Genomic DNA, 53,275 nt, shown 5'->3' on the forward strand with positions numbered 1-53,275 from the left:
CCGGTAGGCATTGCAGCGCTCAAAATACTTAACAAGGAGATTACAACTCCCGGTGTTCAGTTGCCGATACGGCGTGAAGTTTATAATCCTATTTTAGAGGAGTTGGAGGAAAACGGGATTATTTTTAAGGAATATGAAGTGCCTTATTTGGGATACAATCCGCACCATCAATAAATCAGAATGATTAAAAATTTAAAGTTTTTTACAGGCTTACGCTTATAGTAATGGGGTTAATTGCTATTTTTAGTTGAAATACTATAGGTAATGAAAATTGTAAATGAACAAATAGCAATAGACGGAATTGATAAAATAATCTTGCGCCAACTGATGGAAGATGCGCGTAAACCCATTTTAGAGATTGCACGTCAAGTCGGTATCTCTGGTGCTGCGATACACCAACGTCTCAGAAAATTAGAAAAGTCGGGTTTGATCACCGGTTCAAAGTTCACCATAGATCCAAAGATTTTAGGATACAATACGATGGCATTTATTGGAATCTATTTAGATCGGGCGATGAGCAACCCTAAAGCTGTTAAGCAGCTTGAAGAAATCCCGGAAGTTTTGGAGTGTCATTACACGACCGGAAACTGGTCAATTTTTATCAAGATCCTGTGTAAGAATAACGAACACTTAATGCATCTTTTGAATAAAAAAGTACAGGCGATTGATGGTGTTTCTAGAACCGAAACGTTTATTTCTTTAAATCAGCAGATAGAACGTCAGATTCAGATCTAAGAAATTTAGATACAAGCTTTGGAGCTATTTGTGCCTTTGGTGAAACCAATAAAAAACCCGGCACTCTTTCTTATCAAGTAACCGGGTTTTCCAACTTAACTAACCAACCAATTATGAACAGTTATTGAGTCGGTTATATAGGAGTTACCTTACATCTTTTTTTAAAAAAATTATAAAACCATTAGGTTGCAGCCGCGAATGTCTGAAGTATCAAAACGGCCTAAAATTTCAAAGCGGTTTTCATCAAGTTTTTTACCCAAATCTTGCGTCGCTATAAAAGGACACGAATAGTGATTGGCGAGATCGATCACGTTGATTCCGCCGGTTTTTCCGGGAGCTACATAGTTTAACGCATCTTCGGTGTCGCGCATAAAAACCTGCATCCAAGGCGGATTTGTAAAAATCCCGTTTCCGTTTGAATAGCCCTGAGACAGCAATTCGGTCATCCCATATTCGCTATGAATTTCAGCCACACCAAAACCTTCTTTTAAGATGGCGTGCAACTCTTCTCGTATTAATTCTTTTCTTCGGCCTTTCATACCGCCGGTTTCCATCACAATGGTATTCTTCAGCTTAAATTCAAACAGCTCAACCAGATCAAGCAACGCAAAAGAAACGCCTATTAAAAGCACTTTTTCGCCTGCGGCATCCAGACGTTTTAATTTTTCGCTCAGCGCATTATAATCATTGAGATAAAAGCCGCTATCGGGTTTTTTACTGTCTTTGATCAAGCAATCAACCATATAAATAAGTGACGAGCCATCGCGCTCTAAGTACGATGGAAGCAAGGCAAGCACCGTATAGTCTTCGATAGCGCCATAATGCAGTTTAAAACTTTCGCGAAAGCTTTTTTCGTATAGATCAAGATCGGTCACGTGATGTTTGCTGGTAATGCTGCCGGTGGTTCCGCTACTGGTAAAAACCGTTTGCACGGCATCTTCTGAAGCCACAACTTTAAATTCTTTAAAAAACTGAATAGGCAAAAACGGAATTTGATCAAGCTCAGTAATCGTTGCAGGATCTACCTTCAAATAATTACAAAATCGACGATAAACCGTGTTATGCTCCCATTGATAGTTAAACGATGCCAGCGCAAGGTTTTTAAACTGATCTTGGGTTTGAATAGTGAATATAGAATCTGGAAGCATACCTAATTTTAGAGAATGTAAAGTTATCTAAAATCAAAAAGCAGCCGAACATTTATTATTTTTAAAGCAAGTTAAGTTTATTTAAATGTTACCAATGCGGTTAACATGACCGTGCCAAATATTAAAATGTATCTTTACGATTCGATTAAATTTTCAGTCTTATGAAGAAAAAGGAAATTAAGATTTTGCTTGTTGACGACGAGCCGGATATTCTTGAGATTGTTGGCTATAACCTTAGTAATGAAGGCTACCAAGTCATCACCGCTTCTAACGGAAAAGAAGGTGTGAAAGCGGCAAAAAAGAATAATCCACATCTTATCATTCTTGATGTGATGATGCCTGAGATGGATGGTATCGAAGCCTGTGAACAGATACGTAAATTACCAGGCCACGAAGAAACGATCATTGCTTTTCTAACGGCTCGCGGTGAAGATTATTCACAAGTTGCCGGTTACGATGCCGGAGCAGACGATTATATTACAAAACCTATAAAGCCTAAAGTTTTGGTAAGTAAAGTTAAGGCGTTGCTACGTCGTCTTAAAGAAGAAGAGGAAGGTGATAGCTCGGTTAAAATAGGCGATCTGGTAATCAATCGTGAAGAGTACAAGATCATTAAAGACAAGAAAGAGATGGTACTCCCGCGTAAGGAGTTTGAACTACTTTCTTTACTTGCTTCAAAACCCGGAAAAGTATTTAAGCGAGAAGATATTCTTGATAAAGTTTGGGGTAATGAAGTAGTTGTAGGTGGTAGAACCATCGATGTACACATTAGAAAACTACGTGAAAAAATAGGCGACAAAAAATTTAAAACCATTAAAGGCGTAGGGTACAAATTTGTGGTTTAAATGGCAGTGAATTTTAAAAAATCATACCGTTTTGCAGTGTTTTCATCACTGATGATTACGGTAGCTTTAACGCTCTTTGTGAGCGTTTTTTTCTATATGACTAATGCGATAGACTGGGTGTTTATTGTCTTATTTGCATTGGTATGTTTTGCTTTATCCTTCTTGCTTATTCAAGTGCGGGTAGAACGGTTTATTTACAATCGAGTGAAACAAATTTATGATGATGTTACGCTACTCGATGTAACCTCGTTACGCCGCGGCCAGATCACCACAGATATGTCTAGCCTTACTAAGGAAGTAGAACGCTTTGCGGCGAGTAAAAAGCTCGAGATCGAATCGCTTAAAATTAGAGAAGAATACCGAAAGGAGTTTATGGGTAATGTGGCTCACGAACTCAAAACGCCTTTATTTACTGCGCAAGGCTATATTCTCACCTTACTTGATGGGGCGATGAAAGATAAATCGGTGCGTAAAAAATACTTAAAGCGTGCAGGAGCTTCTATTGAGCGTCTGGTCTATCTCGTTAACGACCTGGATATGATCGCCAAACTCGAAGTGGGAGATCTTAATATTCGCTATGAATATTTTGATATGGTCGAGTTGGTAAAAGACACCTTCGAACTTCTGGAGATGGAAGCTGCTAAGAAGAATATCACGCTCACCACAGATATGGAGTATGATTATCCCATTATGGTCAATGCAGATCGCGAGCGTATTCAGCAGTTGTTGACTAACCTTATCGTGAACTCAGTAAAATATGGAAAACAAGACGGTACCACAGAGATTTCTATAGAAAACCTAATTCAAAATAAAGTGATCGTGCGCGTTACAGATAATGGTGAAGGAATCGCGTCTGAACATATACCACGCTTGTTTGAGCGTTTTTACCGTGTTGATAAAAGTGGTTCGCGTCGTGAAGGTGGTTCAGGACTTGGGCTCTCTATCGTCAAGCACATTATTGAAGCCCATGACGAAAAGATTTATGTTGAAAGCGACTTTGGAGTGGGATCTGAGTTTTCGTTCACCCTTGAAAAGGCCGAAGAGCTCCCCGAAGCTCCCCTCCCCAAAACGTCTTTGGTTGAGTAAAGGTTCAAAACCGGTAAAAACTTTGACTTTACTCAAATCTTTTAAACTGAATTTTTCCTGATCCTTATAAGGAACAATCCCCATAGAGTGTAAGCGCTTGGCGAGATATTCTTGTTCAGTTTGCCCGGGCGTAGGTATAAAAAAGGCTTTTTTGCCTAGTTTAAAGAGATCCATAATGGTGGTGTAACCCGAGCGGCAAATGACAAGATCGCTTGAGCAAATTGCGTTTTGTAAATCTTCAGTTTCCATAAAGTTCACAATTTTAACTTGCTCTTTACGGGTGACTTTTTGCTCTGCTTCCACGACACCGCGCACGAATAGTACTTGCCCTTTGTAGTGTTTCAACTCGTGCATCAAAATTTCTTCAAGCTCGGTACGTTGCGGTTCAGGACCGCTTAGCAACACCATAATATCGTAGCTAGACGCGGTTTCTTTCTGCTCAAGCCGCGATAACGCACCGATATATTTTACCGGGATCTCAAATTTTTTAGGATGACCCAATTTTCCGCTAAGGTTAGCATCATCTGCAAAATCAGGTACCCAGCATTCATCAAATTTTTTGATGTAACTGCGATGCATCGCAGAAGTTAAACGGGTGGTGCTTCCGCTTAAGACCTGAAGTTGATGTGTGATAAAAACCGTTGGAATTTCAGTATGATACAAGCCTAATCGGTTATCAGAGATCACGCCATCGATCTTCTTGTTTTTCACCAATTCTTTGAGTTGCTCGCGTTCTTGACGAATAGCTTTTAGGACTTTGGGACTGCGCAAAAGCATTTTCCATTTAAAACGCTTGCCTTTTTTAGCATATTCGATCTTGTAAGAAGGCAATTCAATACCTTCTAACTGCGGAAACTCCTTTTGAAGTAAGGTTAACGCCATACCGTCGCTTGCTATGATCACCTCAAAACCGTCGGCGAGAAGCGCATAAATTATGGGTATGCTTCGGGTAGCATGCCCAAGTCCCCAGTTAAGCGGAGCAACAAGTATGGTTTTATGAATTTTCATCAATACAAAAGTGTAACATACCTGATAACTAAATGTTTCAGCTAGATTATCAAACTATTAAAATTACGGTTTAGTATATTAAATCAAAGTTTTTAAATAACTGTTTTGTAGTGCTTTACGGGGATTTAGAAATGTTATGTGTATGTTAGGTTGCATTATGATAATTTATTAGCCGCGCATTTGTAAGAGTACCCGTATATTTGAGCCGATTTTTTAAAAGGTATTTGAATTCAGGTTCGTTTTAGAATACCTTCAGCAATAACCTCCGCAAAAGGAAAAAGAGCACACAGCAGTTGGGAAGTAAAAATAAATTAAAACGCTTTCGCGAAAACGAAACTTTTAGCAATGTCATTCAGCCGAAGCGGGAAGAATTGACCGATCAGGAATTTCCGTTAAAAGGAAATTGGAATAGGGATTTCTTTAAAAATGATAAGCCTATCGTTCTTGAGCTGGGTTGTGGCAAAGGAGAATACACTGTGGGGTTGGCACAGCGGTTTCCTGAAAAGAACTTTCTGGGCATAGACATTAAAGGAGCTCGTTTTTGGCGTGGAGCTAAAACCGCTTTAGAAGAAGGTATTTCCAACGCAGGTTTTCTACGTACCCAGATAGAGCTGGTTGATAAAGCTTTTGCCGAAAATGAAATCTCTGAGATCTGGATCACGTTTCCCGATCCTCAGATCAAATATAAGCGTACCAAGCATCGTATGACCAATCCGGAGTTTTTAGCACGCTATAAAGCTATTTTAAAGCCTGATGGTCTGATGCATTTAAAAACCGACAGTGAGTATATGCACGGGTATACTTTGGGCCTTTTAGAAGGTTTAGGGCACGAGATCTTATATGCGCATCATAATATTTATATCAATCACGAGGCGCCACAGGAAGTGGTTGGTATTCAGACTTTTTATGAAAAACAGTATCTTGAAAAAGGGAAACCCATTACCTATATAAAATTCAAGATCAACTAAGTACTTTTGGAAATAACAAAGCTCTTCTTTATCACCTATTTTGCTGCGTTCCTTGGGGTATTGCCACCGGGTTTGGTAAATATGTCTGTAGCAAAAACCTGTGTACATCGCGGGATGCGTAATGGAGTGCTTGTTGCGATAGGAGCTTCGATCGTTGTTTTGTTACAGGCTTTTGTTGCGGTGTTATTGGCGCGTTATATTTTTAGTCATCCTGTGGTTAGAAATACGTTGTTGCGCACGGGTATTGTGATCTTTGGGATACTGGCGGTCTATTTCTTCATCGCTGCTAAAAAGAACAAGGTCAAAGAGGTTAAAATCCCTAAGCATAGTGGTCGTCGCAGTTTTGCAAAAGGTGTTTTTGTAGCAGTGATTAATGTGTTGCCTATTCCATATTTCTGTGCGTTGAGTGCGGCGTTCAATATTACCAGTGTTAATAATAATGGTTGGTTAGAAATAGGTTTGTTCACGCTTGCAGCAGCTTCAGGAACCTTCACAGCATTGTATCTTTATGTGGTAGGTTTTAACCGAATTCAAAATGAACCGCGCAATTTTGCCAAGTATTCTAATTATTTTATGGCTGCGCTGATGATCGTATTGGTAATTCTCACGCTTATACGTATGCTTTATGCCAAAACCTGAAACGCTTAATTTCTTTCAAAAAGTATATGCCGTTGCTCGGCAGATCCCTTACGGAAAGGTCACTTCGTATGGCGCTATTGCCAAATGTTTAGGAGCTCCTCGAAGTGCGCGTATGGTGGGTTATGCGATGAATGGCGCTTCTGAGATGGAAGATGTGCCGGCGCATAGAGTGCTTAATCGTAACGGACTTTTAACAGGAAAACATCATTTTCCCGGAACACATTTAATGCAGCAACTGCTCGAGAGTGAAGGGCATACAGTTGTAGAAGACAAGCTTCAAGATTTTGATAAACATTTTTGGGACCCGGTTGAGATGATAGGTTTTGACGCTTCAACCGACCAATAAATTCAACTGAAATTATAAGGTTAAAATCCTGAAGGGTACATCAGTATTTTCAATAGGTAGATAACAAATAACTCTTTCGAGTTCTGAAGTTTTCAGCCTATATTTGCACCTTTAGAATCAATCTAAGTAAGACAACGTGAAGTTAGAAAAACAAGCAATACTTAATGCGCTTAAAACCATAAGTGCGCCGGGAGAAGGTGAGGATATGGTAACCAGTGGCGCGGTAACAAATGTAGTGACTTTTGGAGATGAGGTTATCGTTGATATCACGATCAAAAACCCGAGTTTACAAGCCAAAAAGAAGACTGAAGTTGAGATTATGAAGGCGATTCATGCCGAAGTTCATCAAAAGGCGCAGGTTAAAGTAAACGTACGTGTAGATGCACCCGAGAAAAAACAGGTTAACGAGATCAAAGGAAAACCTATTCCGGGAATTCAAAATATTATAGCAGTAGCCTCTGGTAAGGGAGGTGTAGGTAAATCTACGATTACTGCTAACCTTGCTGTGAGCCTTCAGAAAATGGGCTTTAAAGTGGGAATTCTTGATGCAGATATTTACGGGCCTTCTATCCCGATTATGTTTGACGTACAGGATGAGAAACCGCTTTCAGTAAAAGTTGACGGGAAGCAGAAGATGAAACCGGTAGAAAGCTACGGCGTAAAAGTTTTATCAATAGGCTTCTTTACAAAACCAGATCAAGCTGTGGTTTGGCGCGGGCCAATGGCGTCAAAAGCACTTAACCAGATGATCTTTGATGCAGCTTGGGGCGAACTTGATTTTCTTTTAGTAGACCTTCCTCCGGGAACCGGTGATATTCACTTGAGTATCGTACAAGCGATGCCGCTTACCGGAGCTGTGGTGGTTAGTACTCCGCAAAACGTGGCTTTAGCCGATGCTAAAAAAGGAGTAGCGATGTTTCAGCAAGAAAGTATCAACGTTCCTGTGTTAGGAATCGTAGAAAATATGGCTTGGTTTACTCCAGAAGAGCTACCTGAGAATAAATACTATATATTTGGCAAAGAAGGTGCTCGTAATTTAGCCGAAGATTTAAATGTGCGTTTGTTAGCGCAAGTACCTTTGGTACAAAGTATACGAGAGGCCGGTGATGTGGGACGTCCTGCTGCTTTGCAAGATGACACCATATTGTCTGAAGCGTTTGAGACTATGACGCGCAATAGTGTTGAAGAACTTGTAAAACGTAATGACAACTTACCTCCTACAGAGGCTGTTAAGATTACAACTATGGCAGGCTGTGCCGCCGTTAAAAAATAGATTATGACAGATACAGAATTAAAAGGCAAAGTTGAAGCAGCTTTAGAAGAGATTCGTCCTTTTTTGCAAAGTGACGGTGGCGATATCGCCTTGTTGAGTATTGAAGATGGTACTACTGTAAAAGTGCAGTTAGAAGGTGCTTGTGTGGGCTGCAGTGTTAATCAAATGACGCTCAAAAGTGGTGTGGAAATGACTATCAAAAAACACGCACCACAAATCGAACGTGTGATCAATATAGAAGCGTAAAGCTTCCTTTTAAATAATTCTATAAAAAAAGCTGAGCGGAAATCCCGTTCAGCTTTTTTTTTTGAGTATAACCATCGCAGGCAGGTCCATCAGGCATAGTTTGGTATTGAATTTTCAATTTCGACCCAACTCTCGGAGTATTAAACCCATTGGCAGTGCCAATATTTTAAGCGTAAGATTTACATTTAAATAGTATATTTAACTGTTTATTTTAATAATTATTATAATGAGTCATTCAAAAAGCCGTAGAAACGCATTGAAAAATATTGCATTAACGACGGGAGGTGTCAGTTTAGGCCTTTCTGCGTTGAGTTGTAAAGAAACCAGTGAGGAATATGAGCAAGTCGCTGCTGAAGAAGAGCAAGCGCTTAAGGGCAATATCAATCATTCTGCTTGCTATTGGTGTTACAACTCCTTTCCGTTAGATGTGTTTGCTAAAGATGCAGCTGACTTAGGCCTTAAAGGGATTGACTTATTAAAGCCTGAAGAGTGGGAGACCGCTGCTAAATACGGTTTGGAGTGTGCCGTTGCTACCGAGAGTTTCGCAAGTATTACTAACGGGTTTAATGATCCCGCAAATCATAAAGAGTTGCAAGAGAAATATGCTAGGCTTATCGATCAGGCAAGTGAAGCGGGAATTAAGAATGTGATCGTATTTTCTGGAAATAAAAGGGAGTTGAGCGAAGAAGAAGGTTTGGCTAATTGTGCTGAAGGTCTGGCGCCTCTCGTAAAACAAGCTGAAGAAAAAAATGTCGTGCTCATTATGGAACTGCTTAACAGTAAGATCGATCACGCCGATTATCAATGCGATAATACACCTTGGGGTGTGGCGCTTTGCGAGCGCTTGGGCTCAGAACATTTTAAGCTGTTGTATGATATTTACCATATGCAAATTATGGAAGGTGATGTGATACGCACCATTCAGGATTATAATCAATATTTTGCGCATTATCATACCGGCGGAGTTCCTGGACGAAATGAAATTACCGAAGTGCAAGAGCTTAATTATCCTGCGATAATGCGAGCGATCAAAGACACGGGTTATACCGGTTTTGTAGCTCAGGAATTTATTCCTACCTATCCCGATAAGATCGCTGCCCTAAAAGAAGGCATACGCATTTGTGATGTTTAAAATAATCCTAGTAAAACAGTAGGATTTTAAGCTTCTGAAAACTGGATTTTTATTAATTTTGCAGGTTCAAATACAGCAATTATGCAAGATGTTACCATAACCGTTATTGACCGAGAAGGAGTGGCTCACGCACTTGAGGCACCTACAGATATGAATTTAAACTTGATGGAAGTTTGTAAAATGTATGAGCTTCCTGTTGAAGGAACCTGTGGCGGAATGGCCATGTGCGCTTCCTGCCAGTGCTACGTAGTTTCTGACCATAAACTTAATGAGATGAGTTATGATGAAGAAGCGATGCTTTCTGAAGCATTTAACGTAGAAGAAAATAGCCGCTTGGGATGTCAAATTCCTATTACTCCAGACCTTAACGGGTTAGAAGTGAAATTGGCACCAGAGAGTTAAGCTAACAAATGATTCATTAAAAACGCCCTTGGTCTTGTGATCAAGGGCGTTTTTATTGGCACCACCAAAGGATCTATTATTCTGAGCTAGTTTGCTTGAATAAAGTCAAAGTTTTATTACTCGCTTTTTAAGATATTGAAAGCAAATGGTAACAAGCGCGCTACAAACTCGGCATAAGCGTCTTCAGAAGGATGTAGGCCGTCTGAGGCTACAAGGTTAGGTTCAGCAACACCTCTTCTGGTGATGTCTGTAATGTTTACAAAACGTATGCCTTGTTGTTCTGAAATTGCTCTGGCATAAGCATTATACGCATCGATCTCTTCTGAAATTGTTTCAGCGTTACCGCTGTTTTGTCCAAAAGGAGTATAGGCATAATCAGGTATTGAAACTACAAGCACACGGTCTTTGTCTCCTTGAGCAAGATTGATTGCGGTCATTAATAATTGAGGGAATTCAGTCTCATATTGACTGAAACTTCTTCCCTGATATTGATTGTTTACGCCTATGAGTAAGGTGACCAAATCGTAGGTGTTAGCAGGATTCTCATTATTTATTGCATTGATAAGGTCATCTGTGCGCCATCCTGTAGTGGCGATAATGTCGGTTTCAATAGTACCTTGTGTTTGTGTTGCTAAGGCTTCTTCAAGCTGAATAGGAAACCTGCAGGTTGAGCAAACGCTTTCTCCGATCGTATAACTGTCGCCTAAGGCTAAATAGGAATAATCAGCTTCAGATTGATCTACTGGAAATTCTTCAACTATAGTACCACTTTCATCTGAAGTGCCACAGCCCAAGGTTATTAAAATGAGTAAGAGTCGTAAAGGGTGAAGTAGGGTTTTTAGCATGTTCTATTTCGTTCTATAATCTATTAGTTTTTGAGGTCCTTCCAGCGGAATGCGTATGATTCTTAAAAAGCCTTCATCGGTTGTGGCAATTTGCCATTTGATGAGGGTGATCGCTCCGTTTTCAATTTCCAGACCGGTGATGCTGCGCGGGTGTACACAGCTTCCGTCATTAAAATACGCAATATCCCCCGGTTCTGGAAATCTTGGCCGGTGGGTATGCCCCGTGATCGTAAACTGATTGTTGCGTTGCGTGATCCATTTTTTTGTACGGCGTTCTACTTTTATGAGTTCCTGATAATTCTTCGCCGGACTCGTAGGGTCTGAAATTCCTGCTCCTTGTAAAGGACGCCACAAAACACGCACCATAAAGCGATTAAAACGCCAGGCTACATAATTCATCCAGTCGGCTTGATGCCCGTGACATAAAAAGAGCTCTTGGTTGGTTTCTTTGTGCTTGAGAATGATTCCTTCGTGTACTTTAATTCCCGGAAAAAGAGGTTGGTCGCTGTCTGTTTTTCGGTCAAAGAATTTATGAAGATGCTTTTCTACATAATGCTGGTTTTTATAAACCATATCGTGATTTCCCCAAATCAAATGCAGGCGTCCTTCAGCATAAAACTGTTGCATAAGACCGTAGACATTTTTATGGGATTCAAAAAGAATATCAAACGAGAGGTTTTCCCAAAGTTCATCTCCATCTCCAAGTTCGCAATAGGTAAACCCGTTTTGGTAATAATGCTTCAGCGCGTGAAAATAGATATTTCGGTTGTTTGCAAAATCATCTGCACCGCTATTATCACCGCGATGGCAGTCGCTAAACAAGATAAACTTACTCTCGTCTGAAAACGGGATTACCGGTGCATTAGCAAAAGCACGATCAAAACGGTGGGTAGAAGACATTTCTGCTTTTAGCTAAAGATACAACTAAAGCTAAAATCAAATGCTAGGCAGTAATTTTGTCTGTAATTTCCTGTTCGATTCCGCTCCAAAGAATGATGCGTCGGCGTAGAGCTTCAACAGCTGTGTGCTTAACTTCTTCCCATTTAAGCGAATCAGTCCCGCAGAGCTCTTCGATCATTTTAAGCGCCATCGGTCCGTGCTCGTCACCATCCAATTCGATATGGCGATCAAAATAGTATTTGAATAAACTCAAGTCTTGTTTTGGAAAGTTCGCCTGTATTTCAGCAATAATTTTACTGAACATATCCGGGATTAGATCTTCGCGACCAAAGGTAAAAGCAGCAGCGATCTTGTGTGGTTTTCCTTCGGCAATAATCTCAAAAGTAAAGCGAAGAAATTCTTTAACACTTTCAGGAATGTCACTTACGGCAATAACTAGAAAGATGTCGGTGCCGTGCGTGATATGGTTTAAAAAGCTGTTGATCTGTTCTAAAGAAGCGTCCGATTTTTTCATCGCATCAAGATACATCTCAAAATGGCTTTGGCGCTTGCCATCCATATTGATGTCTGTTTCTTCGGCAAGTACGATCTCGTTGATCAAGTAGCGAATCTCCGGATTTCCGATAGGATACCACGGCGTAGAAACTTTGGTTAAATCAAATTGCAATGCTTTAAGCAGCGACATAAAATCCCAAACGGCAAAAACGTGATGTTGCATAAACGATTGCAAATCAGCCGGGGTACGCAATTTCTTATAAAGGGTGTGATTTAAAAGTTCGTCCTGATAGGGAGCGATCGCCTTATTGATATACTTAATCATCAAACAATTTTTTGCAAAATTAAAAAAATCAATTTGACTCTATGCTATTTTAACCCTTGATAATCCTTATAACACTATTATTTAAATGCATTGAGACCGGTAATGTCCATACCGGTGATGAGTAGATGAATGTCGTGTGTACCTTCGTAGGTGACTACACTTTCTAAATTCATCATATGGCGCATGATACTATACTCGCCGGTGATGCCCATCCCGCCTAAAATTTGTCTGGCTTCACGAGCGATTTTTAGCGCCATTTCTACGTTGTTTCGTTTTGCCATGGAGATTTGGGCTGAAGTCGCTTTATCTTCATTTCTAAGCGCTCCCAAACGCCAGGCGAGCAGTTGGGCTTTGGTAATCTCGGTGATCATTTCTGCTAATTTCTTTTGCTGAAGCTGAAAAGCGCCAATGGGTTTGTTGAATTGTTCTCGCTCTTTTGCATAGCGTAGTGCCGTGTCGTAGCAATCCATCGCTGCGCCAATAGCACCCCAAGCGATCCCAAAACGTGCCGAATCTAAACACATCAATGGAGCGCCAAGGCCAGATTTATTAGGGAGCAGGTTTTCTTTAGGGATTTTCACATTGTCAAAAATAAGCTCGCCGGTAGCACTTGCTCGCAACGACCATTTGTTGTGTGTGGTAGGCGTAGAAAAACCTTCCATCCCGCGCTCGACGATCAAACCGTGTATTCTTCCGTTTTCATCTTTAGCCCATACCACAGCAATATTTGCAAACGGAGCATTTGAGATCCACATTTTTGCTCCGTTCAAAAGATAATGATCGCCCTTATCTTTAAAATGGGTTACCATCCCGCCGGGATTGGAACCGTGGTCAGGTTCCGTAAGGCCAAAACACCCCATAAATTCACCGCTGGCAAGTTTGGGTAAGTACTTTTTTCGTTGCGCTTCGGTACCAAATTTAAAAATAGGATACATTACCAGCGACGACTGTACCGAAGCTGTAGAACGCACGCCACTATCACCACGCTCGATTTCCTGCATGATGAGTCCGTAGCTTATTTGATCTAAGCCGGCGCCACCATATTCTTCAGGAATATACGGGCCAAAAGCACCAATTTCAGCAAGTCCTTTGATGATTTCCTTTGGGAATTCAGCTTTTTGAGCCGCTTCCTCGATGATAGGAGAAACATCGCGTTTTACCCAATCACGAGCAGCGCTTCGCACGAGTTTGTGCTCTTCGGTTAAAAGATCATCAAGGTTGTAATAATCGGGAGCTTCAAAAAGATCGGGTTTCATAAGGTGCTTATTGAAAAACAGAGAACTGCTGAATTATTAATGCGTTAAAGATTGTGTTTTGCAATCCTCTAAATTTAGCATTTTGCTAAAGCATCAGAAAAAATTCTTTTAAATTTTCAATAGCATAGGGCAGCTTACATTTTTAAATAAAAATCTTTAACCAATTCCTGATAGGCTTCGGTGTAGTGGTGACGTGAAATTTCAATAATCAATTCGTCTTTTTGCGGAATGGTTTGTGTTCTGCTGAAAAGCAGCAAGGAGCGTTTTGCTTCGACCTGAGCGTTTCCTTTAACGCGGGTTATTTTCTGCGGAAATAAATTGCCACGTGCAGCGAGATCAATAAATTCTTGCTCACGATTAAAAGGAATAACTACACTGAATATTCCGTCAGGATTGAGTAATTGATTTACCGAAGCTACAAGCAGTTCAAATGGCATAGATTCTTCAAAACGTGCCTGTTCGCGGGCTGAACCTTGCTGCTCTGCTTGTTGAGCGTTTCCTTCAAAGAATGGAGGATTACAGGTGATTAAGTCGTAGGTGTCTTCTATTTCAGTTGCAAATTCATACAAGTGTGCGTGATAACAAAACAGGCGATCACCCCAAGGTGAGGCTTCAAAATTTTCTGCAGCTTGCTCATAGGCATCTTCATCAAGCTCTAGCGCGTCTACAAGTTCTGCATCGCAGCGTTGTGCCAGCATCAATGCAATTACTCCGGTTCCGGTGCCAATATCAAGTATCGAAAACGGATTTTGAGCTACAGGTGTCCAAGCGCCTAGCAAAACACCATCGGTACCAATTTTCATCGCGCAGCGATCTTGCTTGACGGTAAATTGTTTGAATTTGAAAGGTTTTGACAAAGTAAGGTTTCTTAAAACTTAGTATTAGAATGTAGGCTTTTGCTACTATCTCTCACGCATTTTTTGTGAAACGAATTTAGAGATTAAATATGATAACGATAAGGATAACAACAATGCAACAAGCTATAAAAATTGCCCATTGCTTTAAGAGGTGATTTTGCTTTTGAATTTTTAAAGTCTCGCGGAATTTTTTCAATTCGGAGGGCTTTAATTTTTTAGAATCAAATTTAAAACCAGAATCACGCGTTTTATAGTCAGAAAGATTTTTGCGATGTCCGCTATGTTTTTCGGAGCGTTCGCGTCGTCTTTGTAAAGTTGCTTTAAACTGATCTAAACTTCCATTCATGTCGAAGTACTTTTAGTATAAGTACCAGAATTTAGGAAACGTTACAGATATATTGCGATAAGTCCTTCGGGCGTATCTAGAGTAATGGTTTTAGAGCTTCGGTCTACTTTTTTGATGAAGTCGTCATTTATTGGGATAAGCACTTCTTTACCGTTGTGGTCAATTTCAAAAAGGGCTTGTGCAGTGTTGTCATTTACCCCTGTGATGGTGCCTACTTCGCCAAAATAAATGTCGTTTACTTTAAAGCCAATGATCTCGTGGTAATAAAATTTATTGCCTTCGAGTTCCGGAAGCATAGAAAGCGGTAGATAGAGCTCAGCATTTACAAGGTCTTCTGCATCTTCTTCGGTATTGACATCTTCAAAATCTATGCGTAATAAAGTAGACTTGTGCAGTTGGCACGATTGTATAAAAAAAGGAACCAGATTGCCGTTAAATTCGACAAATACTGATTCCAATTCTTCATACATTTCGGGTTCGTCTGTGTCTAGCTTTGCTAGTAACTCGCCCTTAAAGCTAAATTTTCGCACGATTTTGCCCAGATAGAAACATTCTTCTTTGCGCATCGTGATAAGATTTACTTAGCCTCTTCTTCGTTGCTTTCTTCAGCAGCAGGAGCTTCTTCGGTAGTAGCTTCTGCTTCAGGAGCAGCCTCTTCAGCTACTTCTTCTTCAGGTTGAGCAGCTGCAATACGAGCTTCGTTAACTGCTTTTTCTGCAGCTAAAGCCTCTTGACGTGCTTTTTCCTCAGCCTTAGTAAGACCTTCTTTTTTAGCTTCAACTTTAGAAGCTTTTTCTTCAGCCCAAGCATTGAATTTTTCTTCTGCTTGCTCTTCGGTTAATGCACCTTTACGCACACCACCAGCCAAGTGATTTTTAAGTAAAACACCTGTGTAAGAAAGTAAACGTTTTGCAGTTTCTGTAGGCTGAGCCCCGTTCTGCAACCATTTTACTGAAGAATCTACGTCTATATCAATAGTCGCAGGATTTTTGGTAGGATTGTAAACTCCTAATTTTGCTAAGAATTTACCATCACGTTTTGCGCGTGCATCTGCCGCTACAACCCAGTAAAAAGGTTTTCCTTTTTTACCGTGTCTCTGTAATCTGATTTTTACTGGCATAAAAATTAATTTTTGGGGTACCCGACCCCGGTTATAATTTATAAATAACTATCTTAAAATGAAGACATTCTAAGTAGCTTCTCTAAATGAGGGCGCAAATATACCACAAATTTCTGGCTGTCAACATGTTTTTGACTGTTATTATCATAAATTTGGGTGCCTAATGTAATTCTTGCTATGAAAAAATACATTTTAGTCGTTCTAAGTCTGCTGATGCTCTATTCTTGTTCAGACGATGTTACGTTTAACACACCTGCCTTTCAAGGGATAAGAGATACTGTTTTCTTTAAGGCAAACGGAATGCGTTATGAGCAAAACGAAGCCGGGCAGGTCTATGTTTATGGTAGTTTGGGGACGCAAAGTGTACAATTGATGCTTCCTAATTATGGCGAAGGCAATTTTCGGCTGGGACCCACGAGCGCTGCCGAAGCACAATTTACCAATAGCAATGGAAAGTTATTTACCACTGGTTTTGACGGAGAAGGAGAAGTGATCGTTGAGCGTGCTGCAGACAGTATGTATACCGGTACGTTTAAATTTAGAGCGGTTTCCCCTGTAGACACTACCGAAGTATATTTTTCTAGAGGGTTGTTTTATAAGGTGCCTTTCTACGTAGAACCTGTTCCACCTGTTTTAGACCCGGTTGTGAGCAGTTCTTTCTTTTGCAGAATTAATGGAATAGGCTTTACTCCTCCTAGCGTAAGTGCTTCGGCGGGGCCTGATTTTATAACAGGAACCGGCGCAAATAACACCGCCAACATTCGACTTCGATTTCCTCGTAATGTTGAAAAAGGAACCTATCCGCTAACCGATTTTACGGTAGAAAGTTCTTATCAAGCAGCTTATTATAGTGGTTTTGAAACCCTTGTTGAATCGGGTACGGTCACGATCACTTCACACAATACCCAAGAAGGTTCTATAGGAGGAACTTTTTCTTTTACCGCTCAGGGAGAGTCAACGATTCAGGTAACTCAGGGAACTTTTGGGTTTAATTATTTATAAGATTAGAAGGTTTAGATTTCGCATAGGCGAAAAAACTAAGCATAGAGAGCACAAGCCAAAAAACATCTACAAAAGCAATTTGGACGTCTCCTTGTGCAAAGGAATTCCAAAACCAGGCATCGCTTATAATTCCGTTGAATATAGGGATCAAAACGCCTAAAATACTTCCTGAAAGCAAGCAGAAATTGCTCATATATTTAAGATCTTTCCGCCAGATAAGATATATGCTGAATATCAACCAACTGATAAAATAAAACCAGTATAAGAAAGCTTGACCTGCAGGATTTACCTTTACGGCAATAAACGATAATGCGGTGACCGGATACATACTTAGGCAAATAGCCATATAAACACGAGCAACTTTGTTGTAAAAACGGCGCTTATGCTCCGGGAGGTTTTTACGGTCTCTTGCGATCAACCAAATGAGCACGCCCGAAATGATCACCACACAAGAGATAATCCCTAAAATAAAAGAGATGATCCTTAGAAAATAACCACCATAATCTCCGAAGTGCAGCCTGTAAGTCACGTTTTTTACTGCATCTAAATACGAAGCCGGTTGATAAGGATCTTTAAGAATGCTGGTGTTGCCTGTTGCAGGTTCAAATTTTATACTTCCTATACCATTAAACGTTGTAGCATAATCCAGCTGTCCATTGAGTGTGATCTGCATATTGGCATCAGCATAATTATTGATCGTGAGTTCATTAAGATTAAAGTCGGTCCATTCGCTTTGCGTTTGTTTTATATAGGCATCAAGCTCGGGAAGGTTTGTAAGCCTGTCGTGCGCAAAAGCGTAAGTAGGTTTGTTGAATTCAAGATCTTCATAAAGTTGGTTTTGATCTCCGTTATATAAAGCGAGCACGCTGGGCGCAACCAATAGAGCTTTCAGCATAAAGAAAGCTCCGGTAACCGCGAGAATGAATTGAAAGGGCAAGCCGATAATTCCCAAGGCGGTATGTGCGTCTGTCCATAAGGTTTTGAGTTTGGTCCAGGGTCTGAAGGTGTAAAAGTTAGACACGATCTTTTTCCAATGAACCAAGACACCTGTGATGATGGCAAACAAAAAGAAAAACGCCACAAAGCCCGAAAGGTAATAGCCTACAGGATAATATATTTGAGCAAAAAAGTGCAGGCGGTATAAAAATTCTCCCAGGCTATAGGCGTCAACATAGGATTGTTCTTTAAGATCAACCGGATCGATATAAAAAAAAGCGGCTTGCTTTGCCTTTTCAGGAGCAAGGCTGTCTTGAGAAGCACTTAGATTTACTGCGATCGCACGCTCGGCGTAATAGGTTTTTAGATTGATGTCTCTACCGTCTAAGCTATAGGTACTGTCAAGGTGCTTCAGAATACGGTCTATCTCGTTAGGCAGGTTATCTGCATTTTGGGCCTGTTCATTACGTTCCCAGGCAACGATTTCATCTCTAAAAAATGAAAAAGAGCCTGCAAAAAAGATAACGTACAAAGCGACACTTATGACAATGCCACTCACCGTATGCAGATTAAACAAAATGTTATAGACGCGTTTTCCCATAGATTATGAAAGCGTGTTAAGCGGTGGAGCAAAATAGATTAGAACAGAAAAGAGCAAACTTATTCCAAGATAAAGCAGCCAGATTTTCCACGGACTTTTAGCTAGAAAAGCAAGAATGATCAGCGCAGCCCAAACGATAAATAAACTAAAGGTTGAGGTGATCAAAACCACTACGTGATCAACATAACTGGCCAAAGCCAGATGCGCGGTCTGAGCAACGAGATAACCTCCTAAAATTCCGGCAGTGATTTTACCAAAGCGCTGCCATTTTGAGGTAGTAAGGTATTTTTTATTCGCCGGCATAGGCTAGGACTTAAAGAGATTTAAAGGTACCAAAATCACAATGAGACTTGCTAAAGTCATCAAGCTTACTACACCTACAAAAATACCCGTTGCCGGCCCTAACACCAGAATAAACAACCCAAAAGCCAAAATAAGCAGTACGAGACCGCAAATTTTGACTGCTGTGTTGCTCAACTTAAATAAGCCTTGATCAATATGGTTTTTTTGCTTGCTCTGCATCTTTTCAGAAGTGGAGTAGAGGGTGTAAAAACCAGTAAAAAGGAGTAAAAAGGCTAGATAGATCATAGACTTAAAAGTTGCAATAGGTGGCGCAATGCCAGATAAACTCATAGGCGTTCCCTTTAAACTTTCCGGGAACCTGCTCGTTATGTGTTATTTCTAAAATATACTTGGTGTCAAAAGGCTTTTTAAAGCTCAGATAGCCTGATTGATCTGTGGTGAGCTTTTTGGTCCACAGGTCTAACATAGATAAAGTAGCTTCTGCTTCAGTAAGCGGTTTGCCCTTATAAAAAACCTGTAGCTTCACCGCATCGGCAGTATTGCTTACCTCTTTAATGACAAGCCCTTCAGTATGTTTTTTTACTTCAAGCGGAGTTTTTGTATTTACAAGCACTTGTTGAAACGCTTGATATTCCGGTTTAAAAATTCCAAAGTCATATTCGGTATAATCCAAAACATCGATGTTTCGGTTTTCGAGATATACGAGGTAAGCGCCGGGTTTAGTTGGGGTGAAAGCTGCAGCAAAATGATCTTCTTTTGCGGTGGTATTCAATTGCATTTTTTTACCCGAAGGATCTACCAGCCAGAGTTTAAAATCTGAAACTCCTTTAAAAGCATCGCCGGCAACTTCTTCAATCACACCATAGGTGTATTCTCCAAAATAAACGCGTACTTCCTGCTTTTGATTTTGTTTTCCGGTAGCGGCTGTTTCAATCCACAAGTAATGTGCAAAAGCGGGTTTTGCTAGCAGCAACAGAATGAATAAGCCAAGAATTTTTAATGTTTTCATCAGATTCAATGCTTAAAAGTTGTAAGTGAAATTGGCAAGTAAAGACCTTTGGTTTTGCGGACTGATGGTAGACCAACCTTTAAAGTATTCTTTGTTTGCGATGTTGTCTAGTTTTAAGCTGATGCGAAAATCCGGAGTGCCGTAAAAAACTGAAGCATTAACAACTGTATACTCAGGAAGAGTGAACGCTCCTCCAAGGTTTCTGTTGAAAATTTTGTTTTCGCTGGCATAATTTCCACCAAAACCAAAACCTAATCCTTCAAATTTCCCTGAAGTCAGTTGGTAGCTCGCCCAAAGATTTGCGAGGTTTTGTGGTCCTGCACTTTCAGGACGTAACCCTACAAAGTCGGCTGCACCTTCCGTAAGTTTACTATCATTATAGCTGTAGCCTGCAACTATATTTAAACCATCAACAGGATTTGCGACAAAACTCGCTTCAAAACCTTTACTCTCCTGAGTCCCGTCTTGAGTATAGAAATAGTTGGTTGCATCAACATCTACACGAAGTGCGCGGTCTCTTACCTGAATGTCATAATAGCTTAAGGTAGCACTAAGTCTTCCGTTTAAAAGATTCAGTTTGGTACCGGCTTCAAACTGGTTGGCGTGCTCAGGGTCCAGAGCGCGGTTTGTAGTCACCCCATTAGTCACTTCATCAACAGGTGCTACGTTGCTAAAGCCGTTCATATAGTTTGCAAAAAGCGAGACTTTATTTAAAATAGGTTGATACACTACACCAAATTTTGGCGAAAGCGCGGTCTGTGCGTGGTCTGCATTACTAAAGCGGTCTATACGCAAACTGGCCATTGCTGAAAGTTCAGGCAAAATGTTAATTACATCTGAAGCGTAAGCGCTAAAGATTTCCTGTTCGGTTTTTGATGGATTGATGGTTCCATTGGCTAATAAAGCATCGGTACCAGCTTGCGTAAGAACACCGCTATCGTCGGTAAAGTTTGCGGGATCGGTGATTCCCAAAACCTCTTCATTAAATTCTTGAAGATTATTTCCTATATAAATCGCACCGTTAGTGATGTAGGGCGAATTGTTATTGATCACATTGGTCTTTAAATAATCCAGACCTACTACCATACGGTTGCGCATAGATCCTAAATTGAAATCACCAATAAAATTCTGCTGAATATCTGTAGCGATAGTTTCAGAATTTTGCTTGCTGATGTAGCGGTTTAAAGCGATTCCTTCATCTAAAGTTGTGTATTGTGTCCCTTCATAAAGGTAGGAGTAATACCCGTCTGATTTAGAATTAGAACGTGAGAATGCCGTTTGGGAAGTCCAGTTATCACTGAGTTTATAGTTCATCTGACCTTGAAAACTGTAGGTTGGTGTCTCTATATAAAGATCGTTACCCGTGTAAGAGCGGTCGATGTCATAGCCCAGCTCATCTATAGTATTGACACGCAGTTGAGCGCCGCGGTCTAAGAAAAGCATGGTTTGATTGGTGCTCTTTCCTTTGTAAAATTCGGTATTGATATAAAATGAAAGGCGATCATTTACCTGATAAGCAAGCGATGGCGCAAAGAAAAATGATTTTCTAAAGCCTGCATCCTGATAGCTGTTTTGTGTATGATAAGCCGTATTTACACGCAATGCAATATTCTTTTCTTTACTTAATGTGGTGTTTACATCTGCAGTTACATGGTTAAGACCATAGCTTCCTGAAGTATACGACACAGAACCTCCGAAGTCATAAAAAGGTCTTTTGGTAGTGATGTTGATGAGGCCACCGTACGAAATGAGACTGCTGCCGTAGAGCGTTCCAGAAGGGCCTTTGATCACTTCGATACTTTCGATATTTGCAGGATCCGGACTTCCATTGGTCAATGCCGGCAGACCGTTGGTCAGCGTAGGTTGTACTGCAAAGCCACGTAGAGAATAATACCCGGCACCGTCGTTTCCGCGGCCGGTAGATTCCCATAATTTATCAATACCCGGAGCGTTCTTTAAAGCATCGTCAAAATTGGTAATCACTTGTTCTTCAAGGAGGCTCGCAGTAATGCTGTTGTATACTTGGGGATTTTCGATGTCTGCCAGCGGCATTTTTGAAACACTTACGCTGGTTTCACGGGTGAATTTATTGTGTTTCTTTCCGTTGATGCTTATGACACCTAGCATTTCTTGTGCTTCTTCAAGCTGAAATGCTCCAAGGTCTTTAGTAGTGTTTTCTGAAACAGAAAGATCTACATATTTAGTCTTAAAACCTACATAAGAAAGCATCAGTCTATAATTTCCTGAAGGAATATTGCTAAGGATAAAGTTCCCGTTTTCGTCGGTTGTTGTTCCTAAAGTAGTTTGAGAAAGTTCGATGGTTGCTCCAGATAGTGGAGTGTTAGTTGTTGTGGTTACAGAACCTTTGATTTTTGCGGATTGTGCAGTTGCTGCAAAAGAAAATCCAACAAGGAGGAATACGCTTAAAATACTACGCATTGTTATTTAGATTAAATTAAAATAATGTTCACGCGGCAAATGTACTAGGTGCGTTTAAAATAGCAAAACTTATTTAGACTTAATTTAAATAAATGTTTAATTAATAAATTTTAGCAGCGCAGATCATTGACTTTTTAAAGAAGTGTAAAGGGTATTTATGATATCTTGAATGGGGGTGAAAACAGAAATGATTTGCGATACTTTTCTTAAGAGAGCACTTTGTTTTAGCTGAGCTTTCATCAACCTAGCTTACTTAACCTATATTCTCTTTAAGCAATGTTAAGCTTTTGATGCATAGTATATTTTTACCTTATTTTTGCCTCCTGTTTTTTAAAATGTACCCCTCTTGATTTCAAAAAGACTCCTCCTGATTTTTACGTTTGTTTGTGCTTTTACTTTAGAAGGTTTTTCTCAAGAAGAAGAACTGAATGCACTTTTTGATAAACCTGAAACTCCTAGTGAAAAAAATATCTGGAATTATTTTACCTATGATATGGGTAATGTATTTGCCGGAGTAGGCTATGCATATTCTCGGCCTTTACATTGGCAGGGAGATGATTTCTTACGCTTGGGAGCCGTGGCGGCCGGTACTACCGGTTTGTTTTTATTGGATGATGAAATACGCCATTCATTCTTATCGCATAAAGATGATGTTCCTGATATTCTATTAGATTATGGGCGCTATGCAGGAGCACCACAAAATAATTACGGACTTACCGGAGCTATTTACATGACCGGACTGCTTACTAAAAATGAAAAGCTGCGCCGTACGGGTGTTTTAATGATCTCTGCAGCAACTGCAGCCGGATTTTTACAGCAATTGAGTAAAACTTTGGTTGGTAGAGCGCGCCCGGGTGCTGGTTTTGGTAATCATCATTTTAAACCAAATGGCGGCTCGGCGGCGTACCGCTCGTTTCCTTCAGGTCACGCAGTATTGACGTTTACCACGTCGTATGCGATCGCAAAGCAGTTTGATAATAAATGGGTAAAAGGCGGAATTCTAGCCGTAGGTTTAATTCCCGGGTTGAGTAGAATTTATGAGGAAGCACATTGGGCGAGTGACGTTTTTCTCAGTTGGGCGATGAGTGCCTTTATCGTAGAAGCCATTGACAAATATCTGGACCGAAAATACGACCAGAAGTATAACGACGATGGCATCGCACAACGCAAATCAGATTTTGAGTGGAACCTCACCTTTGGCGGAAACCAACTCGGCGTGGTTTTTCAGTTTTAAATATTTATTTCATTAAATAACAGCTTTTTAGCATAAGGCTCAGTTTGTGTTTGTTACTTTTAACGATTACTAACTTAATTCTTCCCACCAACTTGAGCTCTAAACGAAATATTTATGCGCGTTCCGGTCTTTTTGCTAAAGCACTTTTGTTTTTAGCCATTGGTGTGATCACCGCTATGGAAGCTTTTGGTTTAGGAGGGTTTAAAGCGGGTAGTTTTACCTTGATGCAGGTCTTGGCAAAACAGGAATATGGTAAAGCATTACTCATTTTGTGGGCGCTTAGCTTAATGGGATATTTGTTTTGGAGAGTCTACGAGACTTTTGCAGATAATGAAGGTTATGGTAAAGGTATAAAAGGCATTGGTGAGCGTATAGGTTTTTGTTTTGGTGGTCTTGTATATGGATTCTTAGCTTTTAAAGCAATTCAGGTTGCTTTTTTTGCAGATGGAATGCATATGATTTCCTCTTTAAGATTTCAAGAATTAATGCACACACGATTGGCTCAAATTGCAGTCGTAGGCGTAGGAATTGGGATGCTTGGAGCTATGCTCAACGAATTTTATATCGCTATTTCCGGTATTTTCACAAAGACCATAACCTATGATCGCATTCCGGAGAAATTTAAAATTTGGGTGGTTGGCTTTGGGAGAATTGGCTATTTCTCTAGAGGATTTACCGTGGGTATCGCAGCACTTCTTCTGATGGATACGGCGTATACTGATCAAGATATTACTAATGCCAATAAAGAAGCTGCCTTTTCTTTTATGCAATATGCTTTTGGAAATTTTATTTTAGGAGCCATTGCTGTAGGATTCATCATTTATTCCGTTTATGTTTTTGTCGAGGTGCGCTACAGACGTATCGATATGGCTTAAAAATAAAAGCCCGATATCAACGACACCGGGCTTTAAATTTTTATACAGAACCTTTTTACTCTGCCAGCAAACTCTCATTAAACAGCTTCAAAATACGTTTGTATTCATCTGTCCAGCTGCTGGGCTCTATAAAACCGTGACTTTCTACAGGATAAACTGCGAGTTCCCAATTGTCTTTTCCTAACTCGATCAAGCGCTGTGTGAGACGCACCACATCTTGAAAATGTACATTGGTATCTACCATTCCGTGTTCTATTAATAGATCGCCTTCTAAGCCTTCGGCGAAATAAATAGGCGAAGAGCGTTTGTATGCGATAGGATCTTGAGACGGCTCGTTGAGAATATTGGCCGTGTACCCATGATTGTAATGTGCCCAGTCGGTAACCGAGCGTAGTGCGGCTCCTGCTTTAAAAGTTTCAGGTTCATTGAATAAAGCCATAAGCGTGATGAAGCCACCGTAACTTCCGCCGTAGATGCCTACCTTCTCTGGGTCGATATCGTAGTTTTCGACTAAATATTCAACGCCATCAACTTGGTCAGAAAGATCTTTTCCTCCCATATGGCGATAAATTCCGGTTCTCCAATCGCGACCATAACCGGCACTTGCACGATAATCAATATCGATCACGGTGTAGCCCAGATCGGTCAACATATTGTTAAACATATATTCTCTAAAATAACTTGACCACCATTTGTGGGCATTTTGTAAATAACCGGCTCCGTGTACAAAAACCACCGCCGCATTGTTTTTTACAGAAGCTTCAGGAACATACAAACGGGCAGGCACCATAGCGCCATCGTCTGCTTTAAAGGTGATGTTCTCGGGTACGCGCCAATCGTAAGATTGAAAAGCTTCAGATTGCCCCGAAGTCAACTGCTGTGCATCTTTAGACGAACCGGTTTTCTTAAGATACAATTCCCAAGGTTTATTGCTGAAGGAATTGCGAATCGCCATATACTTTTCGTCAGGAGAAAGGCTTACTTCGTTGTTTCCGGTTAGGTTGGTGAGCTTTTGCATTTTACCACCCATCACCGGCATTTTGTAAAAATGACGCTCGCCGGGACCAACTTCTGAAGTGGTTAAAAACCAAGATTTTTTGTCATTAGATAAAAACGGATCAAACACTTCAAATTCACCTTCGGTCAGCGCTTTTTTAGTTCCGGTAGTTACGTCTAACAAATACAGATGTGAATACCCGCTTGCTTCAGACTGAAAATAAATATGCTTATTGTCTGGCAACCAACCTAAAGTTCCGCCACCAAAAGACCAACCAATCCCTGGACCGGCGATCCAAGCTTCGTCACGTTGACGGTCTAAGGTTTCAAGACTTCCGTCTTCAAGATTCAGCAATGCGATCCAACGGTCTTTGTTGTCTTTAGAGCGAACATTTACAATGGCTTTGCTTCCATCTTCAGAAAAAATCGCTTGAGAAACGATCACCTCGCGTTCTTTTTCTTCCCATTCTTTATCTGGATAATCCTCAGTATAATCTGGTAAATCTGTAATTCCCGGAAGCGTCGAAGTGTCCACATTATAAACCGTGTCTTTTTTGATGTTGTAAACTGCTAAAGAGACTTCGGTTTTATCTTCACCTACTTTACTACGCGCTCGTAAGTTTTTGGTATATCCACTTGCATCAACATAATTAGGTACATCTGTGCTCTCGCCACGGTCGCGTTCCATCAACATAATGGTGACAAAATCAGCTTTTGGACTCACTTGCAATCCTGCAACTTGTTTATCACCGTGATAAAAAGTGTAGGGTTCAGGATCTGCAGTCATCTCACGATAGGCTTTAGACAACGAATCTTGCTTTTCCCGCTCGCGAACGATTTGCAACAAGCTTAAATTCTCATCCTTTAACCATTGGTTTTTTTCAGAAAGTTTTTCTTCACGGGACTCACGTGCTTTGCCACTTTGAATATTGGTCAATTTTTTAAGCGTACCGGTTTTAGTATTCAGCACATAGGCATTGTCATCATATTCAAAGGCAATTTGCGCTTCGTCAGCTAAAAAGGTAGGATTTCCTAATCGCCCGCCAAGGTCGATCAATTCTTTAGACGTATCTTTTTTTAGATCATAAAGAAGAAGTGCACCGTCTTCAGAGTATAATTTTTTGGTTTCGTCTTGATTCCAAGTGCCGTAAGGGCTGGTCATCGCTTTGCGCTCGGCAAGACTTACCTTTTGAATCTCATCAAGGTTTGAAACTTCAATTTTATAAAGACTGTCTGAAGGATTTTCTTCAGGATTGTAGTTGAAGTAAATGGTTTTACTCTGCGGACCCCAATTGATGCGCTCAGGAAAGGTACCCATCCATTTAGGATCTTGCATAATTTTTTCTACCGAAAGCGCACTGGTTTGAGCAAAGAGAGCGGTGCTGCCTAAGGCTATAAAAGCAAAAAGCAGGGCGTGTAGTGTTTTGTTCATAGAGAAGTCATTGAAATTTTAGTCGCCGTAAGTTACAGAATAGTTGAAAAAGGAAAGCGTGCCGATAGCTGCAGAATTCTTAAAAAATCACTGTGATTCTTGAATATTTCAATTCTGAATATCAGAAAACAAAAAAGCCTCACCATTTAAGGTAAAGCTTCTCAAAGGTTTCACTACAAAACCAGTTTTCGGTGTTACCCGAAAACAACACAACTTCTTTATAAAGTACCGAATCGGGTATTCGGTTTAATTTCTTGAATAAAGCACAAAAGTAATATTAGTTTTTGAATTTTTATTAGATAATTCAAAAATTTAAGGTTTTAAGGCTATCAAAACGTAAACCGGCAAATGGTCTGAAGGATAATGTAAGTCTTTAGAATCACTTAATATTGCGTGTTTTAGCACCTTGCTGGTGTTGCTCTTTACCTGAAAAATATAATCGATTCTTCGGGTTACCGGCTCGGTAAATTTGAAACCGTTAAATGTTCCTTTTGGGCCAAAAGCTCCGTTGGGCGCCAACTCATAGGTGTCATCAAGTTCGGTTTTTAATACGGCAATAGGAGCGCTGTCGGGTTCCAGATTTAGATCACCGCTTACAAATGCAGGTAAGTTTTTAGGATTCAATTCTTTGATTTTTGCTAAGATCAAAGCGGAAGCATTTTTGCGCGCTTCAATACCTACGTGATCAAAATGGGTGTTGAATACATAGAACTTTTCACCAGATTTTTTGTCTTTAAACAGTGCATAAGTACAAATACGCGGAAGCGCCGCATCCCAACCGGTAGATATTTTTTCAGGCGTTTCAGAAAGCCAGAAGGTATCATCTTCCAAGACTTTAAGTCGGTCTGCATTATAAAATATTGCCGAAAATTCACCTTTATTTTTTCCTTCGCGGCCAACACCTACGTGCTTGTAGCCGGTAAGATGCTTACCTAAATAATCCATTTGCTCGGGAAGTGCCTCTTGCACACCCATCACATCTGGCGCATAGAACAACACTTGACTGGTAAGATATTCTTTGCGCTTGCTCCAAGCATCAGCTCCGTCAGATTCGGTAGCCATTCTAATATTATAAGTCATTAAACTTACCTCTTGTGCGCTGAGTAGATTCAGGCAAAAGAACAGGCTTAAAAAGGCAAAGATTGATTTCATTAGGGTTTAGTTTTTTTAAAAACTGAAAATTAAAACAAAAGGCTTCCATCAAATGTTGAGGCCGTGTTATGAGATCATTAAACTATTGCATCGGCGTGCCACGAAGACGCTCAAAGTTTTTATACTCACGAGTAACGCGTGCTGCAGGAGCTTGTTCAAATTCTTTTTGAGTAACGCCGTAAACTTCTTGAACGGAATCAAGCTTTTTATGCAAGCGTTCGATCACATTGGCATACGCAGGATCATCAATTTTATTCTGAATTTCTTGTGGATCACTTTCCAGATCATAGAATTCCCAAGTGTCGATGTCATCATAAAAATGCATCAACTTATAGCGTTTGGTGCTGATTCCGTAGTGCTTTTTAACCATATGAAAGGCAGGAAAATCGTAGTAATGATAATACAGCACCTCTCTAAAATCATCATCAGCAACTTGTTGCTCTAATACCGGTCTCAAAGATTGTCCTTGCATATCGGCAGCCAAGTTGTTACCCTCGGCATAATCGAGAAAGGTTTGTGCAAAATCTAAATTTTGAACCAGAGCTTCGCTTTGGCTTCCGGCTTTGATCGCTTTAGGATATTGAATCAATAAAGGCGTACGATAAGATTCTTCATACATATACCGCTTATCAAAAAAGCCTTTTTCACCTAAATAAAAACCTTGGTCAGAAGTATACACTACAATGGTGTTTTCGTCCAAATTATTGGCTTCCAGATAGTCTAAAATATTCCCCACGCCTTCATCAACCGCCGCGATCGTCGCCATATAATCGCGTAAATACCGCTGTCCTTTCCATTCGGCTAAGGCTTTTCCGTGCAAATCGGCTTTATGAAACGCATCATTTTTTGCCTGATAAGCTGTATCCCAAGCTGCACGTTGTTCCGCCGTCATGCGTTCAAAATCGGTAGTCCAGGGATTGTGTGCCAACTCAGAACTTCCAAGTTTCTTGGTCATTTTAAGATCGTGACCTTCATACATGTCCTCGTAAATCGTCTGTAATTGCTCTTTGGAAGCCTGTGATCCTTCGTGATCTGTAAAATAGGTTTCTGGTAACGGAAAGTTTATCGAGTCGTATTTGTTAGCATAACGCAGCGCCGGCATCCAGTTTCTATGTGGTGCTTTGTGGTGTACCATCATAAAAAAAGGTTTTGTAGTGTCGCGTTGTTGCTCAAGCCAACTAATCGCATCTTCAGTGATGATATCTGTGGCGTAACCTTCAATGCGTGTGGTGTCGCCTGCTTCAATAAAATCTGGGTTATAATAATTGCCCTGATCTTTGATGATTTTCCAGTGATCAAAACCTTGCGGATAGCCGTGTAAATGCCATTTTCCCAAAATAGCGGTGGTATAGCCTAATTCCTGAAGTTTTTTAGGAAGCGTGGGTTGATCGCCATCAAAACGATCTCCATTTTGTCTAAATCCATTTATATGACTGTGTTTTCCGGTAAGAATCACTGCTCGACTCGGCCCACAAATGGAATTGGTAACATAGGCCCGATCCATGCGCATTCCGTTTTGAGCGATTCGATCAATGTTGGGAGTAGGTGCCAACTGACTCACCGGATGCCCGTATGCGCTTATTGCCTGAAACGCGTGGTCATCAGACATGATGAAAATAATGTTAGGTTTTTCTGGTTTTGCTTCAGTGATTTCAGTGTTTTTTGTTTCGGTTTTACAGGAATAAAATGCCGAAATTATTAGAAGTATCGAAAGAAGCTTTTTCATAAAATTATTTTTTTTCAACACGCTCTTCATGCTGAATCATTTGATTTTCATTGACCACCGCATTGATGAATGTGGCGATTTCATTTACAAAAGCATAACCCAGATTTGCCCAGTCATGATTACCCTGAGGCGCCGTAAGTAGGGTGTAGGAGGCATCCAGATCTTTTAATCGAGCTGCTATAAAAGCATCTCCATCCAGCGGAAGAAACCCAGGAGTATCCGGTGCGCAAAAGTGATGCGGCTGACTGTTATACGGTACCAAATTGTCTGCGTCTCCGTGAATGAAAAACCCGGGTACAGCATTTTCTTTGGTGATGTAACGTGCATCTACAACCGCGCCCGCAAGAGAAACCACAGCTGCAATTTTAGGATATGCTCCCAGATCTTTAAAGTCGGGATGATTGGCCATATAAGCCGTGTTTAAAATCCCTTCAGCACCGGCACTGCTGCCTGCAAGAATGATCTTTTCAGCATCAAAAAGGAATTCAGTATTCGATTTTAAATAGGCGATCGCTTTTAAAATATCTGCGGTGGTTTGCTTAAAGGTGTCCATTTTCTCTGAAGCAGGACACGCACATCCAAAACCGGTGGCTTTGCCTTTTCGGGTAAGATTATAACTCATAGAAGCCACCGCATATCCCTTTCTGGCTAGCGTTTGAGAAAACTCAACCTCCATCGGATTGTCGCGTTTTCCACCGCTAAAACCACCACCGTGAACGAGTATGATTAGTGGTCGGTCACTGTCCTTTTCAGCTTGCTTTGCAGTATAAAAATCCAGCTTAAGCGTGTCGCTGTAGGTATGTGTAGATTTAACCAGATCGGCATAGACTTGTCCGACAAATTTTTCCTGTGCTTGCGCGACAAGAGTGATAAAAAAGAAAACAAATAGAATACTGATCTGGCGTTTCATCTGGCTAAAAATTAGTTTAAAATAAAGGTTTCTTTAAGCGAGGCATTACTGTCTCCGCCTACAAAAACTTCAAATTCTCCGGGTTCTGAAATAAATTCAAGCGAACCGTTATAGAATTTTAAGTCTTCTGCTTTTAAAGTTAGTTCAACGGTTTTGGTCTCTCCTTGCTTTAAAGACACTTTTTGAAATCCTTTTAAGGTGCGCATAGGTGGCGTAATGCTACGTACCACATCGTGAATATAGAGTTGTACTACTTCGGTACCGTCGTAAGCTCCGGTATTGGTTACATCAACCATCACGGTAACGTCTTCATTTTGCCCGATGCTTTTTGAACTCAATTTTAAATTGCTGTACTCAAAAGTGGTGTAGCTTAATCCGTAACCAAAAGCAAGCGCAGGAGCATTTGGCGTGTCTAAATATTGCGATTTGAACTTTAAGAACTCAGCAGATGGCGCAGGACGTCCGGTGGTTTTCATACTGTGATAGACCGGAATCTGACCTACATTTTGTGGCCAGCTGGCTGTTAATTTTCCTGAAGGATTATAATCTCCAAAAAGCACATCAGCAACAGCATTACCGGCTTGAATTCCCGGATGCCAAACCTGTAAAATACTTACCGGAAGCGCTAATTCTTCAGTGATGTCTAGCGGTCTTCCGCTCATTAAAACAAGAACTACAGGCTTGCCTATTTTTACTAATTCTTGAATTAAGGTTTTTTGACTTTCAGGAATAGTAATATCGGTGCGGCTTGAAGATTCCCCGCTCATTTCGGTAGCTTCCCCTACAACAGCAACTACCACATCTGCAGTTTCAGCATTCTGAAGTGCTTCTTCAAGTAGTGTTTCAGGAGTTGCTTCTGAAATTTCAATACGCGGGCCAAATACATTTATTTTTTTCGCGTAAGCGGTATCATTAGAAATATTAGCACCTTTTGTATAGCTGATCTCAGCATTAGGAGCCACATTTTTTAAACCTTCAAAAATAGGTGTTGAAAGCTGTGGGTCACCGGTAGGAGCCCAAGTCCCTAACATATTGTTTTTATTGTTAGCCAAAGGACCAATCAAGGCAATCTTGGCCGTTTTGTCTAGCGGAAGCGTCTTGTTTTCATTCTTCAACAACACAAAAGATTTGCGGGCTGCATCACGCGCAATTTCTTTATTTGCTGCGGTGAGAATATCACGCTCTGGACGCTTACTGTCTGAATATTTATAAGGATCGTCAAAAAGACCAAGCTTGTATTTTGCCTCCAAAATACGACGGCATGCGTTGGTGATGGTGGCTTCAGAAACTTTGCCTTCGTCAACCGATTTTTTAAGCGTAGTTAAGAAGCCTTCGCCTACCATATCCATATCTAAACCGGCATTGATGGAAAGCGCAGAAACGGCTTGTAAATCACCCAATCCGTGAGCGATCATTTCATTTACAGAGGTGTAATCTGAAACTACAAAACCTTCAAAGCCCCATTGCTCGCGGAGCAAATGGGTTAATAACCATTTGTTTCCACTTGCAGGAACGCCGTCTACGTCGTTAAACGAACTCATCACACTTTCTGCGCCGGCGTCTATCGCGGCTTTGTACGGTGGCAAGTATTCGTTGAACATTTTTACACGGCTCATATCGGTGGTGTTGTAATCGCGACCACCTTCGGCAGCGCCGTAAAGCGCAAAATGTTTTACGGTTGAGATCATCGTGTTTTCTTCGGTAAGATCTTGTTGCTGATAACCTGTTACCATTGCTTTTGCGATCGCCGAACCTAAATAAGGATCTTCACCTGCACCTTCAGAAATGCGTCCCCAACGTGGGTCGCGCGCAATGTCAACCATAGGAGAGAAGTTCCAGTTGATCCCGTCTGCAGTCGCTTCTTTTGCAGCGATCTGCGCGGTTTTTTCGATCAATTCCATATCCCAACTGCTGGATAATCCTAGCGGAATAGGAAAAGTGGTTTTGTACCCGTGAATGATATCAGAACCAATTAAAAGCGGAATTCCCAATCGGGTGTTTTTTACAGCGATCTCTTGCGCCTGACGAATTTTATCAGGTCCGGTCACGCCAAATAAACCACCTACATTTCCGGCTTTTATTTTTTCTTCCACGTTTTTACTCACTACAGATCCGGTTGCGACACCGCCGCCGGGCGTAAGCAAATTAAGCTGACCTATTTTTTCTTCTAAGGTCATTTTTTTTAGCAAGGCTTCAACTTCAGGAATAGGTTGGGCTTCCTGAGCGAAAGTTTGCATGCCGATAAGAATAACGGCAGCAAGAATGAGTTTTGAGAGTCTATTTTTCATTTGGGTTGCAATTTTGTCTTTGTGTGTATTTTAGTTTTTGGTATGACTGAAAAGCCACTGGAGAAAGTCAGGCTCTGCAAAAGCAGGATCCCAACTGTTATGATTGGCGTGCTCGTAAACCGTAACACGTGGTTTTGCACCGGCTTCAAGCATCGCGGTTGCCATTTGTAAACTGTAAGTAGGTTTTACCACATTATCATCGGCACCGTGAATCACCCAAAACGGGGTTTTTAAAGCATAATTTTCAACAGGTTCTGTACTGCCGGCACCACAAATAGCGATCGCAGCAGCAAAGGTGTCGGGGTGGCGTTGCACCATTTCATAGGTTCCCATTCCGCCCATGGAGAGTCCGGCAATGTACACGCGTGAAGTATCTACTTTTCCTTCTTCAATAAAAGAAGAAACGAGTTCGCCGGCCATTTTTAAATGCGGCGTAGGTTTTTGATCTGGGTGAAAGGTGATCCCAATAGGATAATTGCTGCGGTCAACATCTACATTGGCCCAGTATGAATCCTTAGGACACTGCGGAAAGATCACAATCGCAGGAAAGGCATTGCGCATTCCGGGATTTGCAAACAATGCAGACCCGTGTGTAAGCTGTGATTGGTTGTCTGACCCGCGCTCCCCCGCACCGTGTAAGAACAAAACCAAAGGATATTTTTTAGTTTGATCGTAGTTTAAAGGATACTGAATGCGGTATTGCAAACTGTCTCCTTCACTGTGATATACTGCTTGTTCAAAGCTGTCTTGTGCTAAAGCCAATGTAGTGGTGAAAAGCAAAAAGAATATAGAAAATAAGGTTTTCATATTATTGAGGTATGGTGTAGTTAAAATTGAGTTTATCTAATCCCGCTTGTACGCTTTCATTCTGCATAAAGAGACGCCAAAGCAGGCCACTGCGGTAATTCTCGATCATTACAATTATCGGGCCTTGATCTATTGCCAGATACGCTTCGGCTACGGTATAATTTTGTTGCGGACTAAAAGCATCATAAAAGCCGGCAGGTCCTAGCAGTATATTTTCAAGATCATAAAAACTGCGTAAGGCTGCCATCGATTCTTGTGGTGTATATGGAAATGAACTCAATGCAGCAGTAGGTGAAATCACGCCGGTGTCATCACCCGGGCGATGCGCTTTGTAGCCTAAACTTCCGTCTGCATTTAGGGTGTAGCTTGCGGTTAATCCCCACAAATCCTGACCATAATCGCGCCATCCTAAAGGATTTTGAACGCAATAGGCGTAGTTGCTTAATGCGTGATTAACGGTTGCGGTCTCATAGTTTACATAAGCATCAGAAAGCCCGAACGGATTTAAGCCCAAATAAGAATAATGCGCCCAAAATAACGGGCCGCCGGTTTGCTCTGCTCCCGAGTGTTTTACTTCAAGTGGATATCCATATGCGTTTGCCGAAGAGGCGATACCTCCATTTTGTGCCCAGCCTTCCTTATAAACTTCAGGTTCAATACTGAAGTTTTGTGAAGCTGCAGCCAGTATGTAGGTGATGAGCGTCTCGTTATAGCCTTGTAATTTTAGGTTGATCGCAAAGTCATTATCGGGGCTCCAATGCCAGTAAAGCACATTTTCGCCTTGCGTAAACCAGTCCCATTCTACTGCGGAAACCAGATCAAAAGCCTGTGTGGCCAAGGCTTGCTCGTCGCTCGAGCCAGATTTAAAATATTCACCCACGGTGATCAATCCTTGAGCAAGAAATGCAGTTTCAACTAAATCTGCCCCATCATCTAAATCTGAAAACGGAATCACTTCACCGGTGCTTCCGTTAAGCCAGTGTGGCCAGGCACCGTGAAAACGATCTGCGTGTTCCAGAAAGTCAAGGAGCGTTGTAAGTCGGTTAAAGCCTTCGGTTCTGGAGATAAAACCGCGTTCTATACCCACCAAGATCGCCATCATTCCGAAGCCGGTTCCGCCGGTAGTGACAATATTTTGATCCTGACCAGGATTAGCCGGAAGGTAACGCTCTCGCGCACCACCCGATTCCGCGTTAGCAAAATCCCAGAAATACTTAAAGGTTTCTTCTTGAGTGAGGTCTAATAATTCGTCATCGGTCAACTCCGGTTCAGGTGTGGGGTTTTCACCGCCATTGCCTTCCTCGGGAGTTTCCTCAGGAAGTTCAGCGACAGCATCGCCGCTGTCGCTGGAACACCCAAGTAGTGCTAGTGTTAGCGCTATGTAAATAGAATACTTAATCTTCTTCGGTTTTTAAATAAGGGCTTGAAAAGCCTAATTTTCTCAATCCGTTAAGGACGTCTTCATTGTTCATAAACAGATCCCACAGTAATCCGCTTCGGTAATTCTCGATCATCACAGGAATTGGTCCTTGGTCAATCGCCAGATAGCGCGGTAAATACCAATCTTCTTCAAGGCTAAACGCATCGTAAGGGCCATAAGTTCCTACAAGAGAATCCAGATCGGAGTACAAATGCTCTAAAAAAGCCTTGCTTTCTTTAGGGGTGTAAGGCATAGACGATAATGCGGCGGTGGGTGAGATCACACCGAGGTCATTCCCCGGGCGGTGACCGGCATAACCCTTCATAGAATAACTAGATGTCATTCCCCAAAGCTCAGGACCGTAGCCTTTAAAACCTTTAGGATTTTCTACTGCATATTCATATTGAATTTTTGCGTGATTGACATTCAGTTTCCAATAGTCACCAAATTGATCTGTTAATCCTTTTGGATTAAGACCTAAGTAGCTGTAATGTGCCCAAAATAAAGGACCTACCGGAGCGTCGTCATTGTGTTCGTAATGATTAAGCACCGTACGCAAACCGTACATTGTGGTATCTTTTGCGATCTGACCATCAACAGCCCAGCCCTTTTCATAAACTTCTTTTGAAATAGGGTGGGTAGGAGAAGCAGCAGCAAGAACATACATCACCAAAGCTTCGTTATAACCACCTACGGGAAAATTCATTTCCCAGCCTACATTAGGGGACCAATGCCAGTACAGCACGTCTTCGCCTTGCGTGTACCAATCCCATTCTACTTCTTCCCACATACGCTGAATTTGCGCTGCGAGAGCCTGCTCTTCTTCAGAACCGTCTTTATAATATTCTGCAACGCTAAGTAAACCTTGAACCAAAAAAGCGGTTTCAACAAGATCTCCACCATCATCATTTTTACTGAAAGGTTTTACTTTCCCTGTGGTGCCGTCCAGCCAATGTGGCCAAGCCCCGTGAAAACGATCTGCATTATCTAAAAAATCAACCATTTTCTGAAAGCGGGCAAAAGCCGAATCCTTCGGGATAAACCCACGTTTTGCTCCGGCAACGAGAGCCATCAGGCCAAAACCGGTTCCACCTATGGTGACTACATTTTTATCATCAGAAGGGTAGATGCCGTCCATATGAATACGCTCTGGCGCTAAGCCTGAATCTGTATTGGCACCTTCCCAAAAGTAACTGATGGTCTGTTTTTGAACTTCGTCAAGAAGTTGGTCTTCTTCTGTGGAAGCTGGGGAAGTGGTGGCAGCCACTTCCCGGTTTTCTTCCGCAGTATTTTGATTCTTACAAGCAACGAGTGTTGCAAGAACCACTACAATTAAAATAAAACGCATAAAGCTTCTTTAATGTGTTTAGTACCCAGGATTCTGAGTCATCTCTGGAGTTTGAACCAATTGGTTGTTTGGAATTGGGAACAACTCGTGTTTTCCGGTTACAAAGGTTTTTCCGTCTGCTGCCATTGCTGCTTGAGCCTGACCGGTACGATTTAAATCAAACCAGCGGTCGTGCTCCATAGCTAACTCCAGGCGACGTTCTGTCCAGATCGCTTGGCGTACAGTTCCTTGATCTGTAGACGTTACAGCCGGTAAAGAAACACGTGTTCTTACTTGGTTAAGCGGTGCCAAAGCTGCGCTGGTTTGTCCAAGTTCGTTTAATGCTTCAGCACGAATAAGGAGTACTTCCGCGTAGCGTAAAACTCTGATGTTTTTATCACCGTCACTTTGACCTGCATTTGAAGAAGAATAGGCCTTCTCGTTATAACGTGGATTTTCTACACCGGCATTTACTTCACGACCGTCAAAAAGGGTCTCGCCGGCAAAAATGATGGTTGCATCACGACGAATGTCATCACCTGCTGCGTTAAACGCATCTTCTAGATTTTGAGAAGGTGTGTTGAAACCCCATCCCCAACCACCGGTACCACGGGCACCTTGGGTTTGAGAATATTGTTGCACTCCGTGCTGAGGAATTTCTCCACGCGCTTGGATTTCAAATAAAGAACCAGGACCGTTTTCACCGGTTTCTCTCCAGATATTCGCATAATCAGGATCAAGACTGTATTGGTTAGACGTGATCACATTGTTTGCCATATCTGCGGCATCTTGCCAGCGTTCTTGGTATAAATACACCTTAGCCAATAAACCCTGAGCAGCACCTCTGGTTGCACGACCTAAATCTTCGGTCGCGTAGTCATTTTTTAAGGGAAGCGCGTCAATCGCATCCAATAAATCTTGCTCGATATACGCGTATACTTCGTCAACCGGTGCACGCTCTACAAGGTCAATTTCCTGAATAGGAATTGCTCCAAACGAACGTACTAACCAGAAATAGTTCAGCGCTCTTAAAAATTTAGCTTCTCCTACAACTCTAGAGCTAGGAACCTGAGTTTGCCCTTCATAGTTTTGCGCGATATCAATAGCTTGAGATGCGCGCCCCACAGTTTTATACCACTGCGTCCACATTGCAGTTACCGAACCAGACGAAGAAGTAAAAGTCAAATCGTCTAATACGCGCTTGTCTGCCCCAGAATCGGTAGGCGAACTTCCTTTATCTGAATTGTCAGAAATGATTTCGGTGATTCCCAGATAAGAGAATGCATAAGAAAAATCGGTATGCATCCCATAGACTGAAGTAAGAAATTCAACCGGTAAATAGTCTTCACCATCTTCGGCGACAGGATCTACAATATCTACATCTTCAACAAAGTCATCACAACTGCTAAAGACAAGCCCGGTAAAAAGGCTTAATACGAGTGTTTTATATATAAATTTCATAGTGCTTTGTTTTTTATAATTTGAAGTTTGCTCCAACAATGAACGAACGAGTGTTAGGATATGCTGAAAGCTCGATACCCGTTGTATTTGTAGGGTCTCCATTTTGATTTAGTTCTGGAGTAAATCCTGAATAATCTGTAAACATAAATGGGTTTTGAAGCGTTACATACACGCGTGCACTGCTTACAAATGAAGAGATTTCAGGTAATGTGTATCCTACGGTAATGTTGTTGATTCTAAAGTAAGAACCATCTTCTAGGTAATACGAAGAAGCTTCAACATCACGATCTGCTCCGGGATTCACGTTAGTAGAGCCTGGTCCTGTCCATCTTTTGTTAAAGATGTCTTCAGAAATATTTTCTCCACCTAGTCTTGTGCTGTAAAGTCCGTTATAAACCTTGTTACCGCCTACACCAAAACCAGAAACACTTAAGTCAAAGTTTTTGTAGTTAGCACCTATATTGATCCCGTAGTTATACGTAGGAATATAAGAACCGAAATATTTTTTATCACGGTCATCAATAACACCATCATCATTTTGATCTACATAACGCAAGTGACCTGGAGCAGCACTACCTAAAGAAGTGTTGTTGTCGATCTCTTCTTGTGTTTGCCATACGCCGTCTGCTTCATACATCCACCAGGCAAAAATAGGCTGGCCTTCAGCAAGACGTTTTGTGATACGACCGTTACCTAAACTACCACCAATGGCACCGTCATAAGCAGGTCTCACATTTTGTACGCGGTTTTTATTTGTAGAAAGGTTAACACCAATGTTATATGTAAAGTCAGAACCTATCTGATCTCTCCAGTTAACTAAGAATTCAAAACCTGAGTTTGAGATCTCTGCAGCTTCATCAAAGAAGTTGCTGCTGAATTCTGAGTTTAATAACGGACGCACATTTAAAATAGCGTTAGTATTTAAACGGCTATAGTAATCGATCGTACCTGAAAGTTTTCTGTTGAATAAAGCAAAGTCAAAACCAGCTTCAAATTCTTCAGTCACCTCCCAAGAAAGTGGGATTGCCGGTGTTCCTAAAGCAGCACCTACAATTAAGCTTTGAGTAGGTCCAAATACATAGTTGGTGTTTCGGCTTCCTGATCCTGCGTTGATCGACTGCACGTTAAATGGAATCGCCTGGTTACCCAATTTACCCCAACCTGCAAACAATTTCAGGTTGTCTAACACGCCGTTGTCTTCCATAAAAGCTTCGTTAGTCATCGTCCAACCTAAACTTACCGCCGGGAAGTACCCAAAGAAGTTGTTGTCTCCGGTAGCAAAATCACTAGTACCATCACGTCTTAATACTGCACGTACATAGTAGCGCTGATCGTAGTTGTATTCTACACGACCAAAATAAGATTGTAGATTGGTGCTTTGATACGTATCGCCATCTACGTTGTCATTAAACAACTGGCTTGTTCTCAAGTTGAAATTACGCAGATTAGGATCAGCCTCTACATCGTAAGCCTGAGACTCTGTAAATTCTCCACCTTGATAGTTCTCACGGCTGATTCCTACGGTTGCGCTCAAGTTGTGCTTGTCAAAAGACTTGTCATAGGTAAGGAAACTTTCAATATTCCAACGATAAGATTCTGTACGTCTAATCGTGTAAGAGTTGTTTGCATATTCTGTAGAAACCACACCATCGTCATTAGGCACACGTTGTGCATCAAAAAATGCTTCGGTTCGGTTAGGGTCGGCATTTAACCACTGACTTCTAATATCTGTAAAGCTCTTGCTGGTTGCATAATATTTTGTCGCACCAAAACGGGTAGTCAACATTAAATCATCTGTAATGTCAAGTTCTGCAGCAATTTGTCCCTGAAGACTGGTTGTATTGATCTGCTGATCTTGATAATATACTTGAGAAACCGGGTTTCCGTGTGAATTTAAACGACCTAGAGTTTCTCCCGGTTGTGTGTTAAAATCTACAACTCCGGTAGTTTGATTAACAAAAGATTGCCCAAAAAGCCCATTGTCATAACGTACAGGAACCAAAGGAGACTGGCGATATGCCGTACTGAAAGCTCCAAAGGGTTTTGGTGTTTCGTTAGTATACGCCACGTTTAAGTTTTGTACAAAACGAAGACGGTCATTGAACAGGTGATAGGTGTTGTTACTGCGTATCGTACCACGATTGTATTGCTGACCTTCTAAAATACCTTTTTCCTGATACAGGTTGTAGCTTAAGAAATAGTCGATGCTTTCTCCCGCTCCGGAAACCGAAAAACTATTGTTGTTGATCGTACCGGTTTGTAAGAGTTCGTCATACCAATCTGTATCGTAACGCTGGTTTTGCTGAAGCAAGAAACCACCGTTTGCAGCACTTTCTTCATTAAAGTATTGCGTGTACTGTGCTGCATTTGCCATTTTTACCGGATTCAAAATGGTTTTTGCACCGTAATACGACTCAAAGTTAAACGTGGTTTTGCCTTGTTTACCTCGTTTAGTAGTAATCAAAATAACCCCGTTTGCTGCACGTATCCCGTAAATGTTAGCATAAGAAGCACCCTTAAGGAAGTCGATAGACTCGATATCGTTAGGGTTGATGCTTGTGATGTCAGATAAAGGTTGACCGTCTACAATATAAAGCGGCGATCTACCACCTTCTGCAGTACCTAAACCACGCATCAAAACCGTAGGCGTAGAACCGGGTGCATCGTTTGCGATAATATTTACACCGGCAACTTTACCTTGAACAGAGGTTAATGCGGAAGTAGCGGGCTGCTTGGTAATCTCTTCGTTATCAACAGAAACGATCGCACCGGTGATATCAGATTTTTTCTGGTTACCATAACCTACTACCACAACTTCGTCTAATTCGCTAGACTCATCTTGCAACGCGATGTTATATACATCGTCATTAGTAATAGAAAACGTTTGCGTCTGGAATCCTAAATACGTGATGCGTACTTGATCTCCTACGACAACTTCTAAGGAGTAGTTTCCGTCAAAATCGGTAACAGCATATTCGTTTTTGTCAACGACTTTTAGTTCTGCTCCCGGAAGCGGTACATCACGGGTATCGCGTACTGTACCGGTAACTGTTTTTGTCTCCTGCGCTTGCACTCCTAAGGTGATCAGCGACAAAAGAAACAGAAGGGTTATTTTAAGTTTCATACACTAAAGTTTGAGTTTGTTTTATGTGAATTTTGGGTGAATATAGCATCACAATAAGTTAATATAGGTACATAACAAATACATCAAACTGTTAAAAAGTAACAATGAGCTGTAAAACAGTAGTTTGTGGTTTGATATTTTGAGTTATAACGTTTTCGTAAAAGCCTTTGATGTAGTAATGAGAAAGTATAAATCACTAAAATTGATTATTGAAGTATGAGAATTTAATAATTTTTAATAAGATATTTTGATAAATTCTTACCACTCTTCAAGTCTAGTTTTTTACGTAATCGGTAACGGTGAATCTCTACTCCACGAACAGAAATTGCCATCAACGGAGCGATTTCTTTAGTGCTTAAATTCATTTTTAAATACGCACATAGTTTTAGATCCTTCGAACTCAACGTAGGGTGGTCTTCTAATAATTGCTGAAAGAAATCATTATTAATTTCTTTGAACGTAGTCTCAAATACTTTCCAATTGTCTTTTGCATCAATGATATGATTGATCTTATTTTGAATAGAATTCACTTTCTTCTGATTGTCACTTTTATCCTTTACAGCTTCCAGATCATTTTTTATATCTATCAAACTACTATTGCGTTTTGCAGCCAGATAGGTGGTATTAGCAAGTTCTTTACGCTTGGTGTTTATTTCTTCGAGTAAGGAGTTGCGCTCAGCGATTTGGTTCTTGCGTTCCTGTTCTTTGATCAGGCGTTCTTCGAGTTCTTTGCGATGCTTGTTGAGCTTACGCTTGTTGATAAAGGCTACGATAAAAACGACACCAAATAGCAGCAATACATAAATCACGATCATAAGGTTTGATAAGAACCAAGGCCGTTTGATCAGGAAACTGACCACTAGTGGTTGCTCGCCGCGTGTGCCATCAAGTTCAGGCCAAATCTTTAAGGTGTAGTTTCCTGCCTGTAAATTTTGAAAACTCAAGCTACCGTCTGATTGGCCTTTCAAACCGTTAGAAAGTGTGTAATAAAATTTAGGATTATGCAGTTGCGGTGCTGCGATCGCAAGTTCGATCTGTGCAGCTTCTTTGTAAGGGATCTCAAAGGGACCGGACAAGGCAAGTGACTCTTGCTTAGTTGTGAAGCCATTGAGTAAAGGCTGACTCAATTCTAGCGCGGTATTGTTGCGTTGCAATTGGGATAGATTGAGCTTTGCAAATCCTTCGTTAAGCGTGATGTAGAAAATACTATCGTTACGCTTGATGATTTTCTCATAATTCTTAATGATGCGCGCTTCAAGCAGAGGTTCATCAATAAAAATGCTGTCGCTTTTAAAGTCGGTATAAATCAGTCCGTTACCATTACGGTTTTTAAACCAGTAACTATTGTCTTGATTGCTGAGTAAGGCATACGAGGTATAAGGTTTTAAATCAGTAAATTCTTCAAGGTCATCGCTAATGCTGTTGTAGCGGTACCAGCTTCCGGCATTATAAAATGCAATTTCACCTTCCACTTTGTGAATTTCCGTCTTATAGGCTGCAAGTGCTTCGTGCTCCGTATACTGTTCTTTAGTTTCAATACGTTGCTCGTTGAGGTTGAGTTGTGCTCTGTAAAAACCTTTGTAAGGATGTGAAGCCCAAAAGTAGTTTTGATCTTCAAAAATCACATTTTCTACCGGTGCACCACCGCCATCAAACAGCGCTTGATTGGATAGTCCGTTGGCTTGGAGGTCGTATTGTTTGATGCCGTTATAGGTGTTGTTAAAGAAAGAGTTAGTCTGCGGAATTGCGGTAAGGCTATAGCTTCCTGATATGCCAGAAATCAGTGTTAAGGCATCATTCTTAAGTTCAAACAAACCAAGATTATGGTTTACAAACAGGCGATCTTCAACCTTAGTCAGGCTCCATACCTGCCCTTGAGAGCCGGGAATAAAAAAGATTCCCTCCTGAGTGACTTTATGCAATCCAGTGTTACTTCCCGCGTATAAACTTCCTTTAAATGTCGCGAGATCATAGACCGCTCCCAGTTGCCCCGTATTGTCCAGAAGGTATTGAATAGGCGTATCGGGTAACACCACATCGATCCCATTGTCGAGACCTATCCACACTTTTTGTTCGTCTCTGTGAAGGGAGAGCACGGTATTGTTTTGCAAACCATTTTGCCTAAAATGATTCTTTAAAGAACCTGTTTTGGGATTGTAATAGAGTATCCCGCCTTTAACCGTACCAATGATCACCAGTTCTTCAGAAACCGGTTGAATTTTATTGAGTTCATTTACTTCTAAAAAGGCTTTTAATTCGGGCGTACCCCAAGAAGTGAAGGTTCCGTTTTGGAGCGCAAAAATACCCTGGCGGCGTGTTCCGGCGAGCAGCGCTTCTTCATAGGTGCTCAACTCGATTATGGAGCTTTCGTTGAGTGTATTTTCTGCAAAGGAACTAAAAGTATCGTCTGTAAATTCAAAAATCTCCCCATAATTAGAGCCTATAAACAAGCGATTTTCTTCAATATGAAGCGCTGTGATGATGGTTTTAGGTTTGTGGGTCGTGATGCTGTTACCGTTGTATAAATACAGATTACCAAACGACCGAAAAACTACAGCGCCTTGCCACAGCGTGATTTGCCAAAACTCTTCATTAGCAAAGCTGGTCGTTATAAGATTAGATAAAGAAGTGTATTGGAGGCTGCCATAAGCGTCCTCGGTCCAATAACCAAATTCTTCATAGGAGCCGGTGTAAATGCGGTCATTAACGCAAAAGACCGAGCGAATGGCTGTTTTATTAGGCAAGGTAAACACCTCCCAGCGTTGTCCGTCAAAGCGGAGTAAACCCTCATTATTAGCGGCGTAAAGTGTACCGTTGTCGTCGGTGCTGAGCCCCCAGTTTTGACTTGCAGCATTATAGGTTTTACTGCTGTAATTGGTTACCGGCGGAAGAAAATTTTGAGCAAAACCGGCATTGTTTAGTAAAACTAAAGCAAGGAGTAAAGCGAATTTATGTAGTTGTTTCAAAAGCATTTTTTAAAGACTGAAGGATAACGATATCGATTGATTTTAGAACTACGCTTAGGTATTTTAAATATGCCTGAGGGGTTATTTTCGACACAACACGTGTACGTAGTGCAATCACCAATTTCAGTATCAGATGGTAAAATTATTAAAATGTAAAAACGTGGTACACTTTTTAGCGCTTCTTTAATGGCATCGCCAAAGGCTTTAATACGGCAAAGCTTGTCTGGAGGTCCTTGATCGATCTATGCGGTTGCCGGAGGAACACTACCCAGGCGTTGCGAATTGAGAATAGCAAGAAGTAATAAACCAAAAAGCGTAAGGATTAAGTACGGAAAAGCTACGCCTTGGTCGATCAAAAAACCGATCAATAGGGGTGCCGCTGCGGTGCTCAGGATCATCGACATGGAGAATAAGCTATTCACCGCTCCTAGTTTTTGAGTTCCGTAAACTTCAGCTAAAACAGCAGATTTTACAGTACCTGCGACTCCGGTGGTTATTCCGGTCATAATTAAAAAGATCAAGGCTCCCAGAATGCTATCCATAAACGCAAATGGCAATAATCCCAAAGCCTGTGGAATTAAAAAAAAGCGATAGAGCTTTTTGGCAGTAAACTTGTCTACCCATAGTCCGCCTATGACTGACATCACAAAGCGTGTGATCGCATAACCAGTAAAAAACGCGGCATACAGAGAAACCGACCATCCTTTTTCTTCAACAAAGGTATATTGGTATAGAAATACCGCGGTTGAAGTAAAACTCAGCATAAATGTAGAAGGCATCAATATCCCAAAACGCCGGTCTTTGATGAGTCCGCCAAAATCTTTAGCGAGTAGTTTTAACGAAGGTTTTTCAGCCACTTGGCTCTCCTGGTCAAAGTAGCTCAAATCTCTAAAGGAGAGTAAAAACAGGTATAAGATCAAAAATCCCGCACTGGCTTGGGCCGCAACTTCAAAACCATAGGTCACGATAAGCGTGGTGATACAAATAGGAAAAATAGCCTCTCCCATCGGGAATCCTAAAGCAGCAACGCTTAAAGCTTTACCCCGGTTAGGGCCATAATAGCGGGACATCACCGTCTGACTGATATGGCTCAACATCCCTTGACCGGTCAGGCGCAAGCCTATCATTGCTAGAATAAGTAAACTGATGTGATACGTAGAAAAACTAAGCAGTAAACACGAGAGGATCAACCCCAGGAAATTGAAAAAAACCACAAGCTTTACCGGTTTGTGATCTATGGTATGCCCTACGGTGATCAGCACTACAGAGGCGATCACAGTGCCCAAAGCGTAAATGCTTCCAAAGGTTCCTTCAGAAATAGAAAAGGTTTTGATGATCTCAGGAACGTAGAGCGAGATCAAGAAGGTTTGCCCAAAACTGGACAGAAAGGTGAGCACCCAGCCAAAACTAACCGTCTTGAAGTTATGTCGTAAAAAATAAGCGAGGCTTTTCACAAATATTCGTTCTGATTAACTTCGGATTACAAATCTAAACAAGAGTGTAGTGCCGCTAAAGCTTTAACGCATTCGTTTTAAGATTTTTATCAAAAATGAAATAATTACCACACATCTTGTCAATCTTGTTAGCAATGGCCATAAATACCCTTGTTTTTATAATTCTAAGGATGCAGGTTTAAGATTTGCACCCTTTTAAGAGAATTGAGAGCTAAGCTTACGAACTTTACCTAGGAAAAGTGGTAACCAGATCGCTTTCTCCCTTCTTAATAAAATTGTTTTATGACCAACTTTCTTAACACAAGTACCTTGATCGCGATTATAATTCTGCACGCTTTTGTGGGAAATAATGACCAGTATTTCAAAAAAAAGAATCCGGTCCATATCATAACGACCTGGGAACTTCCTGATGCGCTTGAGGAGGTGTCCGGACTTTCTTGGATTGGAGATCAAAAACTGGCAGCAATAGAAGATGAGTCTGGTTTGATCTATATCTATGATCTAGCCGAAAAGCGCATCGAACGCATTATTGAATTTGGCGATGATGGCGATTATGAAGGTGTTGCCGTGGTGGGTAAAGATGCTTATGTAATGCGCAGTGACGGCTTGCTGTTTGAAGTGCTTGATTATGCAGCAACGCATCCAGAGACTAAAACCTATCAGTCAGCGATGTCACACAAAAATAATATTGAAACCCTGGCGGTTGACCCCAAAAACCATCGCTTGCTTTTTGCACCAAAAGATTTGGATCCCAACGACGAAGATATCAAAGGGATTTATGCATTTGATCTTAAAAAGCATATGATGTTGCCCGACTTGGTCGCTCCGATTGCGATGAAAGACAAGGCGTTTAAAAAGTTTGAGAAGCATAAAAGCTATCGTACGTTTAGACCTTCAGATCTGGCGGTTCATCCTAAAACCGGAGAACTGTATATTTTAGAAGGGGTGAATCCTAAACTTATTATTCTCGATACAACCTACGCCATCAAAAAGGTTTACGAGTTGGATGAAGATGATTTTGCGCAACCTGAAGGCATCACTTTTAGTCCGGAAGGTCGTTTGTTTATTTCGAATGAAGCCAGCGGCGGGACTCCCAATATCCATGAAGTTGAAATAGAGTAGGTAGGTTTGACTTTAAATTGCCTTTACAATTCTTAACCCAATGCTAACCTGTAGAAGTAGCATAGCTTAAGGCTTTATTGTTTTTTTGGAAGGATTCTCGAAGGCAAAGCACCGAAGGGAACATTTTGCTCGTAATCCCAAATAACAATTACCTTAGCGCTTATGAAAACCTTACTTTTAGCAGGTCTTGTAGTAGCGACTTTGTTCAGCTGCAAATCAAAATCTGAAGAATCAAAAGTGATGCATACACCACAAAAAGATCGTTTAAATATTCAGGTGCAGGGGCACAGAGGCGAACGCGGTAATTTACCGGAGAATTCGATACCTGCGTTTTTAGGCGCCTTGCGCAAAGGCGTTGATGTATTAGAATTGGATGTGGTGATCTCTAAAGATCAGCAGGTGGTGGTAAGTCATGAGCCGGTGATGCTTCCTTTGTATATGCTCACGCCGGAAGGGGATTCGATTCCGCAGGATAAGGAAAAGGAATATAACCTGTACCAAATGGACTACGCCGAGATCAAACAGTTTGACGGCGGTTCTAAAGGAAATGTGCGCTTTTCACAGCAGCAAAAAATGAAAACCTACAAACCTTTACTGAGCGAAGTTTTTGATACGGTTGCTGCAAGCATTAAGGAGGAAGGGTTGAAACCCGTAAAGTTCAACATCGAGATCAAATCAGTACCTGAAGAATACGATGTGTTTCAACCCCAACCAGAAGCTTTTGTAGATCTGGTGATGGGCGTAATTCAGGAAAAACAGATGGAAGAACACATCAATCTTCAGTCTTTTGATCCGGCGATATTAGAAGTGGTACATACCAAGTATCCTGAGATCGAACTGGCGTATTTGGTTGGTGAAAACACCTATGCCGAAAACAAAACCAAGCTGAGTTTTCAACCTGAGATCTACAGTCCGTACTTTAAATTACTAGATACTGCTGAAGTCGCGCAAATTCATAAAGACGGTTTAAAAGTCATTCCGTGGACGGTCAACGAACCGGAAGATATTGATGCGGTAATTGCGCTTAAAGTAGATGCCATCATCACCGATTATCCCGAGCGTGTGCTTGAAAAATTAAAATAAAGAAGGTCTCAAGTTTTCAGTAGTAGTTGTAACGACGGGTTAATCAGTGATTTTAAACATGATGCTTTAGGTAGTTTATGGCATTAAAGCCGCTCTAAAAATTAATAGGTTTCCTAAGATAAATCGCACTAAGGGTTTTAGCTTTGTCGGCGTTTGCCTAAGGTTTATGAACAAGAGTATGCTTAGATCAATTTTGCTTAGCTGTGGTACAGCCCTGCTGGCCTTACTCTATATTTTGGCGCCACTGCATCAATTCGTGTTAGAGGCCGCTCACGACCTGGAACACGAGTTTGATCACATCACGCAAAGCGAACATCAACACGATTTTTTTTCTGCCGAAGAACTCCTTGCCGAGGCCGGTCACGATCATCGCACTTTAGAATACATCAAGCAAGTACTCGAGCCTTTTGAAGACGATCTCAAAAAGGAACAAGAAAAAGAAAAGCCTACTCCCAAAAAGGTGGATAAGCACCTGCGCTTTGAATATGCGGTAGCATCCCCTGTGGTTGTGCAACACTTCATAAAACGTCAATTTGATCGTAGGACAGCAATACACAACGCTTTGCCTGTATTGCAACCGGTACCGCCTCCCGAAGTTTAAGAATAGCTCAAATCACATTTTTTAAAACCTGATGCAATAGCATTCAGGTTCACGTTGAGGTGCCGTAGCTATAAAGTTGTGCAATGCGATTTTGTTGCCTTTACGGTACCTAATCACTATTCTTATAAACACTTTTATGAAAAACATATATATCGTGTTGCTGTTGTTCTGTGCGTCTCTTTCTGCACAAAACCTAACAGGAACCGTAACCACTCAAGCCGGTCAAGCGCTTGAAAACGTAAACATCTATAACCTCAATAACGGAAAACACACCCACACCAATGCCAATGGAAGCTTTGTGCTTTCTTCGGTAGCCGTCAGCGATTCTATTGCTTTTTCCCGCCTGGGCTTTGCGACACAGCATTTGGTGGTTAACAAACGCAATGGAATAAACATCAGCCTGGCTGAAGCCAGCACTTCACTAGATCAGGTGTTGCTTACTTCTGAAGTGAACAGCCTGAGCAGTGTGGTGGCTGTAGACCTCAAGCTGAATCCCGTTAAATCTTCACAAGAGATCTTGCGCAAAGTACCCGGACTCTTCATAGGTCAGCACGCCGGGGGCGGTAAAGCCGAGCAGATCTTTTTGCGTGGCTTTGATGTAGACCACGGTACTGATGTGGCGATCAGCGTTGACGGGATGCCGGTGAATATGGTCTCTCACGCACACGGTCAGGGTTATGCCGACTTGCATTTTGTGATCCCGGAAACTATTGACAACATCGACTTTGGAAAAGGCGCGTATTATGCAGATAAAGGGAATTTCAATACCGCAGGTTATGTTGATCTTAGACTTAAAGAAAGCTTAGATGCGAGCAGCCTGTCGCTTGAAGCGGGGCAGTTCAATACTTCGCGTCTTACAGGAATGTTCAGCCTGATCGATGAGCAAAACCACTCGGCGTATCTGGCTTCAGAAATGTACCTGACCGACGGTCCTTTTGAGAGTCCGCAAGACTTCAACCGCATCAACGTTTTAGGGAAATACACCTATACCGATGCAAACAAAGACAAGATCACTTTGACGGCTTCGCATTTTCAAAGCAAGTGGGACGCTTCAGGACAAATTCCACAGCGTGCCGTAGATCAGGGGTTGATCAGCAGATTTGGTGCGATTGACGATACCGAAGGCGGGCAGACGAGCCGTAGCAATCTTACGCTTCAGCACTTGAAAAACTTGGAGCACAATGCCGTATTGAAGACCAATGCCTATCTTTCTAAGTATGACTTTGAGTTGTATTCTAACTTCACCTTCTTTTTAGAAGATCCCATCAACGGCGATCAGATCAAGCAAAAAGAAGAACGCTTTATCGCAGGCTTGCAGAGTACCTATGAGCGCAAACACATCGCATTGGGTGAAACCCGTTTAGATTATCAGGCGGGTGTAGGATTTAGATACGACAACATAGACGATGTTTCGTTATCGCACACCCTAAACAGGCAGACGGTTCTTGAGCCGTTGGCACTGGGAGATGTAGACGAACTCAACGCTTTTGCGTTTTTGAATACCGAATTTAAAACCGGGAAGTTCACCTTCAATCCGGCGGTGCGTCTCGACTATTTTAAGTTTGATTATTACAACAAACTCACCGAGACCTACGACAATCAGAGCGAAAGCAAAGTGGCATTCAGTCCTAAGTTTAACACCGTATTTGCACCGTCTCAAAACTGGCAGCTGTTCCTCAAGACGGGTATTGGTTTCCATTCTAACGATACACGCGTGGTGGTGGCAAATGGTGGAGAAGAAATTCTACCTGCAGCCTATAGTGCAGACTTGGGAACGATCATCAAGCCGATGCCGCGACTGGCATTGAATGCTACACTATGGACGCTGTTTCTGGATCAGGAATTTGTGTATGTAGGCGATGCCGGAATTGTTGAACCTAGCGGAAAAACCCGCCGAATGGGAGTAGAAGCCGGTGCGCGCTATCAGTTAAACGATTGGTTGTATGTGTTTGCAGATGCCAATTATACCCACGCCCGAAGCACTGAAGAAGCAGATGGGGAAGATAACATTCCGTTGGCGCCTAAGTTTACTTCCGCGGGTGGTTTGAGTGTAGATAATCTTTCCGGGTTTTCGGGATCTTTAGGCTACCGCTGGTTGGGCGATCGTGCAGCCAATGAAGACAACTCCATCGTTGCGGAAGGCTATTTTGTAACCGATTTTAACCTGAACTATACGATCGAGAACTGGACGCTAGGCGTTATCGTAGAAAACCTGCTGGATACCTCGTGGAATGAAACGCAGTTTGCAACCGAAAGTCGCTTGTTTAACGAACCGGCACCGGTTGAAGAAATTCACTTTACACCGGGAACGCCATTTTATTTAAGAGGAAAGATCACGTATAGATTCTAAAACTGGCACCGCCAGAGGGTTTTATACTCCATCCCGATAGCTATTGGGATGCCTCGAAATTGCAATTAATGCCTCTTGGGCCTACCCTGAGGTAAGTTTGCTTTTCTAAACGGTCTAAGTTCAGTTCTTCTGTGCTTAGACCGTTTTTTTTATTGGCACCGCCCAAGGTATCTATTGCTCGTATTTCTGCATTACGAGATACTTCAGCTGCGTATCCCCTGCATTGCTGATACCATGCATACTGTTTGACGGGCAGTACAAGCTGGTGTATGGGCCTACTTCTACTGTTTTTCCATCCAGATAGAATTCCGCAGTGCCTTCCAATACAAAGAAGAACTCGTCTTGAGGATGTTGATGTGGCGCATGCGTGGATTTACCCGGCTCTACCACACTCATCTTGATCGTTCTTCCATCGGTAAATTCCTTATCGGCAAACCAGAATTGATGCCCCACTTTAGTTTCCTGCGCCTGCTCTTCAGAATAGGTAGTCACACAATCTTCAAAGCTGTAAGTTTTGTCTGTCGGGGTTTGTTGTGCGCAAAGCGGAAAAGCCATACACAGCAAGATCACATAAAGAAAAGGCTTCATAATACTGAATTTAAAGCGCTTAAGTTACGCATTTTGTAAAGGAGTTTCGTAGGCCGGTATTGCGTAACTTTGATAAAAACCCGGGAATGCAAGAACTTTTTAAAATTTATCAGGTAGACGCCTACGAGGCCGCGCGTATTGCTGCAACTCCCAACGAGCCGCATACGCATTCCTACGAAGAGTTGATGATAGGCAGTGCCGGTGCGCTCGAGCATTTTATAGATTTTGACTCGGTAACCACGCGTGCGCCTTTTGTGAGTTTTGTGACCAAAGGCAAGGTGCACCGCGTGTATCCCAAAGCGGTCGATGGGCAGTGTGCCATTTGGGTGATTCGTTTTAAGAGTGAGTTTATTGCAGAGACCACCTTTCAACTGTATGCCTGGTATCACAAGCAAGCCGATCTCAGTCTGGAAGTCGGACCTTGTTTTGACCGACTGCTTACTGTGTGCGAACTGATGGCTGCCGAAATGCAACAGGAAACTCCAGATTATGCAATTATCCGTCAGTTGTTGAGTGCCTTGTTTACGATGGTGGAAGGCGAACGCAAGAAAATACATCCGGAAACCGATTATGCGCACAACACCAAGCATATTTCGTTTAAGAACTTTCTGGCGGTTCTAGAAGAGAATTACCACCGCCCGGTAGGTGTGGAGTATTATGCTGAAAAGCTGTTTATGTCGAGCCGTAACCTCAATTTGATCTGTCAGGATATTTTAGGTCAAAGCGTTTCAGAGATCATTGAAACCCGCAAGTTGATCGAAGCCAAAAACCTGCTGATCAGTACCGACAAAACCGTGAGTGAGATCGCTTACGAGCTGGGCTACAGTGACAATGCCTATTTTTCTAATGTCTTTAAAAAGAAGTCCGGCGAGTCACCGGGAGCCTTCCGTAAGGAGATGCAAGCCAAGCTTATTTCTTAATCTTACAATAGTTTTTCTGATAGGCTCAATGAAGTACAAGGATGTATTGCTGAACTTTGTTCTGTAAAAAATACGCGTCTTTTAAGACGGTGTATACTCAAAATCAGGTTATGAACCGATTGGATTTTTTAAAAATGGCAGCGATGCTGCCGATACTAGGAGCAGCTATGAAACTTAAAGATTTAGAAAAATGGAACCAGAGCCTTCCCAATACCGAAAAAATGCCGGTGTTGTTTTTAGGTCATGGGAGTCCGATGAACGCAATAGAAGAAAATCAATTTGTCACCGAATTCAGAAAACTGGGGCAGGAACTCACCCGCCCACAGGCTATTTTATGTATTTCGGCACACTGGGAAACGCGAGGGACTTTTGTAACGGCGATGGAGCACCCGCAAACCATTCACGACTTTGGCGGTTTCCCTCAAGCCTTGTTTGACGTGCAATACCCTGCACCGGGCAGTCCGGAACTGGCACTTGCAACGCAAAAGTTGGTAACAAGCACCGAAGTACATCTGGATGATAAATGGGGATTGGACCACGGCTCGTGGAGTGTGATCAAACATATGTACCCTGATGCGATGGTAGCCGTGATCCAGATGAGTATCGACTATACACAGCCAGCGCAATACCATTATGATCTGGCTAAAGAACTGGCAGCACTTCGTCACAAAGGCGTGCTTATCGTAGGTAGCGGGAATATGATCCACAACCTGCGCCGCGTGGCCTGGGACAAACTCAACGCGCCTTATGCGTATGATTGGGCACTGGAAGCTCGCGAGAAAATGAACACCGCAATTCTTACCCACGATCACCAAACGCTTATCGATTTTAGAAAGCAAGGCACTGCTTTTGACCTTTCGATCCCCACCCCTGAGCATTACCTGCCGCTGATCTATGCGTTGGCCTTACAAGACGATCAGGATGAGGTACAGTTGTTTAACGACGAACCTGTTGGTGGGTCGTTGTCTATGACGTCGTTGAAGATTGCATAAACACAATTGAAAGCACGTGCTTTCAATTGTGTCTTTTCAATTCGTAATTCTTCGATGTATATGGCTGAGGTACTCTGTTTGAGTAAACTTAACGTCTAATTAAGTTCTTTACTTTTCTTTGCTTGTCCAAAGAAAAGTAACAAAAGAAAAGACCCTTTTTCTTAGGTATTTTGCCTTATCAGGCA

Annotated in this window: 47 protein-coding genes and 1 pseudogene (1 of these 48 only partly in view); 20 read left to right on the forward strand and 28 right to left on the reverse strand. The window is 41.6% G+C overall.

Features of this window, described 5'->3' with window-relative positions:
- Both WA338_RS01475 and WA338_RS01480 read left to right on the forward strand, forming a co-directional pair.
- Positions 1-174, forward strand: the final stretch of a protein-coding gene (locus WA338_RS01475; RefSeq protein WP_009778614.1) for a saccharopine dehydrogenase family protein. 1,191 nt of this gene lie to the left of the window's left edge; only the last 174 of its 1,365 coding nucleotides appear in the window; the start codon falls outside the window, past its left edge; it ends in the stop codon at positions 172-174.
- Positions 175-264: 90 nt separating this feature from the next.
- Entirely contained in the window at positions 265-735 is a 471-nt protein-coding gene (locus tag WA338_RS01480; protein ID WP_009778615.1) for an Lrp/AsnC ligand binding domain-containing protein, read from the forward strand.
- 170 nt (positions 736-905) lie between these two features.
- Here WA338_RS01480 and WA338_RS01485 read toward each other — a convergent pair whose 3' ends face one another.
- On the reverse strand, positions 906-1,883 hold the full coding sequence (locus WA338_RS01485) for a LuxE/PaaK family acyltransferase (RefSeq protein WP_009778616.1): 978 nt from the start codon (positions 1,881-1,883) through the stop codon (positions 906-908).
- 161 nt (positions 1,884-2,044) lie between these two features.
- On the opposite strand from WA338_RS01485, the gene WA338_RS01490 reads away from it, so the two are divergent.
- Positions 2,045-2,728, forward strand: coding sequence for a response regulator transcription factor (locus WA338_RS01490; protein WP_009778617.1), 684 nt, complete (start codon positions 2,045-2,047; stop codon positions 2,726-2,728).
- A complete protein-coding gene (locus WA338_RS01495) occupies positions 2,729-3,814 on the forward strand; it encodes a sensor histidine kinase (protein ID WP_009778618.1) in 1,086 nt (361 codons plus the stop codon).
- A gap of 87 nt (positions 3,815-3,901) precedes the next feature.
- Here WA338_RS01495 and WA338_RS01500 read toward each other — a convergent pair.
- Positions 3,902-4,822: pseudogene (locus tag WA338_RS01500) on the reverse strand (glycosyltransferase); the annotation flags it as partial.
- A gap of 293 nt (positions 4,823-5,115) precedes the next feature.
- Between WA338_RS01500 and trmB the strand changes: the two are divergent.
- The 7 genes from trmB (at position 5,116) to WA338_RS01535 (ending at position 9,828) form a co-directional block, all read left to right on the forward strand.
- Positions 5,116-5,790: a tRNA (guanosine(46)-N7)-methyltransferase TrmB gene (trmB, locus tag WA338_RS01505; RefSeq protein ID WP_009778620.1), complete on the forward strand. Its 675-nt coding sequence runs from the start codon at positions 5,116-5,118 to the stop codon at positions 5,788-5,790.
- A 6-nt stretch (positions 5,791-5,796) separates the two neighbouring features.
- Positions 5,797-6,429 carry a LysE family translocator gene (locus WA338_RS01510; RefSeq protein WP_009778621.1) on the forward strand — a complete coding sequence of 211 codons (633 nt, stop codon included), beginning with the start codon at positions 5,797-5,799 and terminating at the stop codon, positions 6,427-6,429.
- Complete coding sequence (locus WA338_RS01515; protein ID WP_009778622.1) at positions 6,416-6,775, forward strand: MGMT family protein; 360 nt, start codon at positions 6,416-6,418, stop codon at positions 6,773-6,775. The genes WA338_RS01510 and WA338_RS01515 overlap by 14 nt, the downstream gene beginning before the upstream one ends.
- Before the next feature lie 136 nt (positions 6,776-6,911).
- Entirely contained in the window at positions 6,912-8,048 is a 1,137-nt protein-coding gene (locus tag WA338_RS01520; protein WP_273016872.1) for an Mrp/NBP35 family ATP-binding protein, read from the forward strand.
- A gap of 3 nt (positions 8,049-8,051) precedes the next feature.
- On the forward strand, positions 8,052-8,294 hold the full coding sequence (locus tag WA338_RS01525) for a NifU family protein (RefSeq protein ID WP_009778624.1): 243 nt from the start codon (positions 8,052-8,054) through the stop codon (positions 8,292-8,294).
- A 226-nt stretch (positions 8,295-8,520) separates the two neighbouring features.
- Complete coding sequence (locus WA338_RS01530; protein ID WP_336091747.1) at positions 8,521-9,426, forward strand: hydroxypyruvate isomerase family protein; 906 nt, start codon at positions 8,521-8,523, stop codon at positions 9,424-9,426.
- Positions 9,427-9,507: 81 nt separating this feature from the next.
- Positions 9,508-9,828, forward strand: coding sequence for a 2Fe-2S iron-sulfur cluster-binding protein (locus WA338_RS01535; protein WP_009778626.1), 321 nt, complete (start codon positions 9,508-9,510; stop codon positions 9,826-9,828).
- Between the two features lie 116 nt (positions 9,829-9,944).
- Here WA338_RS01535 and WA338_RS01540 read toward each other — a convergent pair whose 3' ends face one another.
- The 8 genes from WA338_RS01540 to WA338_RS01575 all read right to left on the reverse strand — a co-directional run bounded on the left by WA338_RS01540 (position 9,945) and on the right by WA338_RS01575 (position 15,972).
- Positions 9,945-10,673, reverse strand: coding sequence for an SGNH/GDSL hydrolase family protein (locus WA338_RS01540; protein ID WP_009778627.1), 729 nt, complete (start codon positions 10,671-10,673; stop codon positions 9,945-9,947).
- A gap of 3 nt (positions 10,674-10,676) precedes the next feature.
- Entirely contained in the window at positions 10,677-11,573 is an 897-nt protein-coding gene (locus tag WA338_RS01545; protein WP_009778628.1) for a metallophosphoesterase family protein, read from the reverse strand.
- Positions 11,574-11,616: 43 nt separating this feature from the next.
- Positions 11,617-12,393, reverse strand: a complete 777-nt coding sequence (locus WA338_RS01550; RefSeq protein ID WP_272987019.1) for a DUF3050 domain-containing protein — start codon at positions 12,391-12,393, stop codon at positions 11,617-11,619.
- A 77-nt stretch (positions 12,394-12,470) separates the two neighbouring features.
- The gene (locus WA338_RS01555; protein ID WP_272987017.1) at positions 12,471-13,649 is read right to left on the reverse strand and encodes an acyl-CoA dehydrogenase family protein; all 1,179 of its coding nucleotides are present in this window, start codon (positions 13,647-13,649) and stop codon (positions 12,471-12,473) included.
- Between the two features lie 134 nt (positions 13,650-13,783).
- Positions 13,784-14,452, reverse strand: a complete 669-nt coding sequence (locus WA338_RS01560; protein WP_272987015.1) for a tRNA1(Val) (adenine(37)-N6)-methyltransferase — start codon at positions 14,450-14,452, stop codon at positions 13,784-13,786.
- A gap of 130 nt (positions 14,453-14,582) precedes the next feature.
- A complete protein-coding gene (locus WA338_RS01565) occupies positions 14,583-14,852 on the reverse strand; it encodes a hypothetical protein (RefSeq protein WP_272987014.1) in 270 nt (89 codons plus the stop codon).
- A gap of 41 nt (positions 14,853-14,893) precedes the next feature.
- The gene (gene rimM / locus WA338_RS01570) at positions 14,894-15,418 is read right to left on the reverse strand and encodes a ribosome maturation factor RimM (RefSeq protein WP_272987012.1); all 525 of its coding nucleotides are present in this window, start codon (positions 15,416-15,418) and stop codon (positions 14,894-14,896) included.
- Positions 15,419-15,429: 11 nt separating this feature from the next.
- The gene (locus tag WA338_RS01575; protein WP_272987010.1) at positions 15,430-15,972 is read right to left on the reverse strand and encodes a 30S ribosomal protein S16; all 543 of its coding nucleotides are present in this window, start codon (positions 15,970-15,972) and stop codon (positions 15,430-15,432) included.
- 177 nt (positions 15,973-16,149) lie between these two features.
- Between WA338_RS01575 and WA338_RS01580 the strand changes: the two genes are divergently transcribed.
- Positions 16,150-16,974, forward strand: a complete 825-nt coding sequence (locus WA338_RS01580) for a DUF6252 family protein (protein ID WP_272987008.1) — start codon at positions 16,150-16,152, stop codon at positions 16,972-16,974.
- Here the strand turns inward: WA338_RS01580 and WA338_RS01585 are convergent.
- From WA338_RS01585 to WA338_RS01605, 5 genes are read right to left on the reverse strand one after another with little or no spacing between them, the layout of a single operon-like run.
- Positions 16,961-18,511: a PepSY-associated TM helix domain-containing protein gene (locus tag WA338_RS01585; RefSeq protein ID WP_272987006.1), complete on the reverse strand. Its 1,551-nt coding sequence runs from the start codon at positions 18,509-18,511 to the stop codon at positions 16,961-16,963. The genes WA338_RS01580 and WA338_RS01585 overlap by 14 nt on opposite strands.
- 3 nt (positions 18,512-18,514) lie before the next feature.
- Complete coding sequence (locus WA338_RS01590; protein ID WP_009778637.1) at positions 18,515-18,814, reverse strand: hypothetical protein; 300 nt, start codon at positions 18,812-18,814, stop codon at positions 18,515-18,517.
- A gap of 3 nt (positions 18,815-18,817) precedes the next feature.
- Complete coding sequence (locus tag WA338_RS01595) at positions 18,818-19,144, reverse strand: hypothetical protein (RefSeq protein ID WP_272987003.1); 327 nt, start codon at positions 19,142-19,144, stop codon at positions 18,818-18,820.
- Entirely contained in the window at positions 19,104-19,823 is a 720-nt protein-coding gene (locus tag WA338_RS01600) for a DUF4198 domain-containing protein (protein WP_272987001.1), read from the reverse strand. The genes WA338_RS01595 and WA338_RS01600 overlap by 41 nt, the downstream gene beginning before the upstream one ends.
- 12 nt (positions 19,824-19,835) lie before the next feature.
- Positions 19,836-22,262: a TonB-dependent receptor gene (locus WA338_RS01605; RefSeq protein WP_336091754.1), complete on the reverse strand. Its 2,427-nt coding sequence runs from the start codon at positions 22,260-22,262 to the stop codon at positions 19,836-19,838.
- A gap of 346 nt (positions 22,263-22,608) precedes the next feature.
- Between WA338_RS01605 and WA338_RS01610 the strand changes: the two genes are divergently transcribed.
- Together WA338_RS01610 and WA338_RS01615 are read left to right on the forward strand one after the other, a co-directional pair.
- A complete protein-coding gene (locus WA338_RS01610) occupies positions 22,609-23,496 on the forward strand; it encodes a phosphatase PAP2 family protein (protein WP_009778641.1) in 888 nt (295 codons plus the stop codon).
- Between the two features lie 92 nt (positions 23,497-23,588).
- The gene (locus WA338_RS01615) at positions 23,589-24,371 is read left to right on the forward strand and encodes a DUF1206 domain-containing protein (protein ID WP_272986997.1); all 783 of its coding nucleotides are present in this window, start codon (positions 23,589-23,591) and stop codon (positions 24,369-24,371) included.
- Positions 24,372-24,426: 55 nt separating this feature from the next.
- Here WA338_RS01615 and WA338_RS01620 read toward each other — a convergent pair whose 3' ends face one another.
- The 12 genes from WA338_RS01620 to WA338_RS01675 form a co-directional block, all read right to left on the reverse strand.
- Positions 24,427-26,799, reverse strand: coding sequence for a S9 family peptidase (locus tag WA338_RS01620; RefSeq protein ID WP_272986995.1), 2,373 nt, complete (start codon positions 26,797-26,799; stop codon positions 24,427-24,429).
- Positions 26,800-27,111: 312 nt separating this feature from the next.
- Entirely contained in the window at positions 27,112-27,951 is an 840-nt protein-coding gene (locus WA338_RS01625) for an endonuclease/exonuclease/phosphatase family protein (protein WP_009778644.1), read from the reverse strand.
- Between the two features lie 82 nt (positions 27,952-28,033).
- Complete coding sequence (locus tag WA338_RS01630; RefSeq protein WP_272986993.1) at positions 28,034-29,677, reverse strand: sulfatase family protein; 1,644 nt, start codon at positions 29,675-29,677, stop codon at positions 28,034-28,036.
- A 4-nt stretch (positions 29,678-29,681) separates the two neighbouring features.
- Positions 29,682-30,587 (reverse strand): alpha/beta hydrolase, encoded by a 906-nt coding sequence (locus tag WA338_RS01635; RefSeq protein WP_009778646.1) that lies wholly within the window; start codon positions 30,585-30,587, stop codon positions 29,682-29,684.
- An 11-nt stretch (positions 30,588-30,598) separates the two neighbouring features.
- Positions 30,599-32,824, reverse strand: a complete 2,226-nt coding sequence (bglX, locus tag WA338_RS01640) for a beta-glucosidase BglX (RefSeq protein ID WP_414671899.1) — start codon at positions 32,822-32,824, stop codon at positions 30,599-30,601.
- An 81-nt stretch (positions 32,825-32,905) separates the two neighbouring features.
- Entirely contained in the window at positions 32,906-33,682 is a 777-nt protein-coding gene (locus WA338_RS01645) for a prolyl oligopeptidase family serine peptidase (protein ID WP_272986990.1), read from the reverse strand.
- A gap of 1 nt (position 33,683) precedes the next feature.
- On the reverse strand, positions 33,684-34,943 hold the full coding sequence (locus WA338_RS01650; RefSeq protein ID WP_336091758.1) for a glucoamylase family protein: 1,260 nt from the start codon (positions 34,941-34,943) through the stop codon (positions 33,684-33,686).
- 133 nt (positions 34,944-35,076) lie between these two features.
- Positions 35,077-36,450 carry a glucoamylase family protein gene (locus tag WA338_RS01655; RefSeq protein WP_272986988.1) on the reverse strand — a complete coding sequence of 458 codons (1,374 nt, stop codon included), beginning with the start codon at positions 36,448-36,450 and terminating at the stop codon, positions 35,077-35,079.
- Between the two features lie 18 nt (positions 36,451-36,468).
- Positions 36,469-37,890 (reverse strand): RagB/SusD family nutrient uptake outer membrane protein, encoded by a 1,422-nt coding sequence (locus WA338_RS01660; protein WP_009778651.1) that lies wholly within the window; start codon positions 37,888-37,890, stop codon positions 36,469-36,471.
- A gap of 13 nt (positions 37,891-37,903) precedes the next feature.
- Positions 37,904-41,014: a SusC/RagA family TonB-linked outer membrane protein gene (locus WA338_RS01665; RefSeq protein ID WP_009778652.1), complete on the reverse strand. Its 3,111-nt coding sequence runs from the start codon at positions 41,012-41,014 to the stop codon at positions 37,904-37,906.
- 224 nt (positions 41,015-41,238) lie between these two features.
- A complete protein-coding gene (locus WA338_RS01670) occupies positions 41,239-43,980 on the reverse strand; it encodes a helix-turn-helix and ligand-binding sensor domain-containing protein (protein WP_272986985.1) in 2,742 nt (913 codons plus the stop codon).
- 242 nt (positions 43,981-44,222) lie between these two features.
- Entirely contained in the window at positions 44,223-45,434 is a 1,212-nt protein-coding gene (locus tag WA338_RS01675; RefSeq protein WP_009778654.1) for an MFS transporter, read from the reverse strand.
- 282 nt (positions 45,435-45,716) lie between these two features.
- Between WA338_RS01675 and WA338_RS01680 the strand changes: the two genes are divergently transcribed.
- The 4 genes from WA338_RS01680 (at position 45,717) to WA338_RS01695 (ending at position 50,590) form a co-directional block, all read left to right on the forward strand.
- Positions 45,717-46,556: an SdiA-regulated domain-containing protein gene (locus WA338_RS01680; RefSeq protein WP_009778656.1), complete on the forward strand. Its 840-nt coding sequence runs from the start codon at positions 45,717-45,719 to the stop codon at positions 46,554-46,556.
- 162 nt (positions 46,557-46,718) lie between these two features.
- On the forward strand, positions 46,719-47,639 hold the full coding sequence (locus WA338_RS01685; protein ID WP_009778657.1) for a glycerophosphodiester phosphodiesterase family protein: 921 nt from the start codon (positions 46,719-46,721) through the stop codon (positions 47,637-47,639).
- A 178-nt stretch (positions 47,640-47,817) separates the two neighbouring features.
- The gene (locus WA338_RS01690; RefSeq protein ID WP_040532491.1) at positions 47,818-48,240 is read left to right on the forward strand and encodes a hypothetical protein; all 423 of its coding nucleotides are present in this window, start codon (positions 47,818-47,820) and stop codon (positions 48,238-48,240) included.
- A gap of 136 nt (positions 48,241-48,376) precedes the next feature.
- Positions 48,377-50,590: a TonB-dependent receptor gene (locus WA338_RS01695; protein WP_040532492.1), complete on the forward strand. Its 2,214-nt coding sequence runs from the start codon at positions 48,377-48,379 to the stop codon at positions 50,588-50,590.
- Positions 50,591-50,761: 171 nt separating this feature from the next.
- Here WA338_RS01695 and WA338_RS01700 read toward each other — a convergent pair whose 3' ends face one another.
- Positions 50,762-51,178 carry a cupin domain-containing protein gene (locus WA338_RS01700; protein ID WP_009778660.1) on the reverse strand — a complete coding sequence of 139 codons (417 nt, stop codon included), beginning with the start codon at positions 51,176-51,178 and terminating at the stop codon, positions 50,762-50,764.
- Between the two features lie 86 nt (positions 51,179-51,264).
- Here WA338_RS01700 and WA338_RS01705 point away from each other — a divergent pair, with 86 nt between their 5' ends.
- Together WA338_RS01705 and ygiD are read left to right on the forward strand one after the other, a co-directional pair.
- On the forward strand, positions 51,265-52,098 hold the full coding sequence (locus WA338_RS01705) for a helix-turn-helix domain-containing protein (protein ID WP_009778661.1): 834 nt from the start codon (positions 51,265-51,267) through the stop codon (positions 52,096-52,098).
- A 110-nt stretch (positions 52,099-52,208) separates the two neighbouring features.
- Positions 52,209-53,090: a 4,5-DOPA dioxygenase extradiol gene (ygiD, locus tag WA338_RS01710; protein WP_009778662.1), complete on the forward strand. Its 882-nt coding sequence runs from the start codon at positions 52,209-52,211 to the stop codon at positions 53,088-53,090.
- Positions 53,091-53,275: the final 185 nt, after the last annotated feature.

Source organism: Leeuwenhoekiella sp. CH_XMU1409-2 (genome assembly GCF_037029365.1).
In the GTDB taxonomy this organism is placed as follows: Bacteria; Bacteroidota; Bacteroidia; order Flavobacteriales; family Flavobacteriaceae; genus Leeuwenhoekiella; species Leeuwenhoekiella blandensis.

Coding starts and splice junctions, on each gene's coding strand:
- WA338_RS01480 (WP_009778615.1), top strand. CDS start 265: ATGAAAATTGTAAATGAACAAATAGCAATAGACGGAATTGATAAAATA.
- WA338_RS01485 (WP_009778616.1), bottom strand. CDS start 1,883: ATGCTTCCAGATTCTATATTCACTATTCAAACCCAAGATCAGTTTAAA.
- WA338_RS01490 (WP_009778617.1), top strand. CDS start 2,045: ATGAAGAAAAAGGAAATTAAGATTTTGCTTGTTGACGACGAGCCGGAT.
- WA338_RS01495 (WP_009778618.1), top strand. CDS start 2,729: ATGGCAGTGAATTTTAAAAAATCATACCGTTTTGCAGTGTTTTCATCA.
- WA338_RS01515 (WP_009778622.1), top strand. CDS start 6,416: ATGCCAAAACCTGAAACGCTTAATTTCTTTCAAAAAGTATATGCCGTT.
- WA338_RS01525 (WP_009778624.1), top strand. CDS start 8,052: ATGACAGATACAGAATTAAAAGGCAAAGTTGAAGCAGCTTTAGAAGAG.
- WA338_RS01530 (WP_336091747.1), top strand. CDS start 8,521: ATGAGTCATTCAAAAAGCCGTAGAAACGCATTGAAAAATATTGCATTA.
- WA338_RS01535 (WP_009778626.1), top strand. CDS start 9,508: ATGCAAGATGTTACCATAACCGTTATTGACCGAGAAGGAGTGGCTCAC.
- WA338_RS01540 (WP_009778627.1), bottom strand. CDS start 10,673: ATGCTAAAAACCCTACTTCACCCTTTACGACTCTTACTCATTTTAATA.
- WA338_RS01545 (WP_009778628.1), bottom strand. CDS start 11,573: ATGTCTTCTACCCACCGTTTTGATCGTGCTTTTGCTAATGCACCGGTA.
- WA338_RS01550 (WP_272987019.1), bottom strand. CDS start 12,393: ATGATTAAGTATATCAATAAGGCGATCGCTCCCTATCAGGACGAACTT.
- WA338_RS01555 (WP_272987017.1), bottom strand. CDS start 13,649: ATGAAACCCGATCTTTTTGAAGCTCCCGATTATTACAACCTTGATGAT.
- WA338_RS01560 (WP_272987015.1), bottom strand. CDS start 14,452: ATGAAAATTGGTACCGATGGTGTTTTGCTAGGCGCTTGGACACCTGTA.
- WA338_RS01565 (WP_272987014.1), bottom strand. CDS start 14,852: ATGAATGGAAGTTTAGATCAGTTTAAAGCAACTTTACAAAGACGACGC.
- rimM (WP_272987012.1), bottom strand. CDS start 15,418: ATGCGCAAAGAAGAATGTTTCTATCTGGGCAAAATCGTGCGAAAATTT.
- WA338_RS01575 (WP_272987010.1), bottom strand. CDS start 15,972: ATGCCAGTAAAAATCAGATTACAGAGACACGGTAAAAAAGGAAAACCT.
- WA338_RS01580 (WP_272987008.1), top strand. CDS start 16,150: ATGAAAAAATACATTTTAGTCGTTCTAAGTCTGCTGATGCTCTATTCT.
- WA338_RS01585 (WP_272987006.1), bottom strand. CDS start 18,511: ATGGGAAAACGCGTCTATAACATTTTGTTTAATCTGCATACGGTGAGT.
- WA338_RS01590 (WP_009778637.1), bottom strand. CDS start 18,814: ATGCCGGCGAATAAAAAATACCTTACTACCTCAAAATGGCAGCGCTTT.
- WA338_RS01595 (WP_272987003.1), bottom strand. CDS start 19,144: ATGAGTTTATCTGGCATTGCGCCACCTATTGCAACTTTTAAGTCTATG.
- WA338_RS01600 (WP_272987001.1), bottom strand. CDS start 19,823: ATGAAAACATTAAAAATTCTTGGCTTATTCATTCTGTTGCTGCTAGCA.
- WA338_RS01605 (WP_336091754.1), bottom strand. CDS start 22,262: ATGCGTAGTATTTTAAGCGTATTCCTCCTTGTTGGATTTTCTTTTGCA.
- WA338_RS01620 (WP_272986995.1), bottom strand. CDS start 26,799: ATGAACAAAACACTACACGCCCTGCTTTTTGCTTTTATAGCCTTAGGC.
- WA338_RS01625 (WP_009778644.1), bottom strand. CDS start 27,951: ATGAAATCAATCTTTGCCTTTTTAAGCCTGTTCTTTTGCCTGAATCTA.
- WA338_RS01630 (WP_272986993.1), bottom strand. CDS start 29,677: ATGAAAAAGCTTCTTTCGATACTTCTAATAATTTCGGCATTTTATTCC.
- WA338_RS01635 (WP_009778646.1), bottom strand. CDS start 30,587: ATGAAACGCCAGATCAGTATTCTATTTGTTTTCTTTTTTATCACTCTT.
- bglX (WP_414671899.1), bottom strand. CDS start 32,824: ATGCAAACTTTCGCTCAGGAAGCCCAACCTATTCCTGAAGTTGAAGCC.
- WA338_RS01645 (WP_272986990.1), bottom strand. CDS start 33,682: ATGAAAACCTTATTTTCTATATTCTTTTTGCTTTTCACCACTACATTG.
- WA338_RS01655 (WP_272986988.1), bottom strand. CDS start 36,450: ATGCGTTTTATTTTAATTGTAGTGGTTCTTGCAACACTCGTTGCTTGT.
- WA338_RS01660 (WP_009778651.1), bottom strand. CDS start 37,890: ATGAAATTTATATATAAAACACTCGTATTAAGCCTTTTTACCGGGCTT.
- WA338_RS01665 (WP_009778652.1), bottom strand. CDS start 41,014: ATGAAACTTAAAATAACCCTTCTGTTTCTTTTGTCGCTGATCACCTTA.
- WA338_RS01680 (WP_009778656.1), top strand. CDS start 45,717: ATGACCAACTTTCTTAACACAAGTACCTTGATCGCGATTATAATTCTG.
- WA338_RS01685 (WP_009778657.1), top strand. CDS start 46,719: ATGAAAACCTTACTTTTAGCAGGTCTTGTAGTAGCGACTTTGTTCAGC.
- WA338_RS01690 (WP_040532491.1), top strand. CDS start 47,818: ATGCTTAGATCAATTTTGCTTAGCTGTGGTACAGCCCTGCTGGCCTTA.
- WA338_RS01695 (WP_040532492.1), top strand. CDS start 48,377: ATGAAAAACATATATATCGTGTTGCTGTTGTTCTGTGCGTCTCTTTCT.
- WA338_RS01700 (WP_009778660.1), bottom strand. CDS start 51,178: ATGAAGCCTTTTCTTTATGTGATCTTGCTGTGTATGGCTTTTCCGCTT.
- WA338_RS01705 (WP_009778661.1), top strand. CDS start 51,265: ATGCAAGAACTTTTTAAAATTTATCAGGTAGACGCCTACGAGGCCGCG.
- ygiD (WP_009778662.1), top strand. CDS start 52,209: ATGAACCGATTGGATTTTTTAAAAATGGCAGCGATGCTGCCGATACTA.